This is a genomic window from Terribacillus sp. 7520-G (genome assembly GCF_002271665.1).
Taxonomy (GTDB): Bacteria; Bacillota; Bacilli; order Bacillales; family Amphibacillaceae; genus Terribacillus.
In genome coordinates this window covers 1-47,604 of record NZ_NQFP01000002.1, presented here as the reverse complement: position 1 = coordinate 47,604, position 47,604 = coordinate 1, and the positions used below count along the sequence as shown (strand labels likewise).

General features: G+C 47.6%; 49 protein-coding genes, 1 pseudogene and 1 riboswitch. Of the genes and pseudogenes, 31 read left to right on the top strand and 19 right to left on the bottom strand.

Annotated features, from left to right (window positions below):
* On the top strand, positions 1–1,071 hold a 1,071-nt coding region (locus CHH53_RS01565), incomplete at its 5' end, for a SulP family inorganic anion transporter (RefSeq protein ID WP_095214368.1).
* 211 nt (positions 1,072–1,282) lie between these two features.
* Positions 1,283–3,460 carry a processed acidic surface protein gene (locus CHH53_RS01560; protein ID WP_095214367.1) on the top strand — a complete coding sequence of 726 codons (2,178 nt, stop codon included), beginning with the start codon at positions 1,283–1,285 and terminating at the stop codon, positions 3,458–3,460.
* Positions 3,461–3,608: 148 nt separating this feature from the next.
* Here CHH53_RS01560 and uvsE read toward each other — a convergent pair whose 3' ends face one another.
* A complete protein-coding gene (gene uvsE, locus CHH53_RS01555) occupies positions 3,609–4,565 on the bottom strand; it encodes a UV DNA damage repair endonuclease UvsE (RefSeq protein ID WP_095214366.1) in 957 nt (318 codons plus the stop codon).
* Positions 4,566–4,759: 194 nt separating this feature from the next.
* On the opposite strand from uvsE, the gene CHH53_RS01550 reads away from it, so the two are divergent.
* The 5 genes from CHH53_RS01550 to CHH53_RS01530 all read left to right on the top strand — a co-directional run bounded on the left by CHH53_RS01550 (position 4,760) and on the right by CHH53_RS01530 (position 8,716).
* Entirely contained in the window at positions 4,760–5,272 is a 513-nt protein-coding gene (locus CHH53_RS01550) for a DUF4178 domain-containing protein (protein ID WP_095214365.1), read from the top strand.
* Between the two features lie 25 nt (positions 5,273–5,297).
* Positions 5,298–5,966 (top strand): PspA/IM30 family protein, encoded by a 669-nt coding sequence (locus tag CHH53_RS01545; protein ID WP_095214364.1) that lies wholly within the window; start codon positions 5,298–5,300, stop codon positions 5,964–5,966.
* A gap of 94 nt (positions 5,967–6,060) precedes the next feature.
* Complete coding sequence (locus tag CHH53_RS01540; RefSeq protein ID WP_095214363.1) at positions 6,061–6,711, top strand: DUF4247 domain-containing protein; 651 nt, start codon at positions 6,061–6,063, stop codon at positions 6,709–6,711.
* Between the two features lie 31 nt (positions 6,712–6,742).
* Positions 6,743–7,138, top strand: coding sequence for a DUF350 domain-containing protein (locus CHH53_RS01535; RefSeq protein WP_095214362.1), 396 nt, complete (start codon positions 6,743–6,745; stop codon positions 7,136–7,138).
* A 27-nt stretch (positions 7,139–7,165) separates the two neighbouring features.
* Positions 7,166–8,716: a polyamine aminopropyltransferase gene (locus tag CHH53_RS01530; protein ID WP_233134757.1), complete on the top strand. Its 1,551-nt coding sequence runs from the start codon at positions 7,166–7,168 to the stop codon at positions 8,714–8,716.
* On the opposite strand, the gene CHH53_RS01525 is transcribed toward CHH53_RS01530, so the two are convergent.
* Positions 8,710–9,153 (bottom strand): Lrp/AsnC family transcriptional regulator, encoded by a 444-nt coding sequence (locus CHH53_RS01525; protein WP_095214360.1) that lies wholly within the window; start codon positions 9,151–9,153, stop codon positions 8,710–8,712. The genes CHH53_RS01530 and CHH53_RS01525 overlap by 7 nt on opposite strands.
* Positions 9,154–9,367: 214 nt before the next feature.
* Here CHH53_RS01525 and CHH53_RS01520 point away from each other — a divergent pair, with 214 nt between their 5' ends.
* From CHH53_RS01520 to aguB, 3 genes are all read left to right on the top strand, one after another.
* Complete coding sequence (locus tag CHH53_RS01520; protein ID WP_233134755.1) at positions 9,368–9,979, top strand: YitT family protein; 612 nt, start codon at positions 9,368–9,370, stop codon at positions 9,977–9,979.
* A gap of 255 nt (positions 9,980–10,234) precedes the next feature.
* A complete protein-coding gene (locus CHH53_RS01515) occupies positions 10,235–11,266 on the top strand; it encodes an agmatine deiminase family protein (protein WP_095214359.1) in 1,032 nt (343 codons plus the stop codon).
* A 5-nt stretch (positions 11,267–11,271) separates the two neighbouring features.
* Positions 11,272–12,147, top strand: coding sequence for an N-carbamoylputrescine amidase (gene aguB, locus CHH53_RS01510; RefSeq protein WP_095214358.1), 876 nt, complete (start codon positions 11,272–11,274; stop codon positions 12,145–12,147).
* Positions 12,148–12,386: 239 nt separating this feature from the next.
* Here the strand turns inward: aguB and CHH53_RS01505 are convergent, their stop codons facing one another.
* The 4 genes from CHH53_RS01505 to CHH53_RS01490 are packed head-to-tail and all read right to left on the bottom strand — an operon-like array spanning position 12,387 to position 15,737.
* Complete coding sequence (locus tag CHH53_RS01505) at positions 12,387–13,286, bottom strand: glycine betaine ABC transporter substrate-binding protein (RefSeq protein ID WP_095214373.1); 900 nt, start codon at positions 13,284–13,286, stop codon at positions 12,387–12,389.
* Between the two features lie 19 nt (positions 13,287–13,305).
* A complete protein-coding gene (locus CHH53_RS01500; RefSeq protein ID WP_095214357.1) occupies positions 13,306–14,055 on the bottom strand; it encodes an ABC transporter permease in 750 nt (249 codons plus the stop codon).
* 13 nt (positions 14,056–14,068) lie between these two features.
* Complete coding sequence (locus CHH53_RS01495) at positions 14,069–15,040, bottom strand: ABC transporter ATP-binding protein (RefSeq protein ID WP_095214356.1); 972 nt, start codon at positions 15,038–15,040, stop codon at positions 14,069–14,071.
* Between the two features lie 13 nt (positions 15,041–15,053).
* Positions 15,054–15,737 (bottom strand): ABC transporter permease, encoded by a 684-nt coding sequence (locus CHH53_RS01490; RefSeq protein WP_233134752.1) that lies wholly within the window; start codon positions 15,735–15,737, stop codon positions 15,054–15,056.
* Positions 15,738–16,145: 408 nt separating this feature from the next.
* Here CHH53_RS01490 and CHH53_RS01485 point away from each other — a divergent pair, with 408 nt between their 5' ends.
* The 3 genes from CHH53_RS01485 to CHH53_RS01475 all read left to right on the top strand — a co-directional run bounded on the left by CHH53_RS01485 (position 16,146) and on the right by CHH53_RS01475 (position 19,043).
* The gene (locus CHH53_RS01485; RefSeq protein ID WP_095214355.1) at positions 16,146–17,165 is read left to right on the top strand and encodes a PTS sugar transporter subunit IIC; all 1,020 of its coding nucleotides are present in this window, start codon (positions 16,146–16,148) and stop codon (positions 17,163–17,165) included.
* 96 nt (positions 17,166–17,261) lie between these two features.
* Entirely contained in the window at positions 17,262–18,209 is a 948-nt protein-coding gene (locus CHH53_RS01480) for a bile acid:sodium symporter family protein (RefSeq protein ID WP_233134751.1), read from the top strand.
* 90 nt (positions 18,210–18,299) lie between these two features.
* The gene (locus CHH53_RS01475; RefSeq protein WP_095214354.1) at positions 18,300–19,043 is read left to right on the top strand and encodes a ZIP family metal transporter; all 744 of its coding nucleotides are present in this window, start codon (positions 18,300–18,302) and stop codon (positions 19,041–19,043) included.
* Between the two features lie 194 nt (positions 19,044–19,237).
* Here the strand turns inward: CHH53_RS01475 and CHH53_RS01470 are convergent, their stop codons facing one another.
* From CHH53_RS01470 to CHH53_RS01450, 5 genes are all read right to left on the bottom strand, one after another.
* Complete coding sequence (locus CHH53_RS01470; RefSeq protein WP_095214353.1) at positions 19,238–20,566, bottom strand: ABC transporter substrate-binding protein; 1,329 nt, start codon at positions 20,564–20,566, stop codon at positions 19,238–19,240.
* Between the two features lie 19 nt (positions 20,567–20,585).
* Complete coding sequence (locus tag CHH53_RS01465; protein WP_095214352.1) at positions 20,586–21,398, bottom strand: carbohydrate ABC transporter permease; 813 nt, start codon at positions 21,396–21,398, stop codon at positions 20,586–20,588.
* Positions 21,395–22,318, bottom strand: a complete 924-nt coding sequence (locus CHH53_RS01460) for a carbohydrate ABC transporter permease (protein ID WP_095214351.1) — start codon at positions 22,316–22,318, stop codon at positions 21,395–21,397. The genes CHH53_RS01465 and CHH53_RS01460 overlap by 4 nt, the downstream gene beginning before the upstream one ends.
* On the bottom strand, positions 22,315–23,439 hold the full coding sequence (locus CHH53_RS01455; protein WP_095214350.1) for an ABC transporter ATP-binding protein: 1,125 nt from the start codon (positions 23,437–23,439) through the stop codon (positions 22,315–22,317). Before CHH53_RS01455 ends, CHH53_RS01460 begins: the two co-directional genes overlap by 4 nt.
* A 184-nt stretch (positions 23,440–23,623) precedes the next feature.
* Positions 23,624–23,875, bottom strand: coding sequence for a GlsB/YeaQ/YmgE family stress response membrane protein (locus tag CHH53_RS01450; protein ID WP_095214349.1), 252 nt, complete (start codon positions 23,873–23,875; stop codon positions 23,624–23,626).
* 267 nt (positions 23,876–24,142) lie between these two features.
* Between CHH53_RS01450 and CHH53_RS01445 the strand changes: the two genes are divergently transcribed.
* Positions 24,143–24,955 carry a glycerophosphodiester phosphodiesterase gene (locus CHH53_RS01445; protein WP_158221447.1) on the top strand — a complete coding sequence of 271 codons (813 nt, stop codon included), beginning with the start codon at positions 24,143–24,145 and terminating at the stop codon, positions 24,953–24,955.
* Positions 24,956–25,043: 88 nt separating this feature from the next.
* On the opposite strand, the gene CHH53_RS17470 is transcribed toward CHH53_RS01445, so the two are convergent.
* The gene (locus CHH53_RS17470; RefSeq protein ID WP_198946012.1) at positions 25,044–25,184 is read right to left on the bottom strand and encodes a hypothetical protein; all 141 of its coding nucleotides are present in this window, start codon (positions 25,182–25,184) and stop codon (positions 25,044–25,046) included.
* A 196-nt stretch (positions 25,185–25,380) separates the two neighbouring features.
* On the opposite strand from CHH53_RS17470, the gene CHH53_RS01440 reads away from it, so the two are divergent.
* From CHH53_RS01440 to CHH53_RS01420, 4 genes are all read left to right on the top strand, one after another.
* Positions 25,381–25,707: a MerR family transcriptional regulator gene (locus CHH53_RS01440; RefSeq protein ID WP_038563668.1), complete on the top strand. Its 327-nt coding sequence runs from the start codon at positions 25,381–25,383 to the stop codon at positions 25,705–25,707.
* 477 nt (positions 25,708–26,184) lie between these two features.
* A riboswitch (SAM riboswitch) is annotated at positions 26,185–26,292 on the top strand.
* Between the two features lie 94 nt (positions 26,293–26,386).
* Positions 26,387–27,196 (top strand): MetQ/NlpA family ABC transporter substrate-binding protein, encoded by an 810-nt coding sequence (locus CHH53_RS01430; protein ID WP_095214346.1) that lies wholly within the window; start codon positions 26,387–26,389, stop codon positions 27,194–27,196.
* Positions 27,197–27,208: 12 nt separating this feature from the next.
* Positions 27,209–28,222, top strand: a complete 1,014-nt coding sequence (locus CHH53_RS01425; protein WP_095214345.1) for a methionine ABC transporter ATP-binding protein — start codon at positions 27,209–27,211, stop codon at positions 28,220–28,222.
* A complete protein-coding gene (locus CHH53_RS01420) occupies positions 28,219–28,884 on the top strand; it encodes a methionine ABC transporter permease (RefSeq protein ID WP_233134750.1) in 666 nt (221 codons plus the stop codon). The genes CHH53_RS01425 and CHH53_RS01420 overlap by 4 nt, the downstream gene beginning before the upstream one ends.
* A 40-nt stretch (positions 28,885–28,924) precedes the next feature.
* Here the strand turns inward: CHH53_RS01420 and CHH53_RS01415 are convergent, their stop codons facing one another.
* Positions 28,925–29,923, bottom strand: a complete 999-nt coding sequence (locus tag CHH53_RS01415; RefSeq protein WP_095214344.1) for an inorganic phosphate transporter — start codon at positions 29,921–29,923, stop codon at positions 28,925–28,927.
* 10 nt (positions 29,924–29,933) lie between these two features.
* On the bottom strand, positions 29,934–30,551 hold the full coding sequence (locus CHH53_RS01410) for a DUF47 domain-containing protein (RefSeq protein ID WP_095214343.1): 618 nt from the start codon (positions 30,549–30,551) through the stop codon (positions 29,934–29,936).
* 185 nt (positions 30,552–30,736) lie between these two features.
* Here CHH53_RS01410 and CHH53_RS01405 point away from each other — a divergent pair, with 185 nt between their 5' ends.
* Complete coding sequence (locus CHH53_RS01405; protein ID WP_095214342.1) at positions 30,737–31,033, top strand: HesB/YadR/YfhF family protein; 297 nt, start codon at positions 30,737–30,739, stop codon at positions 31,031–31,033.
* Positions 31,034–31,066: 33 nt separating this feature from the next.
* Here CHH53_RS01405 and CHH53_RS01400 read toward each other — a convergent pair whose 3' ends face one another.
* A complete protein-coding gene (locus CHH53_RS01400; RefSeq protein WP_095214341.1) occupies positions 31,067–32,317 on the bottom strand; it encodes a M20/M25/M40 family metallo-hydrolase in 1,251 nt (416 codons plus the stop codon).
* Between the two features lie 211 nt (positions 32,318–32,528).
* Between CHH53_RS01400 and CHH53_RS01395 the strand changes: the two genes are divergently transcribed.
* The 12 genes from CHH53_RS01395 to CHH53_RS01340 all read left to right on the top strand — a co-directional run bounded on the left by CHH53_RS01395 (position 32,529) and on the right by CHH53_RS01340 (position 43,506).
* Positions 32,529–33,335 (top strand): basic amino acid ABC transporter substrate-binding protein, encoded by an 807-nt coding sequence (locus CHH53_RS01395; RefSeq protein ID WP_095214340.1) that lies wholly within the window; start codon positions 32,529–32,531, stop codon positions 33,333–33,335.
* Positions 33,336–33,415: 80 nt separating this feature from the next.
* On the top strand, positions 33,416–34,129 hold the full coding sequence (locus tag CHH53_RS01390; RefSeq protein ID WP_095214339.1) for an amino acid ABC transporter permease: 714 nt from the start codon (positions 33,416–33,418) through the stop codon (positions 34,127–34,129).
* Positions 34,068–34,790: an amino acid ABC transporter ATP-binding protein gene (locus CHH53_RS01385; RefSeq protein ID WP_095214338.1), complete on the top strand. Its 723-nt coding sequence runs from the start codon at positions 34,068–34,070 to the stop codon at positions 34,788–34,790. The genes CHH53_RS01390 and CHH53_RS01385 overlap by 62 nt, the downstream gene beginning before the upstream one ends.
* A 370-nt stretch (positions 34,791–35,160) precedes the next feature.
* On the top strand, positions 35,161–35,937 hold the full coding sequence (locus CHH53_RS01380; protein ID WP_095214337.1) for an ABC transporter ATP-binding protein: 777 nt from the start codon (positions 35,161–35,163) through the stop codon (positions 35,935–35,937).
* Positions 35,924–36,739 (top strand): ABC transporter permease, encoded by an 816-nt coding sequence (locus CHH53_RS01375; protein ID WP_095214336.1) that lies wholly within the window; start codon positions 35,924–35,926, stop codon positions 36,737–36,739. The genes CHH53_RS01380 and CHH53_RS01375 overlap by 14 nt, the downstream gene beginning before the upstream one ends.
* A 10-nt stretch (positions 36,740–36,749) precedes the next feature.
* Positions 36,750–37,760, top strand: a complete 1,011-nt coding sequence (locus tag CHH53_RS01370; protein ID WP_095214335.1) for an ABC transporter substrate-binding protein — start codon at positions 36,750–36,752, stop codon at positions 37,758–37,760.
* 172 nt (positions 37,761–37,932) lie between these two features.
* The gene (gene zupT, locus CHH53_RS01365) at positions 37,933–38,733 is read left to right on the top strand and encodes a zinc transporter ZupT (RefSeq protein ID WP_095214334.1); all 801 of its coding nucleotides are present in this window, start codon (positions 37,933–37,935) and stop codon (positions 38,731–38,733) included.
* A gap of 69 nt (positions 38,734–38,802) precedes the next feature.
* Complete coding sequence (locus CHH53_RS01360; protein ID WP_095214333.1) at positions 38,803–39,753, top strand: aminopeptidase; 951 nt, start codon at positions 38,803–38,805, stop codon at positions 39,751–39,753.
* 115 nt (positions 39,754–39,868) lie between these two features.
* Positions 39,869–40,993, top strand: coding sequence for an ABC transporter ATP-binding protein (locus tag CHH53_RS01355; protein WP_095214332.1), 1,125 nt, complete (start codon positions 39,869–39,871; stop codon positions 40,991–40,993).
* Positions 40,994–41,058: 65 nt separating this feature from the next.
* Positions 41,059–41,577 (top strand): YfiT family bacillithiol transferase, encoded by a 519-nt coding sequence (locus CHH53_RS01350; protein WP_095214331.1) that lies wholly within the window; start codon positions 41,059–41,061, stop codon positions 41,575–41,577.
* Between the two features lie 207 nt (positions 41,578–41,784).
* On the top strand, positions 41,785–42,570 hold the full coding sequence (locus CHH53_RS01345) for an SDR family oxidoreductase (RefSeq protein WP_095214330.1): 786 nt from the start codon (positions 41,785–41,787) through the stop codon (positions 42,568–42,570).
* Positions 42,571–42,603: 33 nt separating this feature from the next.
* Positions 42,604–43,506, top strand: a complete 903-nt coding sequence (locus CHH53_RS01340; RefSeq protein WP_095214329.1) for an NAD(P)/FAD-dependent oxidoreductase — start codon at positions 42,604–42,606, stop codon at positions 43,504–43,506.
* A gap of 13 nt (positions 43,507–43,519) precedes the next feature.
* On the opposite strand, the gene CHH53_RS01335 is transcribed toward CHH53_RS01340, so the two are convergent.
* The 4 genes and pseudogenes from CHH53_RS01335 to CHH53_RS01320 form a co-directional block, all read right to left on the bottom strand.
* Positions 43,520–44,671 carry a mannitol-1-phosphate 5-dehydrogenase gene (locus CHH53_RS01335; protein WP_095214328.1) on the bottom strand — a complete coding sequence of 384 codons (1,152 nt, stop codon included), beginning with the start codon at positions 44,669–44,671 and terminating at the stop codon, positions 43,520–43,522.
* Positions 44,671–45,102, bottom strand: a complete 432-nt coding sequence (locus tag CHH53_RS01330; protein WP_095214327.1) for a PTS mannitol transporter subunit IIA — start codon at positions 45,100–45,102, stop codon at positions 44,671–44,673. The genes CHH53_RS01335 and CHH53_RS01330 overlap by 1 nt, the downstream gene beginning before the upstream one ends.
* Before the next feature lie 2 nt (positions 45,103–45,104).
* Entirely contained in the window at positions 45,105–47,198 is a 2,094-nt protein-coding gene (locus CHH53_RS01325) for a BglG family transcription antiterminator (RefSeq protein WP_095214326.1), read from the bottom strand.
* Positions 47,199–47,214: 16 nt separating this feature from the next.
* A pseudogene (locus tag CHH53_RS01320) lies at positions 47,215–47,604 on the bottom strand (PTS mannitol transporter subunit IICBA); the annotation flags it as partial.

The following is a 47,604-nucleotide window of genomic DNA, read 5'->3' as shown; positions in this document are numbered from 1 at the left end:
GCGGCCGTATCCCTTGCTGCCATCCTCCTTACGCCGAAAATCCTGCCGAAAGTACCGGGAGCGCTAGTGGGGCTGATTTTATCGACGATTGTGGCTGTGCTCTTTTTCCAGGGACAGGTAGCAACCATCGGCAGTGTATATGGCGATATACCGAGCAAGCTGCCGCAGCTTCAGTTACCTGAGGTTACATTGGACAAGATCATTTACCTGCTGCCCTCTGCGATCGCTATTGCCTTATTGGGAGGAGTGGAGTCGCTTTTGTCAGCGACAGTCGCTGATAATATGGCCAAAACCAAGCACCACAGCAACCGCGAGCTAGTCGGGCAGGGAATAGCGAATATTGCCGTTCCCCTCTTTGGTGGCATTCCAGCAACAGGCGCGATTGCCAGGACCGCAACGAATATAAGGAACAACGCCTACTCGCCTGTCTCCGGAGTGGTGCATTGCATTTTTGTCCTGGTCATCCTGCTTCTGTTTGCGCCGTATGCTTCGGCAATCCCGCTTGCCAGCATGGCCCCGATTCTTATGGTTGTTGCCTGGAATATGAGCGAGCGCAAGGAGGTCGCCCATATCATCCGGATGCGTACATTTGATTCATTCATCCTGATTGTGACCTTTGCGCTGACAGTGCTTGCCGATCTGACAGTAGGTGTCGGCTGCGGCTTGCTGCTTGCCTTTGTCGTTTTCGTCAAACGGATGAGCACAGTGCTCTTTGTGAAAGATGAACAAATCCATGTCCAGGAAACCGACGGTGTGCGGATGTGGAAATTCGAAGGACCTTTATTTTTCGGATCCACGGATATCCTGGAGGAAGTGGTGGAAAAGACAATGGAGGAGGAACCAGACTCCCTCATCCTTGATTTACAGAAGGTTTCCTATATGGATACATCAGCTGAAGCGGCTTTGCATAAGCTCGTTGATCATTATGAAACCGCCGATAAGCAACTGCTCTTTCTCGGTGTGCATGGCCAGCCGGAACGATTGCTTCATAAAACCGGCCTGCTTGCCAAGGTTGGGGAAGAGTATACTGTGAGCAAACGGGAGGAAGCGGTCCGAATATGTACCTCCTAAAAATCGCAAAAAGAGCGGAAAGCAAGCGGCTCCCATCCTTCCTGTGGGGCTGCTTGCTTATTTTTGTTCCCTTACCGGAAGAAGCAGGGTGCCGGAATAGATGCATAAGCTGTTAGTTTGGGGATTGGTCGATGTATACCGATTCCTTTATGTTTTAGGATTCTTACCGATATAAAAGATAAGAGTCTACCTAGTGAGAGGGATATTGCAGATGAAGAAGCTATTCTTGAAGCAAAGTGTATGTGCTTTGCTGTTGGCAGGTTTGATTTCCCAGATTCCAATTGGGAATGCGTATGCAGAAGAAGAACAGCAAATGGTCGTCGTTTATGAAAACGAACAAGGTGAAAAAGCCATTCAGGACAGCGGTGCTGCAGTGGAGGAGCAATATGGCCACTTATCAGCTGCTGCAATATCTGCAGATACAGAAACAATCGATGAATTGAAGAAAGACCCTGATATCAAGTATGTGGAACCAGATAGTAAAATCCGTATTGCGGATAATGGCGAAAGCCAGCCTTCGCAGGCAGCGGCCCTGGAACAGTGGAATCTTGCATCCATACATGCTCCTATGGCTTGGGAAGATGGGCTGACGGGCAATGGGGTGAAGATAGCCATCATGGACAGCGGTATTTATCCGCATGACGATTTAGAAATTGCCGGAGGTTTTTCGGCTGTCGATTATACAACATCTTATGAAGATGATGAGGGCCATGGAACCCATATAGCCGGCATCATCGGAGCAAAGCATGATGGACAAGGCATAGACGGCATAGCACCCGATGCGGATCTTTATGCGGTCAAGGTGCTGGACCAGAACGGTGAAGGATATCTTTCCGATCTTTTGGAAGGAATAGACTGGGCTATTGCGCAAAACATGGACATCATTAATTTGAGCATGGGAACGGCGGATAAAAGTGACGCGCTGGAGGATGCCGTAGACAAAGCTTATCGAGCCGGTATTTTGTTGGTGGCAGCAAGCGGAAATGAAGGAGCGGGACATCCAGTTGATTATCCTGCAGCTTATGAGCCTGTCATTGCGGTATCCGCTACCGATGAAAACAACGATATCACGTCGTTTTCATCGGTCGGGGATGAAGTGGAGTTTGCAGCTCCGGGAGCAGATATCCCAAGTACATTACCAGGCTCCGATTACGGAATGATGAGCGGGACCTCGCAGGCAACTTCCCATGTCACCGCCATGCTTGCCATTTTGAAGCAGCAGTTTCCGGCTGATACTAATGCACAATTGCGGCAGCTCCTTCAGCAATATAGCATGGATCTTGGCCAGGAGGGCCGTGATGGACTGTATGGTTATGGGATGATTCAATACCCTGCACCAGAAAGTGATGACGGAATTGTACCAGGAGGGACGGAAGGAAACAGCTCCCAAGATGATGTGAAAGAAAATGTTCCGACTGAGGATTTACAGGCACTTGCTGATGAAGTTGGCATGACATTGGAAGAATTGGAAGATTTGTTTGCGGCGAACGGCTTGGATTTATATAGCTACCAAAACATGGGCGAAATCTATCACGTCATGTATCAAGACGTTAATCAAGTTTCTGTCTATCTTCTATTGGAGAAAATCGGATTGAAGCGAGAGGAGCTTGATCGGCTGCTTGCTGCTGATAGTGTGACGCTGGCCGACTTTGCAAGTTTGGAAGAACTCGCGGACTATGTCTCCGTTACAGGCAGCAAGGACTTTGACGCGTTTTGGGAGGAGGCATCCTCTGCTTTCCAAGAGATAGGCATGAGTGAAGAGGAGGGCAGAAATCTATATGATCATCTGGAGTCCGTGCTGGGCAGCGTTTCGGATGACACTATCGCGGGGATCGAGTCACTGCGTGATCGTGCAAAGGGTATAGGTGATTTGGGCAGCCTCGATGATCTGGAGGATGGACAGAGAAGTGAACTGGTATCTTTGTGGCATGACTTCCTTGCACTATTCCAACTCAAAGCAAAGTTCCATCTTATTGAAGGTGATAAGGAGACGGAAGTGACGGCCGAGGAGCTTTCCCGGCTGGCCGATATTGGTGAACAGACCCTGCGAGTGGAATTGTATGATACTAAAGATGGATTTCTGTTGGATCTTTCCTTCGATGGCAGGCAATTGGAACACGTATCGGCAGGCTCTCCCGAGGAAGCAAAACCTGACGTGGTGCCTGCTCAAAAGGGCGAGGAACCAGAAAGGGACGCCGGAGAAATCAAGCTTACATATAAGACGGCAGAAAGTGCGGGGCAAGGGTCGGAGAAAAATCAAGCTCATCAAGATCCCGAAGGACAACGCCTGCCAGATACAGCTTCTCTGATCGGTAATCTAGTGACAGCAGGTCTGACCTTGACTGCAGCTGGTTTCATTCTGTATGCACGGAACCGATATACGAAATAGCGTAACAGGAACGACAAAGCTGACAATCCGCCGGCAGTGCGATCTTGAGTGGATTTCTCAGGATCAAAGGATAACCTGGATAGCAAATTGACAGCTTCTGAAACAATAATCAGTTTTAAAAAGGCATTCCGCTATGGAATGCCTTCTTTCATAGTTCAACTGCTGCTTCGCCGATTCGCTTTACGCCTCGAATACAGGAAATATCCTCTGCCAGCCGCAGTGCTGCCTTGTCCTTCTGTTTTGCTTCAATCATGAAATCCAAGGATTGGCCGATATCCTTCAGATGCTTGATCAGCGGCATCAGAAATTCCGCATCTACATAATCAGCGTGACTGCGATATGCGTTCTCTGATTTAGGGGAAGAAACATGGATTTTCGGCACATGCTTGCGGTTTTGCCATGTAGCCATGAAGCGCGGGAGGATTTCCTCCAGGGGCTCCCTTTCTGTGTGATTTGCCATGTAGTGGTGAAAATCGAACATCATTGGTATCCGATGCCTTTCACACACTTTCAGCGTTTCGGCTGCTGTGTAGGTTTTATCATCATTTTCCAATGTCATTTGCGCTTTGATCGGTTCAGGAAGCTGCTTGATGTTTTCCTGGAATCGTTCCAACGCCAGCTCTTTGTTTCCGTACGCGCCTCCGATATGGATATTGATATATGCTTCCTCTTCTAATCCCATTGCAGTCAGCATATTGTAATGGTATTGCATATCTTTGATGGCATTTACCGTGATATGCGGTTTATCGCTTGTAAAAAGGGTAAACTGATTCGGGTGAAAGCTCACTCGGATGCCGTGATCCCGTACCAGCCGTCCGATTTCTCCGTACAAGTCGGTAAAGGGTGAAATATAATCCCACCCTGCTTCTTCATGGGTGGCCAGCGGAGCAAGCGAAGAAGAAAAACGGTAGAGGTTGATCTGATGGGCGATATTATAATGAAGGATCCGGGTTGTACGTTCCAGGTTTTCCTTTGTCAGTGCGTGCAGTTTGGCTTTCCGCTCATCGTTTCCGAGTCTGGACCACCTGGCGAATGTCATGGTCTTCGCCGGGGATGCTTCATATAAATTCAAGGCAGTTGCTGCATAGCCGAAGCGGATGATCATACAATCATCTCCTTTGTGACGATCTAAAGCTATGTTCCCCTTCTTTTGACATCGATAATCCTGTTTTGGAATAGTAAGTCCATGCATGTCCGGCTGTACACCTGTATAATTAGAAACAAGCAGGAAAAAAGTTTGGAACCTTTTGAATCCCTGCCCGTATAAGAAGGTACAAGATAAGAGGATGGTGAAAGGTTTTGGGTATTCTTTCCCGTATATTCAAGAAAAAAGCTCCTGAGCGTCCTGCTGTGAGGGAACGTAATGCACTTTCCATCCAAGTGGGGGACATTGTCGAATATGACTTGGTCACGTATGAAGTAGTCGGCAAAATCACATCCCGCCAAGGGAACTATGAATGGTTTGACTATCAGCTGGTGGAAGGGGATACAACATTGTGGCTCTCCGCGGAAATGGATGATGAATTGGAGCTGGGTATATATAAAAAAATCCCGCTTTCGGTGTCAAAACCATATCCGAAGCAGTTATCGTACGAGGGCCGGACTTACTACCTTGATGAGCAAGGTGAAGCGCGAGTCGTCGGGGAAGGAAGAAGTCGTAATGTGAATGGCTCCATCGTTCATTTTGCAGATTATTATGATGAAGATGAAGAGCATTTCCTTGGTCTTGAGGGCTGGGGAAGTGAAATAGAGGTCAGCTACGGCTATGAAATCAAACCGCGTGAAATCAAAATAATTGCGGGTTCAAATTAAAAGATCAAAGGAGAGAATGAATAGTATGTTCAAATTTTTTAATCGTGTGAAGACAGTCGTAAGCTCTGAATTGAATGCAATGCTGGATAAAGCCGAAGATCCGGTGAAAATGCTGGATCAGTTCATGCGTGATATGGAAGCGGATATCAGGGAAGCGGAAACTGCCGTTGCAAAACAGATAGCCAATGAAAAGATGCTTAAACGCAAGTATGATGATGCCAAGGCGATGGCTGATAAGCGTCAGAAGCAAGCAGAAACAGCTGTCGAAGCAGGTAATGATGATTTGGCTCGCCGTGCCCTGGAGGATAAGCAGACACATCAGCAGACGGCTGATACACTTTATGCATCCTGGGAGCGTGCATCCAGCGATGCAGCTGCCATCCGTCAGAAACTGGATGAAATGAAAAAAGAATACGCAGAAATGAAACTGAAAAAGGATTCCTTGAAAGCACGTGCTGAATCTGCCAAAACACGCACGAAGATGAACCGCACCATGTCCAGTATCGGCAGTGATGAGTCACGCAGCGGCTTCGAGCGTATGGAAGAAAAGGTGCTGCAGTATGAGGCAGAGGCGGAAACCAGCGAGGACCTTTCCAAATCGAATCGCTCCCTCGATGATGAATTCGCTGCTTTGGAGAAAAATGGCGTCGACGATGAGTTAGCTGCCCTTAAAAAGAAAATGGGCAAAGAGTAAGCAGCCAAAGCCATCGGCAGGCTGACCCTTGCGTGAAGCAAGGGTTTTCGTCTGTCTGCTGTACATAAGAAAAAGGGAGAAGGGAGGAGCTTTCATGAAATATTGGCTGGCGGGTATCTGCCTGTGTTTTGTCCTCATCCTGGCTGGCTGCGGTAGTTCCGGTGATCAGTCTGCTTCTGTCAGCGATATACCTGATGAACCGGATAAGGAAACAGTCACCTCAGAATTTGAAAATAGTGCAGGGGAATCGATCGAGACATTGATAGACAATAACTTCTATTTGCTCGATGTTGTTTCAGGAGATAGAAGCACCAGCGCAAATGTCTATGCAACGCGCCTTTATTCAGTGGACGAATTAGAAGAGCTGTTTAAGCAAACAGAAGGTCCTGATGAGATCAGCGATAAGAAAAACGGACAGCAAATCATGATTTATGATGATGTCTTCATCACGCTGAAACCTAGTGAAGAAGACGATGATGTCACCTTGATCGAAGTCGCGGACCGCAACTTTGTGCGCGAAAACTACTCACCGAACTATTTAAATACATTCTTTACATTTGCGCTGTTGAACTCCCTTTTTGGCAGCAATTGGAGCCAGACCAGAATGGATACTTGCCAGAACGGCGGGTGCTACGGAGGCTATACGTCGACATATCGGTCGGATGATGGCAGCGGCGGCACAGGAAGCACTGTACGACGCGGTACATCCAGCTATCGCGGCGGAGGGCCGGATGCAGGTAAATAAAGATAAACCATAAATAAGGAGGCATAGATTCATGAATCCATTTCTATCAACGTTTTTGTATTTTGCCATTGCGGTTGTAATCGTCATCATCGGTCTTATCATCTTTGAGCTGATCACGCATAAGTACCGGGACTGGGAGGAAATAGAAAAGGGCAACACAGCGGTGGCGTTGTCGATTGGCGGTAAGGTCATCGGGATCTGTCTTGTATTATCATTCTCCATTTATCACAGCAGCGAGCTTTGGGAAACGCTTATCTGGGGGGCTTATGGTGTCGTTCTGCAGATGGTAGCCTACTTCGTATTCGAAGGGGTGACGAGGCGTTTCTCTGTCCAATCCAAGCTGAAAGAAAACAATATCGCTGTCGGAATCATTTCCTTGGCAGTTTCAGTCGGACTTGGATTCGTCATCGGTGCATCCATTACGTAAGTTAAAAGCGGTTCGGAGATGAAAGAGATGCAAGAGAAAGTATCGAATAAAACGTCATTCATATATTGGGCTTCAGGTATCGTTTCGATTTGCGGTATCATTTTCGAAGTCTTATTCGGGGCCCTAGGGTCCTATATTCTCGGAGATGGTGTGAAGCAATATACACTTACCATCTCTTTGTTTTTGACTGGTATGGGGATCGGTGCCAGCGTCAGCGAACGGGTGACGAAGCGGCTGATCCTGGCATTCATTTATATCGAATTCTTCGTGGCCTTGATCGGGGGATTCTCCAGTTTTACCATGTTCGGAATCACGGCCTATACTCCTGATGGAACAGATGCATTCTATCTATATTTCGTGACGCTTATCGTCGGGGCGCTCACTGGGGTGGAGCTGCCGATCCTCATCCGTAAAGCGAATGAGATCGGAGAGACGCTCGGCCGAAGTACGGCACGCGTCCTATTCAGTGATTATGCGGGGGGACTGATCGGCGGGCTGCTTTTTGCCTTCCTGCTGCGCCCGCAATTCGGTATCGTCAAATCGGCATTTTTAGTCGGACTTGTCAATTTGGCAGTGGCGCTCATCGTTCTCTGGCTGTTTCGTGCGGAAGTGAAGCGCGTTGCCTTGCATGCCGCCGTCGGGATCGTCATTGGAATCATGCTCATCCTTGGTGTCTTTTTCGGGGAGGAGACTGCATTTTCCTTCGAGCAGAAGCTGTACGAGGATCCGATCATTCATATGGAACAAAGCCAGTATCAAAATATCATCCTTACCCAGGATGGAGATGATCTGCGGCTGTATTTGAATGGCGGCTTGCAGTTCAGCTCGTTCGATCAGCATCGGTACCATGATGCACTCGTCCATCCGGTCATGTCCCAAGCCAAGCAGCATGATCATGTGCTGATTCTTGGCGGAGGGGATGGTTTGGCTGCGAATGAAATCTTGAAGTACGATGACGTCCAGGATATCACGTTGGTCGATCTCGACCCTGCAGTGACCGAATTGGCGAAGACGGAGCCGAGACTGCTAGATCTGAATAATAGATCTTTATTAAATGATAAAGTGACCATCCATAATCAGGATGCCTTCAACTACTTGAAGGAGACAGATCGGATGTATGATGTCATCATCGTGGATTTGCCCGATCCGAATGATGAGAGCTTGAACAAGCTTTATACCGAAGAATTCTACTCATTGGTACGCAATCATATGAATCCCGAGGGAGCGATGATCGTCCAAGCGACCAGCCCGGTGTTTGCGACCGAGTCTTACTGGACGATAGACGAAACCATTCGTGCAACAGGACTGGAAACGGAAAATCTGCATTTGGATGTGCCGAGCTTCGGTAATTGGGGCTTTGTCATGGCCAGCAGAAACCCGATCGATCCGGATGAACTGGAAGTCACGGTACCCACGGAATATTTGAAAACGTCCATGATTCCAGGCATGACTGAATTCGGCAAGGATGAAGATAGGGAAATCACCAATTCAGATGGGGAAACCGTGTCACTGCGGCCGAATACATTGGTCGATCCGCACTTGATCGAGATTTACCAGCAGGAATGGAAGCATTACTGATCATCTCTTGGCAGGAGGGCTCGATAAGCCACCGGAGAGGTCAGTACTGTGGATGTATTGAAAGCACCATATGGAATCAGCCGGTCGATTAATTCACGCATGCCGTTCATGTCGGGGACGGCTGCTTTCAATAAATAATTGATCGGCCCGGTCACCCGATGGCATTCGAGCACTGCTTCTTCTTTGGCAATCAAATTTTCAAACTCCAAGTGGGAAATCTTCAATTCACTGACCTGGATGAACAGCAGGATATCCAGGCCCACCTTCGCATGCGCGACACGGGCAGTATAATGCTCGATGACACCGCGTTCCTCGAGCCTAGCCATCCTCTCTGAAACACTCGGTCTGCTCAGGGCCAGCTTTTTGGATAACTCGCTGATTGTGATACGGCCATCGTGCTGCAGCAATTCCAGTAAAGCGCGGTCAATGTGGTCCATGATTCGCCTTCCTTTCACATTGCAGGTAATCCCTGCATATAATTTTCATTATGAATCTCAATATGAAGTATTGCCTGCAAAAATCTATTCATTTCTCATGTTATTTATTCTAACATAGAAAGTGAATTAACAGGATGTCGTGATTTATGACCGCCCATATCACGATCGTGGGCTTGTTTCAACATGGATTCTGACTCGGAGAGGAGCAAATCATTTGCTGCAAAAGTATTTGAAAATCGTCCTTGGCTGCTTCCTGGCAAGCCTAGGCTTGTATATGCTGAAAAACGCAGAGCTGGTGACAGGAGGAACGGCAGGACTTTCATTGGGATTATCCTATCTGCTGGCCTTGCCCTTTGGTGTCGTATTCTTTATCGTCAATATTCCATTCTACATCTTTTCATTCATCAATATGGGGTGGCGCTTTACGGTGACTACAATCGTATCCGTATCGATCCTGACCTTGTTCTCGTTCCTTCATCCGTTATATCCCGCTATCGAACTTCCAGGCATTGTCGCAGCTGTCGGGGGCGGCTTGATCGTAGGATTCGGCTTGATTATTTTATTCATGAATCAAGCATCGCTGGGAGGAGCGAATATCCTCGCCTTGTTCCTGCAAAAGCGTTTCGGAACAAACCCAGGAACAATCAACTTCATTTTTGATTTTTGCGTCGTGATGGTAAGCCTTTATTCGGTAGGTCTTGTCAAAGGCATCTATTCCGTTGCTTCCATTGCGGTGACATCATTTGTCATCAGTTACTTCAAGGAAAAGTTTGCAAAGCCTTTGCCAAAGCCAAATACAGCGCCAGTTGCCCAAGCAGCCGAATGAACGAAGGAGAAATCCTTCGTTTTTTGAATTGGCCGGGGAGGGGGCGAATGGATGGAGAATGCTTGAAAGCATCCGCAGCTTGTATTTCTGCTTCGCTGATTATTCGAATCTACGAGCAACCTTATAGGAATGCGAGCAGTTATTTTCTGGAATTCATCATAAATAGACTTCTTACTGATTGTTGTTGAGGTGCTTTTGTTATATGATATTCCGGAAAGTCTGTTTTAAAGAATCTATGATAAAGAGTGATGATGAATGGAACAACATTTGACATATACGATGCCTCCGGAATGGGAGAAGCATGAGCGTACACTGATTAGCTGGCCGGTAAAAGATTCCATGGTGTACCCGGAGGATTGGGAAGCTGTTTGTAAAGGTTATGCGGAACTGATCCTGGCTATCGCGGAATTCGAACCGATTACGGTATTGGTGAACGCAGAGGATCAAGATGCAGCGTCTTCTTATGTGGGACAAGCTGAGAATGTGACATTGCTTGAAGTCTCCCATAATGATGCATGGCTGCGTGATAATGGTCCGACATTCGTCCGGGACGAAGCGGGCAAGCTGGCAGGTGTGAACTGGCGTTTCAATGCATGGGGAGAGAAGTATTTCCCATGGGATCTGGATGATGCGGTGGCTCCTGCGGTCTTGAGCCACTTAGGCATTCAACAATTGGATGCTCCATTGGTATTGGAGGGCGGATCCATTCATGTGGACGGGGAAGGCACCCTGATCACTACCGAGGAATGCCTTTTGAACCCGAACCGCAATCCTGATCTGTCCAAAGAGGATATCGAGGCTTATCTCCGTCGATATCTTGGTATTGAAAAAGTGATTTGGCTTAAACGCGGTGTTGCTGGAGATGAAACAGACGGACATGTCGATAATATCGCTTGCTTCGCGGCACCTGGTAAGCTGCTGCTGCAGGTGACAGATGATCCAGACGATGAAAATTATGAGATTACGCAGGAAAACCTGCGGATCCTTGATGAGACGAAGGATGCCAAAGGCCGTCAAATCGAAGTCATCGCAGTCCAGCAGCCGCCGAAGGCCACTTGGAATGACACGCGTTTGACATTGAGCTATATCAATTTCTATTTTGTGAATGGCGGCATCATCCTTCCTGTGTTCGGCAATACTGCCGCAGGAACAGATGAACGGGCGATCAAATTGCTTCAGGAGCAATTCCCGGATCGCCGGATCCGTACGATTGATGGACTGGCTATCATCAAAGAGGGCGGAAATGTGCATTGTACGACACAGCAAATGCCCGCAATAAAGGAGTGAATCGATTGAGAAAAGTAACCGTGGCTGCCACACAGATGGCTTGTTCTGGTGCAGTGGAAGAGAATATCGCCAATGCCGAGAAGCTTGTCCGCCAAGCTGCTGCAAAAGGCGCGAATGTCATTTTGCTGCAGGAGTTGTTCGAGACACCTTACTTCTGCCAGAAGGAAAAGCCTGCTTATTATGCGTATGCAACAGAGCTGGACCAGAACAAAGCGGTGCAGCATTTCAAACAGGTGGCAAAAGAGCTTGGTGTGGTACTCCCGATCAGCTTTTATGAGAAAAAGAATAATGCAAACTATAATACAGTCGCTATGATCGATGCAGACGGATCTGTACTTGGCATCTACCGGAAAACACATATTCCCGATGGACCAGGCTATGAGGAGAAATATTATTTTTCACCTGGGGATACTGGTTTCAAGGTATGGGATACGAGATTCGGAAAAATCGGTGTCGGTATTTGCTGGGATCAGTGGTTCCCGGAAGCTGCTCGCAGCATGGCGCTCCAGGGAGCGGAAATCCTGCTATATCCAACAGCGATCGGCTCAGAGCCGGAGGATGCAAGCATCGATTCGAAGGATCATTGGCAAATGTGCATGCGCGGTCATGCAGCAGCCAATTTGGTGCCTGTCTTGGCATCGAATCGGATCGGAGTAGAGTCGGATGATGATTCGTCCATCACATTCTATGGTTCTTCCTTCATTGCTGGACCGCAGGGGAATTTGCTTAAGGAAGCAGGACGTACAGAAGAAGAAATCCTAATGGAAACATTCGATCTGGATGAACTCGCGATGCAGCGAGTGGAATGGGGTCTGTTCCGTGACCGCCGTCCGTCGATGTACCGCAATCTCCTGAGCTCCGATGGCTCGACAATCATATAAAACAAAAGCTGCCGGCTAGTCCTGGCAGCTTTTTTTAATGGCGCATCATGACAGCAACGCCTGCTATACATAAACCAGTCCCGATCTGTCTCGCAGTTACATCCAGATTAAGTAACCGCGCCAATTTCGGCAAGTCCTGCAAAATGATGATAGATAAGAAGATGATTTTATCCCCTTGTATGTAATACCCATACCGCAGCTGAAATCAAATAAAAACGACCCTTGTCAGGGTCGTTTCATCAGTCCTTGAGCAGATCATTTGCCTCGAGGAAGTCCTTGGCTACACGTTCTACACTCTTTTGCTCAATATCCACTTGGTAGTTCAATTCACGCAAGGTATCCTCTGTCAGGGCCTTCTGGAGCGGATCCAGCAATTCCGTCAGCTCCGGATATTCATCCAGCGTTTCTTGGTTGATGGTAGCAGCATAATTGTAGGAAGGGAAAAACTTCTGATCATCTGCCAATATTTTCAGATCCATTGATTTAATCTGCGGATCCGTTACAAATGCTTGGGTGACGTCGATTTCATCGTTTTCCAATGCTGTGTAATAAAGACCTATTTCCATTTCGCGGATATTGGAAGGAGGCACATCGAATCCATAATATTCTTCTAATCCAGGCATCCCATCTCTCCGATTCCTGAATTCCGTCTCCATGCCGAATCGGAGATCCTCAGGATTTTCTTTCGCATAAGCTGCCAAGTCACTTAAAGTTTCAATGCCTAATTCATCGGCTTCTTCCTGCTCCATGACGAGTGCATAAGTGTTGTTGGCATCGGTCAAGTTTGTCCAAGCCACGCCGTTCTTCTTATCCAATTCCTTAACCTTTTGCATCGCCTCGTCTTTATCCGCTATCGGCTCTTGATCCAAATAGGTGACAAGTGCTGTACCAACATACTCCCATGTCATATCCACCTGTCGAGTCTCGATTGCTTGACGCATGGCAGAGGAGCCTAGATTTTGAATTTCTTCGACATTATAACCGTTATCCTCCAATATGAAGGCTGTCATTTTGGCTATCACGAGCTGCTCAGTGAACGTTTTCGCTCCGACGGTAATGGTTTTCCCGCCAGGGTCGCATGAACTTAGCACGACTAATAAAGCCGTCAATAAGGCGAATAGGGTCAATCTTTTTTTCATCGATTCAGGTATCCTTTCTTTACGGATTTTGTGCTTTTCTGGCAAGCCGGAGTCCTTTTGGCACCAAGGCGAACTGCAGCCACTTGAATAGATAATCAATCACGATGGCAAGCAGTGTGACGGGAACGGCTCCGGACATCAAAAATGCATTATCGAAAAGGCGGATACCTGTGAAAATCCATACACCCAGGCCTCCTGCACCGACTAGGTAAGCAAGTGCAGCGGTTCCGATATTGATGACCAATGCGGTCCGAACCCCCGCTATGATCGAGGTGAGTGCATTTGGAAGCTCGATTTTCCAAAGAATCTGTGTATTCGTTAGTCCCATCCCTTTGGCTGCATCTTTCATATTGTCATCGACAGAGTCGATGCCGGCAATCGTGTTTTGCAAGATTGGCAGCAGGGAGTAGAGGAATAAGGCAACGATGGCTGCGCTGATTCCGATACCCAGAAACCCCATGGCAAGTGCAAGCACAGCCAGGCTCGGAATCGTCTGACCAAGATTCGCAATGCCGACAATCAGCCATTCCGATTTGCGGAATCTAGGACGTGTGACAAAGATACCCAGTGGTACAGCGAGCAGCACTGCAGCAGCTCCTGAAAGGAGTACGATCGTGATATGCTCACCAAGCAAGCGCAGGAAAGTATCCGGCTGTTCCGCAATCTTACTGAACATATCATTGGCGAATGCCCAAACAAAGAAGGCGATGAGGAGCGCCCAAAAGATAAGCTTGATGATCAAAGCGATGGTTTTATTTGTCCGTTCCATGATCAAAGCCCCCTCAGACGCTCTCCTTGATCTCACGGTGCAGGAACTGCTCGATCAAGTCCAAAGTGATACTGCCTTTACGCGTACCATTGTCGTTTTCCACGATTAATTGATCCGCTTCCTGGTTTAAGATTTTCGAGATGGCCACACGCAGGGAAAGATTCTCGTTGATATTCTGAGAATCAGGAGACTCCAGCACAGGCTTTAATGTCAAGGCATCAGCCAAGTCTTTCACTGTATACAGGCTCATGCTTTTCAGCACGCGGTCCTGACCGACGAACTCTGCGACAAAGCTGTTGGAAGGTTTGTTCAGCATCCTTGCTGGTTCGGCGTACTGCATCATCTTCCCGCCTTTGAGCAAGGCGATTTTATCTGCCATCTTGACGGCTTCATCAATGTCATGACTGACAAAAAGGATCGTCTTCTTGAGCTCTTTTTGAATTTGCAGGAATTCCTCCTGAAGGTGTGTGCGGATGATCGGATCCAGGGCTCCGAACGGTTCATCCATGAGCATGACCGGCGGGTCGGCAGCCAAGGCGCGGGCTACGCCTACGCGCTGCTGCTGACCTCCGGAAAGCTCATGCGGATATCGTTTCCGGTATTCATCCGGCTTCAAGCCGACGAGCTCCATCAACATGTTGAAGCGATCGCGCATTTTCTTTCTGTCCCAGCCCAGCAGGTTGGGCACAATCATGGCATTGTCTTCGATATTCATGTTGGGGAATAGTCCATTGGATTGAATGACATACCCGATATTACGACGCATTTCTATCTTATTGGAATGCCGTACGCTTTTGCCATTGAGCATGATGTCGCCATCCGTGATGCTCTCCAGCTGGTTCACCATGCGAAGCAAGGTCGTCTTTCCGCAGCCGGAAGGACCCAGCATGATAACCAGTTCACCATCTTCGACTGTAAAATTCATATTTTCAATAGCCTTTACATTGCCGTTATATACCTTTGTTACATCGTTGAAATGAATCATAATGTCACCCTTATTATTTTTTTACACCCTTAGGCGTAAATAGATTTTCGATCAGACGCAGGAACAAATCGGCAATCAATGCCAAAATCGCAACCGAGATGGCACCTGCCAATATCATTGTATTATTGGTGCGAAGTATCCCTTGGTAAATGATACCTCCAAGACCCCCTGCACCAATCAGCGTAGCAATGGCACCGACACCGATATTCAGGACAGTGGCAGTGCGGACTCCGGCCATGATCAATGGCAGGGCGTTTGGAAGCTCCACTTTGTAAAGACGCTGGAAAGTAGTCAGGCCGATACCGTTGGCGGCATCCCGTATATTGGGATCTACATTGCTGATTGCTGTGTAAGTATTCCGGATGATCGGTAGCTGTGAATAGAGAACAAGTGCAATGATAGCCGGTAAAGTACCGATTCCTTCGTTGATGAGTGAAAGAATTGGAATCATGATTCCAAATAATGCGAGGCTTGGAATAGTCATCATGATGGAAGCAATTTGAAGAATGGTTGAGGCTGCGTATCTATTGACGGAGCAATAGATACCTAATGGGACGCCAATCACAATGGCAATGATGATTGCTGAACCGACAAGCTTGATATGGTCCCATGTATATCCGAGTATGAATGTAAAATTAGTTGTAAAATAATCGATTAAATCTGTAATGGGAGGGCACCTCCTGAATTTGTCATGCAAAAAGCTCTTGTCAGGCTTTTGCTACCTATTGTTATACCCAGATAAACCAACATCCTAACATGAAAGTATAGCCATTACAAAGGCTGGTTCAACTTATAATACGGAGCATTGAAGAGGAAATAAGAGGAATACAGCCTTAGGGATGGCTGAGGGTATTAAATAAAGGAATTTCCTGTTCGACAGAAGGCGGGGACTTGGCTTAATGAAATTTAAAATAACTGAAAATTAAATAATATTACTAAAAATATATTTACTTCTCCCCAAAAAGGGTGGTAGTATATCTAAATACTAATATGTACTCATTAAAAATGTACTAGCACATAAGGAGTCACGCCCTTATGTGAAAAGAGAGAATGCAAAGCTGAGTAGTCAGAATTGAATGACTATTCAGGAGAGGGAGCGGGAAGAATGAAGGAATATTTTATCGAGCGAATGTACAAAGCATCACAAGGAATGGCAAATGCAGTCCTCGTGACCCTCGGTATTGGTTTATTGATGGAAACCTTTGGTGAGTTTCTGAACTGGCCGACATTGATTGCTGTCGGTACAGTCGCGAAAGCATTGCTGGCACCAGCTTTAGGAGCGGGAATCGCTGTTCAGCTGGGCGGCAATACACTGGTCGTCTTCAGTGCGATGATCAGTGCGACAATCGGCGGTGCTGCAATGACTGTCGGCGATGACGGCTTGCTGACATCGATGGTGTCCGGTCAGCCGATCAGTGCTGTCCTTGCGGCGGTGGTCGCTACCTTTGTAGGAAAGAGGGTAGCAGGGAAGACACCACTTGATATGATGGCCATCCCATTTGCGGCGGTATTTGTGGGGGGTATTGCAGGGGCGGGTCTTGCAGCTGTGACAACACCGTTACTGACATGGATGAGCGGACAGATTGCCAACTCTGTTTCTGGTTCACCATTGCTTGCATCCATCGTCATTTCGTTGGTATGGAGCATTCTGTTGATGACACCAGCATCATCGGCGGCATTGGCGATCGCCTTGCAGCTGGATCCGGTATCCAGTGCTGCAGCATTGATTGGCTGTACTGCCCAATTCGTCGGATTCACTTTCATGAGTATCCGTCAGAATGATCTCGGTGGTTTCCTGGCACAGTTTGTCATTACACCGAAAGTACAATTCCCTAACTTGATCAAGAATCCAGCACTTGTCATCCCGCCATTCGTCGCTGCTGTCGTATGTGCTCCGATTGCGACAGTGCTGCTAGGTTTTACGACATCCTATGAACTGGCAGGTTTGGGCTTAAATTCATTCATTGCGCCGCTTAATATTCTGGCAAGCCAAGGCGTGGAAGCTTTCTTGATTTACTTGGCAACAGGTGTCATCCTGCCGCTGATCATCTCGCTTGGACTTTATCATGTCATCAAATCAATCGGATGGGCCAAGGCCGGCGACCTGCGCATGGAAATCCAATAATCAGGGCCGCAGCTGTGAAGCTGCGGTTTTATCATGCAGTTTTACATAATATTGATATACTGAAGGGAGATAAAATAAGAAAGAAGGATATCCTTCATGAATCATCTGAATCGTGTACTCGCACGATATATGCCTTTCCTGACTCCGCTCAGCGTAGTGGCAGGCATCCTTCTCGCTGATATCCTGCATCACGGGGAATCACTGGTTCCTTGGATTTTTGCTGGCATGACCTTTGCCGGAAGCTTATCAGCCGATTTCGGCAGCCTGCTGCATGCAGTTAAAAAACCAGGACCGATGCTGCTAGCTTTTGCCGTTCTTCATTTCATCATGCCTTTGCTGGCTTTTGGCCTTGGACATCTTTTCTTCCCGGGGGATGTGTACACCATTACAGGCTTTGTGCTGCTCACAGCCATACCCACTGGTATCACCGCATTCGTTTGGGTTGCAATGCAGGAAGGGGATATCGGTATCACTTTATCGACCATCTTGATCGGGACCTTGATTTCCCCTATGCTGGTGCCGATGATTCTGCATGTCCTTGTTGGCGGTGATGTACAGCTTGAGGTACTGCCGATGATGGAGGATCTGCTGTGGATGATTGTCGTTCCTTCGCTAGCAGGCATGCTTGTCAATCAATTTTGCAGCAAGCAGCTCACAAGCACGTTAAGTACAAATCTTGCTCCATTCTCAAAGATAGGCCTGATAGCGGTGGTATCCATTAATGCGTCCGTAGTGGCTCCTCAACTAAAAGAGATGGATTTGACTGTCATGGGAATTGTGCTGCTCGTTTTTTGTTTGTCCTTTGGCGGCTATCTGCTTAGCTGGTTTCTCGGAAAGTCATTTGGGTATGGGAGGCAGGAGATAGTCAGTGTCACCTTCATCGGGGGGATGCGGAATATCAGTGCAGGTGTGGTGCTGGCTGTAAGCTTCTTCCCGGCTCCTGTCGCCATACCGGTAGTGATCGGAATGCTGTTCCAGCAGGTTTTGGCTGCCGTATTCTCCAGCCTTTTGAAGAAATATGAACCACAGCAAGCTGCTGCTTGAACGAAGACCGTCTGTGCGGTCTTCTTTTTTGTGTTTACTTTTCAATCATTTAGGCAATGCCTCTAACATGACATGGAAAGGAGGATGCTTATGTGGGAAGCGTTGCTTTGGGGCGCCATTGCAGGTTCAGCTAGTTTGATTGGAGCTGTCTTGCTAATGCTCATCCCGGTAAAAAAGCGGATCATCGGCTTTATCATGGCCCTTGGTACAGGGGCATTGATTGGTTCCACCTCTTATGAATTACTGGAGGAAGCATATGAAATCAGCGGAGGCTTGCAAGAAGAGGCAATAGGTTTTCTTGGAGGAGCAATCATCTTCACTATATTGGATATAGTCATTTCGCGAAGAGGCGGGAAAAATCGCAAGCGGACACGTTTGCATGAGACGCATAATAAAGAGGATAAGGGTTCGGGATTGGCGATCTTTGCGGGAACCGTGATGGATGCCATTCCGGAATCAGCCATGATCGGTCTAAGTTTGGCAAGTGGAGGGGGTGCCAGTACAGCATTGATTGTTTCGATTTTCATCAGTAACTTTCCAGAAGGTCTTTCCAGCACTTCCGGTATGCAAAGCAGCGGTTATTCAAGAAACCGAATCCTTTTGATGTGGTTGGCCGTAATGATGATATCAGCACTCAGTGCACTTGTCGGAGCAGTGCTGCTGCAGGATACCAGCTCCAGTACAAGAGCAATCCTCAATTCGTTTGCAGGAGGAGCGATCATTGCAATGGTTGCTTCCACGATGGCGCCCGAGGCATATGAAGAGGGAGGCCCGGCTGTGGGTATCGTGACAGCAATGGGAATGTTTGTCGCCTTCTCTCTTGCGCATGTTTAGGGAGTGTTCAAGAAGGGGAAATAAGAACCAAAGAATGGAGGCGTTTCAATATGAAAAACCTTGTTCGGAAAGCGATTAAGTATGGACCGGTCGTCTATCCAATCGTCAAAAAGATAATCAATAAAAGGAAAGCCAAGCGCTCAGGCAGGGCTTCATATTAAAAAACGTGAGAGCATCTGCTCTCACGTTTTCTTTTATCTGCTCCTGCTGCCTTTCTCGAGTGCGGTATCCACTTCAGCTGCAGCTTTGTCCAGAGCGGTTTTCGGGTCTTCACCTTGATAAAGGCTTTCCATGCCGGTTACAATTTGCTGGCGTGCCTCAGGGAAAATGGAGATCAAAGCGCCTTGCGTAGCTGTGCTCGGAATCGTGTCATGAAGCTGATCCACTGTAACTTTCAATTGCGGATACTTCTCCCATTCCTGCTTGACGATATCTTCCTCGTAAGCTGCTGGATTGATAGCAAAGTAGCCTGATTCCACATGCCATTTTGCCTGTACTTCCGGTGTGGATAGGTACTTCATGAAGTCCCAGGCGGCTTGCTGCTGATTTTCATCGATATCCTTTGCCATCCAGAGGGAAGCACCGCCGATGATGACGCCTTGCGGATTGACATCGTCAGGGTGAGGCAGGTATGCAACGCCCACTTCGAAATCAGCGTTATCGACAAGCCCTTTGATACCTGCCGAGGAATCCAGCATCATCGCCATTGTGCCGGCCTGGAAGGATGCGCGCATATCATCCCAGTTCTGACCGCTATTGTAATACGTGCCTGCTTCGTACATATCACTGATCAATTCAAAAACTTTCTGCCCTTTTTCATCATTGAAAGCAGCCTTCGTTGCTTCACCTTCGCGTCCATTTTCGTTATTGACATACATACCGCCTTGCGTTGCAAGCAATTCCTCGAAGAACCATCCATAGTTCAGAATGGATAGACCATACTGCGTTGTCTTATCGCCTTCTTTGATTGTCAGCTTTTCGGCAGCTTCCTTCAATTCGCTGTACGTGCGAGGAGCTTTCTCCGGGTCCAGGCCTGCTTCCTTGAATGCATCCTTGTTGTAGACAAGGACCGGGGTGGAGGAGTTGAAAGGCATGGAATACTGCTCGCCGCCGACTTGATAATAGGAGGAGATATTTTCTTCCCATTGGGATGTGTCGTAGTTTTCTTCATCGATGAACTTTTGGACGGGCTGGATATTCCCGCTGTCGATCATCTGTTTCGTACCAGCTTCGAAAATCTGTGTGACCGCCGGGGCATCTGCGGTTCCAGCCACGGTTTTCAGCTTTGTCAGTGACTCCTCATAAGAGCCTTGATAGACCGGTTTAACCGTATATTTGTCCTGTGAGCTGTTGTATTCATCCACGATTTCATTGATGCTGGTTTCCAATTCCCCGCCCATGGCATGCCAGAAGATGATTTCTGTCTTGCCATCCTCCGTTGTGCTGCTTGCAGAATCGGTTCCGGAACAAGCGCTGAGAAATAGTACGAATAAAACAGATAACCCTGCTAATAGTCTTTTCATCATACAACCTCTTTCGTTTTTATTTGATTGCACCTTGCGTCAGACCTTTTTGCAGTTTTTTCTGTCCAGCGAACAACAGCAGCAGGGTAGGAAGGATCACGATGACAACGCCGGCCATCACGATTCCCCAATCAGAGGCTATTTCCTGTGTTTGCAGCTGCTTAAGGCCGATTTGGACAGTTCTAGACGATTCAGTATTGGTGACCAGGAGCGGCCAAAGATACATATTCCAGTTAGTGAGAAAGCTGTAGATGCCCAAAGTGATCAAGCTGGATCTGCTGACCGGCAGGATGACATTCCAGAAGAAGCGGAATCTTGAAATACCGGCAACCTGGGAAGCTTCATACAGTTCCTGGGGGATGGTCTTGAAATGCTGGCGCAATAGGAAGGTTCCGAATGCCAAGGCAAAGAAAGGAACCGTCAAACCTATATAGCTGTTTGTCCACCCAAGATTTTGCACGGTCATGAAATTTGGTACCATTGTCGCTTCCCACGGGATCATCATCGTGGAGATGAACAGGAAGAATAGAAAGTCCCTGCCTTTGAATTTCATGAAAACAAAGGCGAATGCTGCCAGGCTGCTTACCAAGAGCTGCCCGAACATGACGATGGCCGATGTGACGAAGCTGTTGATCAGATATGTCAGCAGCGGCACTTTTTCGAATACTTCCAAGTAGTTATCCAGGGACAGGCTGCTTGGGAGCAGCCTGCCGTCCAGTACTTCTCCGCCTTCCATGAAGGAAATGCTGAAGGCGTAGAATATCGGAAACATCATCACGGCGGCACAGATGACAAGGACGGTATACAGGCTGATGCGTTTTGCGATGATCATTGATAATGCACCTTCCTTTCACCCAGCTTGAACTGCAGGACTGTAAGCAGCAGGACACAGAAGAACAAAATGACTGCCTGGGCACTCGCTGCCCCGACATCATTATTGATGAATGCGTCCTTGTAGATGGAATAGACGACGACATTCGTCGATTCCACCGGACCGCCTTTTGTAAGGATATCGATTTGTCCGAATGTCTGGAATGCATTGATGAGTGATACGGTCACGATGAAAAACAGTGTAGGTGATAACATCGGCAGTGTAATGCGGCGGAGCTGATAAAAATAGCTTACGCCGGCTACTTTCGCATTCTCATAAAGATGTGGGTCGATATTCTGCAATCCGCCAAGTATGATCAGATAGGCAAAACCAGTATTCATCCAGATCGTCGATAGGGAAACTGCCAGCAGAGCATAATCGGGATCCTGGAGCCATTGGATTGCAGGAAGGCCCAGCCATTCGGCAATTCTGCTGAATACACCGATCGAGGGATTGTACATGAACATCCATATGACGCTGGATGCTGCAACGCTCATTCCCATTGTCGAGGAGAAAAGGGTCCGGAAGAAGCCGATTCCCTTCATCTTTTCATTCGTCAGCAATGCCAGGAACAGCGCCAGCAGAATTCCGGCGGGGACGGTGTACAGGACGAAAAGGATCGTTGCTTTGACGCTGCTGCGGAAACTGTCAGAGCCAAGGATATACTGATAATTCCCAAGGCCGGCGAATTCGAATGGGCCCATCTGGTCAGCCAGGAAGAAGCTCAGATAGATGGTTCGGAACATGGGGTAGAAAACGAATACCCCGAACAGGATGATGGAAGGAAGCAGGTAAAGCCAGCCTTCCAGGAAGGCGAAAGGGTTCCGTTTGGGACGTTCCTCATGAGAAGGAACTGGCTGCAGGTCCCGCGCGGCGTTCATCTGAGCACCTCCCGAGCAGCTTGCTTCGGCTGTCCGTCATTCGCTGCCCAAAGGAGCCGGCCGCTGTCCTTTGAAAAAAGATGAATTGCGTCCAAGTCAAAGCGGATAGGAATCCTGTCTCCGACAGAGAACTGCCATTGTCCGTTCCATCTGGCGATCCATTGTTCATCGGCATCATCAAGCGTGAATGCTATGAGGGTTTCTGTGCCGAGTATTTCGGTGTTGACGACCTCCGCTACGGCGTCTGCTTGTTCCGGAGCGGAAAACAGGATGTGCTCGGGCCTTATTCCGATTTGGACATTTTTCCCTGAGGTACTTGTATTTCCTTTCATCGGATTCGGCAAGATGCATTGCGGGGACAGCGTGATCCTGCTTGGTGACACATTTGCTTCCATGACATTCATGGCAGGTGATCCGATGAAGGTCGCGACGAAGGTATTGGCAGGATGATTGTAAATATCGAGCGGTTTGCCGATTTGCATCGGTACGCCTTCATGCAGGATCATCATCCGGTCTGCCATCGTCATTGCCTCGGTCTGGTCATGTGTGACATAAATCATCGTGATTCCCAGTTTCCGCTGTATCTGTCTGATTTCCGAGCGCATCCTGGTACGCAGTTTTGCATCCAGATTGGATAGGGGCTCGTCCATCAGGCAAAGAGGGGCTTGGGTCACGATGGCCCTGGCCAAAGCGACCCGCTGTCTTTGACCGCCGGATAATTCCCGCGGTTTGCGTTTCAGGTAATCTGTCAAGCCAAGCATATCAGCAGCTTCCAGACAGCGGCGCCTTTGTTCCTCGCGTGAAATCTTCTTTGTATGTAAGCCGAAAGTGATATTCTGTTCCACATTCAAGTGGGGGTAGAGGGCATAATTCTGGAAAACCATGGACAAATCCCGCTTATTCGGTGGGGCCTCATTCATCCGCTTGCCATTCACGAATAAGTCCCCGCCTGTAATCTGCTCCAGACCGGCAATCATGCGCAGTATGGTGCTCTTCCCGCAGCCAGAGGGACCGACAAGGACGAAGAACTCTCCTTGCTGCAGCTGCAAATCCACTTGATTGATTACATTTTTCTTTCCGTCGTATGACTTCTTCAATCCCGCCAGCTCAACATGTGTCATAATCTGCTCCTTTCTGAAAATTCATCTATACTATAACGAGTGAAAATTGAGCTATTGTGAAGTGGAAATAAAAAAGCGTTTACACGGAGGCAGGAAATGAGCTTTGTTTTTACAAAGCTCATACATTCGGGCAATGAAAAAAGGACTTGCAGGTCATATGACCTGCAAGTCCCTTCATGTTCTGTTACTTTTTGCGCATTCCGCGTAAAATGAGGCTCAACACGAAAACAAAGATGATGGCGCCAATCAAGGCCGGGATGATGGCCATACCCGCCAAGTCAGGGCCGAAATCGCCGAAAATCAGTCCGCCCAACCAGGCTCCGATGATACCGGCGATGATATTTCCGATGATGCCTCCCGGAACATCACGTCCAAGGATCAATCCGGCAAGCCAGCCGATGATACCGCCGACGATGAGATATAAGATGAAACTCATGATAACTACCTCCAGAATTATTGTTGTATTGTGCTGTACTACTAGCATTCCCTAAGTATGCAATCTGCAAACGTGGCTTGTGGCGCCTTTGTATGTTTACATGTTCTTAAGATAAGCTGCATCATTCTAAACAGCAGCTCAACATCCCCTTAATAAAAAGCCTTTATATTGAAAGTACAAGAAAATAAGGAAAGATCACTGTCCAAAGTTCGAAGATTACGATCTTACGAAGATTACAATCCAGATAACCCCAGGGAGATGATCCGAATGACAAATCAGTTTAGTCCATCGTACGAGTCCGTAACCACTAAATCCCTCGATAGTCAGTCCGTTCACCGAAGTATCATGCCTGTTATCGCACATCGCGGTGCTTCTGGATTCGCGCCCGAGAATACAATTGCTGCTTTCGATTTGGCTCTGGAGATGAACGCTGACTTTATTGAGCTGGATGTACAAATGACAAAGGATGGCCAGCTTGTCGTCATTCATGATACATCCATCAATCGTACAGCAGCCAATGCACCGTCAGAGACTGTATTTGTTAAGGACCTTACCTTTGCTTCCTTGCAGAATTATGATGTGGGCGCAGGATATGATTCTGTATATGAAGGGCAGCGTATCCCGCTGCTGGAGGATGTGATCAGACGGTATAAGGGGAAGACAAAGTTCCTCATTGAACTGAAGTCCCCTGAACTCTATGACGGAATAGAGGAAGCTTGCGCAGAATTGCTGGAGCGATATGAATTGGCCAATGTCTTGCATGAAGAGGTAATCCTGCAGTCATTCAATTTTGGATCGGTTGCTTATCTTTCCCAGCTGCTGCCATATGTGCCGCTTGGCGTGCTGACGTCAAGAAGTGCCGATCTTACCAATCGCAAACTTGATAAGCTTGCTGCTTATACAGATTATGTGAATACACATTTCACCAATGTGACGCTGGACGATACATTGGTTAGTAGGATCCATTCACGCGGAATGCGTATCATGCCATGGACGGTCCGGGCACCGGGGGAAGTCCAGCCGCTGATCCGAGCAGGTGTCGATGGTATCATCACAGATTATCCGAATTATGTGAAATGAGAAAAGGAGACCTATTTTGAACTGCCTCCCCAAAAGTTTTGGTAACTTCTGGGGGGCACACCATTTTACGGGTCTCCTTTTGCATGTATCATCTATTCTGAACGAGTCGAAGCAATTCGAATGCTTTATCCCCAGCGAGTGCTGCGAGATCTTCCCAGCACTCATCGCGCTTCAGGTCGAGTTCCACAATCTGTTTGGCTAAATCAAGGGCTTCCTGATCATATGCCACGTGCAAGACGCTCCTTTCCGGTATCTCTTTTTGCTGTTACGTTCAGTATACGTATATCCAAATTGCCATGCATCAAACATGTAAGCGATGCTGACGAACTTTTTTGTTGTTTGTTAGGTTTCCTTACATAATACTAGGATGAATGGAAAGTTGCGGTATAATGTTAAGTAACAGCACATGGTGATGAGGTGAACAGATGAGTAATGAGCCTTCTTATAAGAACAGGAAAGTGATCACAATCGGCATTGTGAGCGAGCTGACTGGTCTGACTGAACGCAAGATTCGTTATTACGAGGAACGCAAGCTCATTTTTCCGGAACGTTCAGCGAAGGGAAATCGCAAGTACTCTTTTTCGGATGTAGAGCAATTGATCGAAATCGCCAACAAAAGGGAAGAGGGTGTGCAAACCTTCGAAATTCGTCAGCAGATGCTGAGAGACAAGAGGAAGGAAGCGGAACGGGAAAGCCGCCAGCAAATGCTGCGTGGTCAAATCAATGCCCGCTTTGGCATACAAAGAGAATAGCTGTGTGTACGTATGTGTTGGGAGGCCTTGTACACAGGAGAGCCGGATGTCTGACATCCGGCTCTTGTTCATCTTTTCCGGCTATGGATGAATTTTTTATGCGCTCCTTGACGCTGATGCATATTTAGGATGAACCGACCATTCGCGCAGGAATTCAGGGGTGATTCTTTTGCCTTTTCGCTCTTCCGCAAATATATCAAATTTATGATAATAGTAGTCATATCGGAGAGCGGATTTCAGGATGGACATGAAAAAGAAGCGGGATCCTGTCGCTCTTTGGGAATTGATCAATCGCTCGTTTGATGCCGTACATGAATCGTTGCGGAACCATACAGCCAAACAAATCCCATTATCTTTTCGGATGACGGGACTACCAGGGAAACGGGATAATTTTTCTATTATTTTTGAAATTATATTGACAACGTTTGGATTGGGAGGTAAAGTAACAAACAGATCAACAACAAAAGTATAATGAAATTCTTATCAAGAGTGGCGGAGGAACAGGTCCTATGAAGCCCGGCAACCAGATCAGTGATCAGGTGCTAATTCCTGCAGACGGCGAAAAGCCGTACTGAGAGATAAGAGAATTAGTGCATATGTATACCATGCGCCTCTCTTAATCCGGAGAGGCGCTTTTTTATTGTAGTTGATAACAGCGAAGGAAAAAGGGGAGAGCAACATGAAAAAAATCTTAAGTTTTGGACTTATCGGATTATTGGCGTTATTTTTAGCAGCGTGCGGCAATGATAAATCTGCTGCGCTGGCAAATGATAAAATTTTGGTGGGTGTCAGCGGGGGACCGCATGAGCAAGTCATGGAAAAAGTAAAAGAATTGGCAGCGGATGAAGGAATCGATGTCGAAATCAAGACATTCAATGATTACAATACACCAAACAGTGCGCTGGATGATGGCAGTCTGGATGCGAACAGCTATCAGACACTTCCTTTCCTGGAAGATCAAGTGAAGAATCAAGGATATGAATTAGAGGAAGTATTCAAGACCTTGACTTTCCCGATGGGGATTTATACAGATAAGATTTCGGATATTTCCGAGTTGAAAGAGGGAGACAAAATCGCTGTACCGAATGACCCTGCCAACGAATATCGTGCGTTGAAACTCTTTGAGTCGGCAGGCGTATTGAAAGTGGATCCGGAGGCGGAAAACTCCGCAACGGCTAAAGATGTCGTAGAAAATCCGCTGAATCTGGAAATCGTCGAATTGGATGCTTCCCAGCTTCCGGCTCAGCTTCCGGAAGTGGCGGCAGCGGCAATAAATACAAACTTTGCAATGGGAGCTGATTTGAATATCAATGATGATGCTATCTTTGCAGAGGAATCGGAAAACAATCCATGGTCCAACTACTTTGTTGTAAGATCAGCGAACAAGGACGATGAAATTGTGAAGAAGATTCAAGAAATCTACCAGTCCGATGAAGTAAAACAGTTTGTGGAAGATGAATTCCAGGGATCTGTCGTTCCAAGCTGGTAAGGGGGAAGCAATATGATTGAATTGAAGAATGTATCGAAAACCTTTACCACCGGCAAGAAAAAAGTGGAGGCGTTGAAAGACGTCTCCTTGAAAATCAATAAAGGTGAAATCTATGGCATAATCGGATTCAGCGGAGCAGGGAAAAGCACCCTGATCCGCTGTGCCAATTTATTGGAACGTCCGACTCAAGGGGAAGTATTCGTCGACGGCGTGGAACTCACGACGCTTAAGAAGGCTCAGCTTCGTAAGGCAAGAGGGAAAATCGGTATGATATTCCAGCATTTCAATCTGCTGACGACGGCTACGGTATACGAGAACGTTGCCAGACCTTTGAAGCTGAGTAAAGTGCCGAAGGATGAAATCAAAGGGCGCGTTGATAAATATTTGAAGATAGTGGGCCTTGAGGAAAAGAAGAATGTCTATCCAGCTCAATTATCCGGCGGTCAGAAGCAGCGGGTGGCCATTGCAAGAGCACTTGCGCAAGAGCCGGAAGTGCTGCTGAGTGACGAAGCGACGAGTGCTTTGGATCCGAATACAACGTCTTCCATCCTTGAATTATTGCTCCGCGTGAATAAGGAGCTTGGCATCACCATCTTCTTGATCACACATGAGCTGGATGTCATCCAGCGCATATGTGACCGTGTCGGTGTCATGCATCAAGGAGAGCTGGTGGAAGAAGGATCCGTCATCGATGTCTTCACCAAGCCGAAGCATCCGCAGACCCGGAAATTTGTCTTTGATGAAGCGAACTTCGAAATTCCTGATAGTGTGAAGGAAGGGCTGTCTGCAACAGGGCGTCTCGTTTCACTGACGTTCATCGGGGAAGCTTCGAATGAGCCGTTCCTTGCGGCCATCACAAAGAAATTCGATGTCGTTCCGAGTATACTGGCAGGAGGAATCGATCAGCTGAAAGCGAGCTCCGTCGGCAAATTGCTTATTCACTTGCAGGGAGATAAAACGGAAGTGGAGAAGGCGATTGCGTATTTGGAAGCACAGCATGTAACGGTTGAGGAGGTGGCGTCATGATCGCCGAGTTCTGGACGGAATGGGGTACGGACATCACGGAGGCGTTTTGGCAGACATTGCTGATGACAGGTATTTCATTGGCTATTTCCATCGTGATCGGACTTCCATTGGGTATTTTGCTGGTCATGACAAGAAAAGGCGGACAAGCTGAGAACCGCGTATTTTATTCGATTGTGAACACGGTCATCAACATTATCCGATCCATCCCTTTCATCATCCTTTTGTTCCTGCTCCTGCCTTTGACGAGAGCGGTGGTTGGGACAACGATCGGAGTCCAGGGCGTAATCCTGCCGCTCGTTGTTTATACAGCACCTTATATTGCGCGCTTGATGGAATCGGCATTACTGGAGGTCAATAAAGGTGTCATCGAGGCGTATGAATCCATGGGCATTTCCACAAGCAAGATAATTTGGAGTGTCATCATAAGGGAAGCACGTTCCACGATGATTTTGGGATTGACCATTGCAACAATCGGTTTAATCGGGGCTACGGCAATGGCTGGCCTGGTAGGTGCCGGCGGCCTTGGGGATTTGGCCTATCAATATGGCCACCTGCGTTTTGAGCCTGAAGTCATGTATGTAGTCATCATCATCCTGATCATACTTGTACAAGCAATGCAGACGCTGGGAAATGTCTTGGCAAGACGGTTGCGAAAAGATTAAAAAAACACGCTTGGTTATCTCCAAGCGTGTTTTTGCTGTATCAGAAGAAGATGTTCAAGATGAAATACATCAGTCCGCCCAGGCAAGCTGTGATCGGCAGCGTGATGAACCATGTGATGACCATCCGTTTCGCTGTTCCCCAGTTTACACCTTTGCGGCGATGTGCTGCACCAACCCCCATGATGGAGGAGGAGATGACATGCGTCGTACTTACCGGCAGATGAATATAAGTGGCGCCGAAAATGATGAACGCACCAGTCAAATCGGCAGCAACACCATTCACTGGACGGATTTTCATGATTTTTCCGCCAACTGTTTTGATGATTTTCCAACCACCTACGGAAGTACCAAGCCCCATTGCAGTCGCACAGGCTGCTTGTACCCATAATGGGATATCTGTCGAAGAATGCAGGTCGGCTGTGATCAATGCCATCGTGATGATCCCCATTGCTTTTTGGGCATCGTTTGTCCCATGGGTGAATGATTGCAATGCTGCAGTCAGGATTTGCACACGACGGAAATTCTTATTCGTCTTCGGCAAGTTCTTTTCCCTGAAAATCAGCTTGATGATGTTATAAAGAATGAAACCTACAACAAAAGCCAGGATCGGGGAAAGGATCAATGCTTCCAGGATATTCAGGAACCCTTCCAAATTCAAGATGGCAAAGCCGCTCGACGCGATGACAGCACCTGCCAGGGAACCGATGATCGCATGGGAAGAACTACTCGGGATACCGTAGTACCAGGTAATCAGATTCCAGGCAATCCCGGCGATCAGTGCAGCAAGGATGACGACAGAGCCATTGACGATTTCGTTCGGATTGGCAATATCACTTGTGATTGTTTTCGCCACGCCGGTAAAAGTCATGGCACCGACGAAATTCATGACCGCAGCCAAAATGATGGCATGCCTTGGTTTCAAAGCCTTTGTCGAAACGGAAGTGGCGATGGCGTTGGCTGTATCATGGAATCCGTTGATGAAGTCGAATGCAAGGGCAAAGATGACGGTTAGAATGGTCAGTACTAATAATACATCCATTGTTTATGCCTCACGAATTCTTCATGATGATTGTTTCAAGATTATTCGCAACAGATTGACAGCTGTCGGCGATTTCTTCCAGGATATAGTACAATTCCTTGTACTGAATCACTTTGATAGGATCCTTTTCCTTCTGGAAGAGCTGTTTCAAGGATTTACGGAAAATCGTATCGCAATTCTGCTCGTGCGCCTTGATTTTGATTGCGTGTTCTTGGATCTCTTTCAGCTTGTTATGGGATAGCAGATCGACGGTGATCAAGATTTCCTTGGCACAGGAACGAATTTCATCTGTAAATTGATCGATGAAGCTGTCGGAAGAATAGATGCCGTAAGTATCCATCATACCTGAGAATTCTTCCATCCCATCCAGGACATCATCCAAGCTGTTCGTAAGCTGAAGGATGTCTTCCCGTTCGATTGGTGTTATGAAGGCATGGTTCAGTTCTTTGATGATTGTATGTACATGCTTATCACCTTTTACTTCGAATTCCTTTAATTTATTGGAGAACTCAGATAATGTAGACTCATCTTTTACTTTATAAGTAACAAAATACTCTGCAGTCTCATCAATATTCTTTGCTATATCAGCTAAAAGCAAAGAGAATTTGTCTTGTTTCTTCTTGAACATTACAAAACCTCCGAATGGTGTTTGAATAAGGTCGTTCCTGGGAACATATAATGATAATTTTTTGTAAACTTCCCTCTAGAGATTGTAAACTTTTTATTAATATTTATCAACGATTTCACGTGATTTTTGTCGGATGAGGTACACTTTGTCACTATTTGTTATAGTTGTATAGAAGGGGTGAAATTATGCAAATCTCCGTTACAAAGCCTGCATCGAATTGGTTCGTTCAGGAAATGGATCTTGAACCAGGCAGCGCGGTGCGTTTTTATGTCCGCTATGGCGGTTTCGGTGGCATTAAAGAAGGGTTCTCACTCGGCATTACAGCTGAAATGCCAAATGATCCGATTGCGAGTGAAGAAGTGCAAGGGATTACGTACTTTGTCGAACGTTCGGATGCGTGGTATTTCGAAGGGGTGGACTTGAATGTCAAGTATTCACGCAAATGGGATGATATCCAATATGAATATCCTCCGCATAATTGAAAAATGAGCAAGGACCGCATTAGCGGTCCTTGCTCATTTTTGTTCCCGGATAGGCAGTAATGGAGCAATGGTATCTTTGATGCCGACCATACCGAGTAAGGAAAGCAGAATTCGCTGCGGTCCATAAAAAGCATCGGTGGGATCAAAGAATTCCTCGAGCGTATGATGTCCGCCGCTTGTACCGCCTCCGCCGAGTGTCAGGGCGGGGATGCCAAGACTGATCGGCACATTTGCATCGGTACTCAATGGCTCTTCCCGTTCGACCTCGATGCCCAGGGCATCGGCAGCCTGCAGGGCGATCTGACGAATCGGAGCATCCTTTGGCTGGCTGCCTGCAGGTCTGTCCCCGACAAGTTCTATCGTCACCGAGATACTGCCAGGCTGCTGCCATGCTTCGCCCTCTGCCTGGGCAGCCTCTTCGATATGTGCCAATGCATTTTCCTCCAATTCAGCCAGAGCCTCGCTTGATACAGAGCGTAAATCAAGCTGGAAGCCGGCATGCTGGGCGATGGTATTGATGGATGTGCCGCCATGGATCGTTCCGACATTGTATGTCGTCTTTGGATCCTCGGGAACAGTCATATCCGCCAATGCAGCGATAGCTCTCCCGGCTGCATGGATGGCGCTCGACGTGCCGAAGTCCCCAAAGCTATGACCGCCCTTCCCTTTAAAGGTGACATTATAACGCTTGCTTCCGACACCGCAATAAATCAAGTCGCCAGGAGCACCCGGCTCCACGGAGATGAAGCCATCCACATTTGTGTTTTCGCGGAAAAATGCCTTCATCCCGCGTAAATCCCCTAAACCTTCTTCCCCGACATCCGCCAGGAAGATGATGTCGCCTTCTGTTTCGATCTTATTTTCTTCCAAGCTGCGCAGCAATGTCAGCAATACAGCCAAACCGCGGCCGTCATCTCCGATCCCCGGGGCATGCACAATGCCATCCTCGATAGTTGCCTTCACCTTCGTTCCGGCAGGGAAGACGGTATCCAGATGGGCTGCAATGACAACTGTAGGTCCGCTGCCGCTGCCCTTTCGTATACCATATACATTTCCTTCGGCATCTGTCTTCAAATTTTCCAAGCCGTATGCAGCCATTTTCTCTTTAAAAAAGGCGGCGCGTGTGTCCTCATGGAATGGAGGGGCCTCCACTTCGGTCACCTCTATTTGATCCTTGGTTGTCTGTTCATTATCCTGTTTGAGAAAATAAAGTGCATCACGGACTTGCTGAAGTTCTATCAGCCACTCGAATTCCTTGGCAAAAGTGTCGCTGGTCGCTGTCATATGTCTCCCCGCTTTCCTTTGGTATATCTGTACTGTAACATAAAATCACAATTTACTGATAATTTAAAATGCGGGAATAGTCGAAAAGGAAGGATTAGTTCTATTTTTATATTTACAAGACATAGGATGTTATGTAAAATAAATGAACCAGAATGAATATTTATAGATTTTATTGCAAGTTTACAATATAGATAGAAAAGGGAGATCGATTATGAAATCAGTAAAGAAGCTCATGGCAGCGGCTGGCCTTATCTGTGTTTTATTTTTAAGTGCATGTATATCCAATGAAGAATCAAGCGGATCCGGCGAGGGGAAGCTCACGATCGGTACAGAAGCGACATTCGCTCCTTTTGAATCGATGGAAGGAGATAAAATCGTCGGATTTGATGCCGATTTGCTGGATGCAATCATGAAAGAAGCAGGGCTGGATTATGAATATAAAAACACAGGCTGGGATCCGATGCTTGTTGGAGTGGAGGATGAAACGCTGCAGGCAGGGATGGCTGGTATAACAATAACGGATGAAAGAAAAGAAACGTATGATTTCTCTGTGCCTTATTTCGAAGCAACACAAGTCATCGCGGTACCGGAGGGAACGGATATCCAGTCTGCTGAAGATATCAAAGGAATGAAAATCGGCGTACAGAATGGTACGACTGGTGATGAGGCAGCACAGAAACTGGTTGGGGATAACAGCAGTGATCTGTCAAAATACGATTCATCTGCAGCAACAATGATGGCATTGCAGAACGGTGATGTGGAAGCTGTGGTGACGGATATTGCCGTAGCACAGCATTATGCGAAAAACAATCCTGATGCCAATCTTAAACTGATTGAAGATGAAGATAATTTCGAGAAGGAATATTACGGTATGCTGCTTCCGAAAGACAGCGAGCATAAGGAAAAGATAGACGAAGCTATACAAACGATCATGGAAGACGGAACGTATGAGGAAATCTATCAAGAATGGTTTGAAGGCACTCCGGATATCGAAGCTCTTGAGAGTGCGCAGCCATAAGGAGGATCATATAGCGTAACGATCATATCCGTTACGCTATATTTACGTTTTGTTTTATCAGTTATACTGAGGTGAAAAAAATGGATTTTAGATGGGAAATTATTGGAGAGTATTTGCCTTTCTTCATGAGAGGCCTTGGCTACACGATATTGGCATCATTGATTGGATTCCTCATCGGGGCTGTCATCGGTTTGCTGATCGGAATGGGGAAGAGCCTTTCCAATCCGATTCTTCGCCTGCCGTTCATTTGGTATGTGAATATTTTCAGGGGCACGCCGCTGCTCGTACAGATTTTCTTGATTCACTTTGCGGTGATGCCTATTTTCATCAAGCCGCCAGAGCCGCTGATATCCTTGATTGTGGCATTGGCATTGAATTCTGCTGCTTACATTGCAGAGATTTTCCGTGCCGGTATCAATTCGATAGATAAGGGGCAGCGTGAGGCTGCATACAGTCTCGGAATGAATCACGCACAAGTGCTGCGGCATGTTGTACTGCCACAGGCATTCAAGCGGATGATTCCGCCGCTGGGCAACGAATTCATCGTCTTGGTGAAGGATTCTTCACTTGGAGCGGTCATTGCAGCGCCGGAGCTATTTTACTGGGGCAGGGTGGCAGTTGGCGCATATTCCCGGGTCTGGGAGCCATATTTGGCAGTGGCGGTTTTGTATTTTGTCGTTTGTTTAGTATTATCATATGTACAGGGCTTTTTAGAAAGGAAGTATGCGACAGATGATCAGCGTAAAAAACCTAAAAAAAACCTTCGGCGATCTCGAGGTGCTGCGGGACATTAATGTCGAAATCAAGGAAAAGGAAGTAGTCGTGGTCATCGGTCCTTCCGGTTCCGGTAAATCCACTTTCATTCGCTGTCTCAACCGCATCGAGGATATTACGGATGGTCACGTCTATATAGAAGGAACGGACATCTCTGATAAAAAAGTGAATATCAATAAGGTACGGACAGACGTAGGCATGGTATTTCAGCAGTTCAATCTGTTCCCTCATAAAACGGTGCTGGAGAACATCATGCTTTCCCCGATGGTCGTCCGCAAGTGGAAAAGGAAGGACGCGGAAGAAAAGGCGCTGGCGCTGCTGCGAAAGGTTGGCCTGGAAGATAAGGCAGGTGTTTATCCTGAGTCCCTATCCGGCGGACAAAAGCAGCGGGTTGCCATTGCCCGTGCCTTGTGCATGGAGCCGAAGGTGATGCTGTTCGATGAACCGACGTCTGCACTTGATCCGGAAATGGTCGGGGAGGTGCTGGAGGTCATGAAACAGCTCGCCAGGGAAGGGATGACGATGATCGTTGTCACGCACGAAATGGGCTTCGCTCGCGAAGTCGGTGATCGTGTCTTGTTCATGGATGGCGGTTATATCGTGGAGGAAGCGAAACCGGGGGATATTTTCAACAATCCGAAGGAAGAACGGACGAAGGCTTTCTTGAGTAAAGTATTATGACATTTACAGCCAGTGCAAACATGCGCTGGCTGTTTTCTTGTAAAAAGGGTGTCATATAATCTTACAAATTTGCTGTCATCCTATATTCCCTATGCTAAAGTAAGGGTAAGATTTTCGGGTAACTAACGAACTGTAACCAAACATTCGTCATGTTCTCGGTTAATCCCTCTCATTTGCAAGCAGAATGCATTGTTCGGCTTGTCTTACAGCTTGTACAGATGATATGTTGCGTGGCATATCCGACTGTGCGGGCTGTTTTTTTGTGCTTTTTGCTGAAATAAGGGAATTTATGCTGGACATGCCAATAATTTGTAATCATTCAGCACCCTCCTGCGTATGATGGGTCTATAGAAATGACAGGAGTGGCGCCATGTATAAATTAAAAGTCATAGATGCCAGTAAGATATTCAGACGCGACGGTCAGGAAGTGGTTGCATTGCAGGAGACGACAATGCAAATACCTGCAGGACGTTTTGTCAGTATCATTGGCCCCAGCGGCTGTGGCAAATCGACACTCTTCAATATGATTGCCGGGCTTATCAAGCCCACCACTGGAAAGATTCTTTTGGATGGAGAGAATATCGTCGGCAAGAGTGGCTATGTCGGTTATATGCTTCAGAAGGATCTGCTGCTGCCGTGGAGGACGATCTTGGATAATGTGATTCTTGGCTTGGAAGTAAAGGGTATATCGAAACGGGAGGCGAGGAAAAGGGCGCAGCCATTACTTGAAAGGTATGGGTTGCAAGGCTTTGAAAACAATTATCCTCCGGAGTTATCAGGAGGTATGCGTCAGCGGGCCGCATTGCTGCGGACGCTTTTGTATGACCAGGACATCATCTTGCTGGATGAACCATTCGGAGCATTGGATGCACAGACTAGGCTGCAGATGCAAGAGTGGCTGCTTCGTATCTGGGAGGATTTCCAGAAAACGATTCTTTTCATCACACATGATATAGACGAAGCGATTTTCTTATCGGATGACATCTATGTTTTGTCTCAGCGGCCAGGAAAACTGAAGGCAAAAATCAATGTGGAACTGGAGCGGCCTCGTACAGAGGAAACATTGTTATCGGATAAATTCATATCATTAAAGCAAACATTGCTGGATTTGCTTAGAGAGGAACCGAAAGAGAATGGCAAAACCTGAAAAAAAACGCTACATCGAGGATGAGAAAAAACGCCAGCAGCGAATGAAGCGGATAGTGTTTGGAGGTCAGATCGGTCTCGGTGTGCTCGTGATTATCTTATGGGAGGTCCTGACACGATATGAAGTGATGGATCCATATTATTGGAGCAGTCCGAGTACAATCTATGAAACTGCCAAGGTTGCTTTCCTGGAAGGCACGCTTTGGAGTGATTTGGTCTATACATCGCTTGCTACTTTGGCTGGATTTGCGTCCGGGACGCTTATCGGTTCACTGGTCGGGCTGTCTTTTTGGTGGTCCGCTTACTATTCACGAATATCAGAACCATACTTGATTGCTTTCAATGCGATTCCGAAACTGGCGCTTGGTCCGGTCATTGTCATTTTGTTTGGCATCGGGTTCTTTTCCAAGGTGATGCTTGCATTCCTGATGACTGTCATCGTCACAGCACTGGCTGCTCATAGCGGCATCAAAGCAGTCGATAAGGATTTGGAAAAACTGCTGTATTCCTTAGGAGCCAAACGCAGACATGTTTTTACGAAAGTGGTCGTTCCGACAACGATGCCTTGGATTGTAAGCAGTCTGCGCATCAATATTGCATTGGCGCTTGCGGGAACGATCGTCGGGGAGTTCATCAGCTCCCGTCAAGGAATTGGCAGGATGATCTTATATGCAGGTCAAATTTTGGATATCGACCTTGTGTGGGTCGGTGTCGTCGTATTGTCGATATTGTCTTTGCTCATGTATGCAGGGACGGTCAGCTTGGAAAAATTATTGCTTCGAGGTCAAGAGCCAAAACAATAGGAGGTGTCCCATGAAAAAAGCACGGTGGTTTGGCGTGTTCTTTTTGGCTGTCCTGCTTGGTATCCTGGCAGGATGTGCAGGTGGCGGCAGTGAGAAAGAGGAGCTGAAGAAAATAACCATTGCAGAACCGGTGCATTTGACTGGCTATCTGCCGCTCTATGCAGCTATACATGAAGGGTATTTTGAAGAGGAAGGTTTGGATGTGGAAGTGGTCACTGCAACTGGCGGAGCGCATGTAACGACTGTCGTAAGCGGGGATGCCTGGGGGAATATCGCCGGTCCGGATTCCAATGCACTCGCCAATATCGACTCGAATGATCCCATTGTATCGGTCGTCAATGTCGTCAATCGGGCCAATGTCTACTTGATGGCTGGCGGCGATACACCTCCGGCAGGTGCATCGGAGGAAGTATTGGCAGCTTATCTCGAAGGGAAGACAATTGCAGCAGGGCGCTATGGAGGCAGCCCGAACTTGCTGACACGTTACTTGATCATGGAGTTGGGGATGGAGCCAGGCAAAGACGTATTCCTTGAAGAGCCTGCCGATGCAAGTGCCGTTGTATCCTTGGTGGAGAATGGCCAGGCAGATATTGCCAATGGAGCCGAACCGCAAATATACGATGGCATTGAAAAGGGAGTCTGGAATGAACCGTTCTATGGATTTCCTAGTTTGGGAGATTACCCATACAGCGTCATCAGTGTAAAGCAATCCACGATTGAAGAGGATCCTGAAACAGTCCAGAAGTTTGTAAGAGCTATCACGAAAGCTTTAAAAGCGGTAGATGAGGATAAGGAAATGGCTATGGAGGTTTTGAAAAAGGAGTTCCCGACAACAGAGGAAGCGAGTCTGCAAGCATCACTGGACCGGGCTTATGCTGATGAACTTTGGAGCAAGGATGGCTATATCACAAAGGAAGCAACGGATAAAACGATGGATGTAGTGACGAAGACCGGTGTATACAAAGGAGATTATAAATACGAAGAGCTAGTCAATATGGAGTTCGTCGAGGCATTGGAATAGGCAGGGCTGGCAATCCAATTGCCAGCTTTTTTTCTTGTCAACTTAAGCAAGTCACCGCCATATAGTAGGAAAGGAATCGGAACTTCCATGTTTATAAGTTTCCACTAGGAAACTTTATTGTTATGGTGCATAATAAAAGGAAGTAGATTGTAGCAGAACGAGGAGGGCAACGATGGACGAAAATGTATTACTGGCCTTGGGTTTGACCCTGATGGCAGGGCTTGCAACAGGAATAGGCAGTCTGATGGGATTTTTCACTTCCACAACGAATACAAAATTCTTATCCCTCAGTCTCGGGTTTTCTGCTGGGGTGATGATTTATGTGTCGATGGTGGAAATCTTCGTCAAGGCAAAGGATGCCTTGACCGGGGCCATCGGCATCCAAGCAGGCAACTGGGCGACGGTAGGCGGGTTCTTTGGCGGGATGCTCCTCATCGCACTGATTGATAAAGTGATACCGAAGCAATCCAATCCGCATGAGGGCAAAAAAGTCGAGGAGATGGACAGCCCGGTTCAAAATCAGGCCTTGCTTAAAATGGGTACTTTCACTGCGCTGGCAATAGCCATCCATAATTTTCCGGAGGGTATAGCCACCTTCACTTCTGCCTTGCAGGATCCTTCCCTTGGGGTAGCCATTGCCATCGCCATCGCGATCCATAATATCCCGGAGGGGATTGCAGTCGCTGTTCCAGTCTATTTTGCGACAAACAATAAGAAGAAGGCTTTCGGTCTTTCTTTCTTATCGGGTCTGTCGGAACCAGTTGGAGCCATACTTGCGTACCTCGTTTTGATGCCGTTTTTGAACGATATCATGTTTGGGATCATCTTTGCCGCCGTGGCTGGGATCATGGTGTTCATTTCACTCGATGGATTATTGCCGGCTGCCAAGAAATATGATGAAGGACATACTTCGATTTATGGATTGATCAGCGGCATGATGGTGATGGCAATCAGTTTGCTTCTGTTTATCTGAATCTGGAACCGTCTGCTTAAGCGGGCGGTTTCTTTGTGTATAATAGAGAGAAACAGGAGGGATGTCCGAATGGGAAGTAAATTGGTGGACAATAGCAGGAATGCCTTGATCAGCAGCTTGACACTGAGAGAGGAAGAAACATTGCTGATCGTCACGGATGACAGTAAAAAGGAGCTGGCGGAAGCTCTCTATGCAGCCGGCAGATCCATTGGCGCTGAAACATTGCTGCTTATCATGCAGGACAGGGAGAAATCCGGTCAGGAACCGCCAAGCGTCATTGCTGAAGCAATGAAGCATTGTGATGCAGCTGTATGCATCACGGAGCATTCCCTGACACATACACAGGCGAAAAAGGATGCCGTAGCCGCTGGGGTCCGTGTGGCGACGATGCCTGGGATTACATACGATATGTTCCTGGAAGGTGCCATCAGTGCAGACTACGATCAAGTCGAAAAAATGACATTTGAAGTTACGGAAAAATTGAGTCAAACAAAAGAAGTGATAATCAGCAAGGGTGGAGAAGAGCTGACATTCTCGATCAAGGGCCGCAGCGGTGTCCCCAGTACGGGCATATACCGGAAAAAGGGACAGTCCGGAAATCTGCCGTCGGGTGAAGCGTTCATCGCGCCAGTGGAAGGTACTGCTTCAGGGCGGATATGGATTGATGGCTCCATTTCAGGACTTGGCAAGGTGGAGGAACCGATTCTGCTTACAATCGAGGAAGGCCGTTTGACGGCAGCTACCGGCAGGCAAGGAGATATGCTGCTGCGAATGCTTGGTGACGGAGATGGTCGCAATGTAGCGGAATTCGGTGTCGGCACAAATGATAAAGCGCGGATAACAGGAAATGTCCTGGAAGATGAGAAAGTGTATGGGACGATCCACATCGCCTTTGGAAGCAATAATACATTTGGCGGGACTGTCGCAGCTGGTGTCCATATTGATTGCGTAGTGAAGGCCCCGACAGTCTTCCTCGATGAGGTGCTGCTGTTGGAAGATGGGGATATGAAGCGTGGCTAAGCTGCGCTTCTTTGGCATAACGCACAATAAAAGCGCTTACATTTTGTGCAAGTGCCAAATGGTATGAAAATCCAAAAAGAGGTAAAGTAAAGGTATACAAAAAGGAGGCGCTTACATGGCGAAGATACAGTTGAAGAATATCCAAAAGGTTTATGATAAGAACGTGACGGCGGTAGAAGATTTCAATTTAGAGATAGATGACAAAGAATTCATCGTTTTCGTTGGTCCCTCCGGATGCGGAAAATCGACCACCTTACGTATGATTGCCGGTTTGGAAGAAATCTCAGGCGGCGACTTCTATATGGATGGAGAACGAATGAACGACGTTCCGCCAAAGGATCGGGATATCGCCATGGTATTCCAGAATTATGCCCTTTACCCTCATATGAACGTGTACAACAATATGGCCTTCGGCTTGAAACTCCGCAAATTCAAGAAGGATGAAATCGACAAACGTGTCCAGGAAGCCAGTCGGATCCTCGGGCTTACAGATTATCTGAATCGGAAACCAAAAGCGCTATCCGGCGGTCAGCGCCAGCGGGTGGCCCTTGGACGTGCGATTGTCCGGGATGCGAAAGTATTCCTCATGGATGAGCCGCTTTCCAACTTGGATGCAAAGCTGCGGGTGCAAATGCGTGCGGAAATCCAGAAATTGCATCAGCGCTTGCAGACAACCACAATTTATGTGACCCATGACCAGACAGAAGCAATGACGATGGCGAGCCGGCTGGTTGTCATGAAAGACGGCATCATCCAGCAGGTGGGGGCGCCAAAGGATGTTTATGATAATCCGAATAATATGTTCGTCGGCGGCTTCATCGGCTCACCTTCCATGAACTTCCTCAACGTGACCATTCAAGACGGCAAAGCTAAACTGGGGGATGTCACCTTCCAGCTTCCGCCCGCTAAAAAGAAGATGCTGCAGGAAGCTGGGTACGGCAGCGGAGAAGTCGTAATGGGAATCAGGCCGGAGCATATCCATGATGCCGATTATGAGGAAAGCCTGGAGTATGCCCATGAAGTGGAAGCGACAATCAATGTTGTCGAATTGATGGGTGCTGAAAGCTTCCTCTACGCCGATATGGCTGGACAGGAGTTCGTGGCCAGGGTGGATGCCCGTTCCGATATCAAAGGCAAGGATAGGCGCAAGCTGCTATTCGATATGAGTCAGGTGCATTTCTTCGATAAAGAGACGGAAGGCCGAATCACCGAAGCGAACGCAGCCTCTCAGGTTTCCTGATAAAACTGTGCCCATGGGGCGCAGTTTTTTTATGGTAAAATCAGAATCAATGAAGGAGGGGTTTGATGGACAGTAGATATCCGATCGGTAAGTTTCACTTGGAAGGACCTATATCGGAAGCACAGATAAGACGATGGATAGATGAAATCAGCCAGCTGCCCGAGCAGCTGAACCTGCTTGTGAAGGGGCTGTCAGAGTCTGAATTCCTCTATACATATCGGGAAGGCGGATGGAATATCAAGCAGCTGCTGCATCACTTAGCGGATAGCCATCTCAATTCTTACATCCGCTTCAAATTGGCGCTGACAGAAGAAAATCCAATCATAAAACCTTACGAAGAATCGGAATGGGCGAAGCTTGCGGATTATGAAATGCCTCCTCGATCAGCTATGGATCTGCTTGCAGCCATCCATCGAAAATGGGTTGTTTTACTGTGTTCGCTCCGTGCTGAACAGCTTGAACGAACATTCCGGCATCCGGAATCGGGGGAAGTGAGTTTGAAGGAGAACATCGGCATCTATGCTTGGCATGGCAAGCATCATTTGGCACATATACGTTCAGCCTTGGAAAACGATAATCAATAGAGGAAATACACCGGGCAATCAGGGCTTCAGATCAGCCGTTATCCCGGCGTCCAGCCTGCAATAAAACCGAACTTGCGTGAATCCTTCTCGCAAGTTCGGTTTTTTGTCGGGCTGATTCCAATTTGTCGCCCCCTTTTCTAGAAGGGTGTTTTACTTGGGGCGCAGTAAGGAAATAACTATATAAATAGATAAGGAGTGGATGACCGGATGGATGGATCATTGGACGGGAAAACAGCAGTGGTGACCGGAGCAGGATCTGGTATCGGAAAAGCAGCTGCAAGGATGCTCGCTGAGAATGGAGTCCGGGTAGGGTTATTCGATATGGATACCAGCGCTCTGGAGCAAACCGCTGCTGAAATCGCGAAAGCGGGTGGATCGGCTATGGCAGCGAAAGTCGATGTTACTGATAGCAGCCAGCTGAAGCAGGGATACCGGCAAGTGCTTGATGCGTTCGGGCGGCTGGATATCGTCTTTGCCAATGCAGGGATCAATGGTATGCTCTCCCCTATTGAACATTTATCGGATGAAGACTGGGATAAGACACTTGGTACGAATGCAAAAGGGACCTTCCTGACCGTCAAGTTCGCCATACCGCATATGAAAGAGCGGGGCGGGAGCATCATCATTACCAGTTCGATAAATGGGAACCGGACATTCTCCGGCTTTGGGATGAGTGCCTATAGTGCATCCAAGGCGGCACAGACGGCTTTCGGTAAGATGGCTGCGTTGGAGCTGTCTGCTTACCGTATCAGGGTGAATATCGTCTGTCCGGGAGGGATCGAGACCAATATCGATGAACGGACGAAGAAGGATGAAGAGCATCTGGCTGAAATCACGATTCCAAAAATTTTCCCTGAGGGACAGCATCCATTGAAAGGGAGACCAGGAAAGCCGGAGGATGTTGCTTCTATTGTCTGTTTCCTGGCTTCTGACGCTTCGGGTCATATGTCTGGCAGTGTCCTTTATGCTGACGGGGCGGAAACATTGCTGTAAACATCGGGAACATGAATGATGGGAGGCGAATATATGTATGATGTAATCATTATAGGCGGTGGAATTGCAGGTACGCAGGCAGCCATCCAATTCGGACGCTATAAGCGGGATGTCCTCGTTCTGGATAAGCCGAACGACGGCAGGTCCCATTGGTGTAAAAGCTATCATAACTTGATTGGCTGGCCGGATGGTGTCTCGGGTGATCATTTGCTGGAGCTTGGCAGGAAGCAGATGGAATCGTACGGCTGTATCGCAGTCGAGCATCAAAAAGCAGTTGAAGTGGAGAATTGGAAACAAGGCTTTACGGTTAAAACAGAAGACGGCAAAACATATGACAGCAGACTGCTGCTATTTGCCACGGGAGTGACGGACCGGATACCGATCAAAGAACTGTATCCGCTGCTTGGTACAGATGTTTATGTTTGCCCTGATTGTGATGGATATGAGATCAGCGGAAAGCGGACAGCAGTGACTGGATCAGGGGAAGCCGGGGCGAATTTGGCTGTCATGCTTTCCTATTGGTCGAGTGATATTGTCTATATCAATCATGAGCAGGAGCCGGTTTCTGAGGAAATCTTCGAGAAATTGAAAAAGCACTCCATTGAGTATTATGAACAGCCGGTGCAAGAAGTCGTGCTCGATGAAGAGGAGCAGTTGGAAGGCTTCCTGTTACAAGATGGGGAGAAACTGTGGACGGAGAAAGCCTTTGTCGCTTTCGGAAAGAACCAGGTGAACAGCAAGCTGGCTGAATCATTGGGTGTGGAGCTTCATAAGAACAGACATATCGAAAATAATCCCCGTACGAAGGAAACGAGTATAGAAGGTGTCTGGGCCGCCGGGGATATCACAGTCCATTCCGAGCAAGTCAGCATCGCAATGGGGGATGGTATGCAGGCAGCTATTTGGATGCATAAGCGTCTGCTGAAAACAAAATGAAAAGACAGAGCGCTTATGCTCTGTCTTTTTGGAGTTCATATTTTTCAATCGCTTTCGTCACCAGCGCGCTGTCTTTGGACTGTCCGCTGATATGGGATAAAGCAGAGGCTGCTCCTTCGGCTTTGATGCGTTCTTGCAATTCTTTTGCTTCATCATCGCCTTCTGGATCGAATTCCAATGCATAAGCGATGGTGGTAAGCAGCGCATCAGCGGATTTGCCTTTATCCAGCAATGCCTGTGCTGGATAAACCAATCTATCTTTCGGTCCAAGCTTACGGATCGGTCCGCGGCCTACACGTGTCAGCCTATCGGAAATGTATGGATTTTGATAGCGCTGCAGGATTTTCGCGATATAGTGGGTCAAGTCATCTTCGTCAAAGCCCCATTTTTCCTGCAGCAAGTAACTTGTCTCTTCCAGAGCCTGTTTCGCAAGACCGAGGATTTCCCCATCCTTTATTGCTTCGATGATGGTGGCATAACCTTTCGCATACCCTGCGTAGGCAATGGCGGCATGGCCAGTGTTGACTGTAAGCAGCTTTCTTTCGATATAAGGCTCCAGGTCATCGACGAAGGTGATGGCATCTATTGCCGGAAGTTCACCTTGCCAGTTTTTCTTCTCCACGACCCATTCGAAATAAGGCTCCACTTGAACAGTCAGCAAGTCCTTGTGCTCCTGTATTGGTACGATCCGGTCAACTGCAGCATCACAGAATGCGGTATAGCCTTCGACCTGTTCCTTATCCTGTTCATCTACATGTGCCATGACAAACTCACGCAATTGACTCGAACCGCGGATCATATTTTCGCATGCGATTACGTGGATCGGCTTGGGCTGTTTGGCGCGCTGGACAAGTCCTTTGGCGATGACAGGTGCGACGTGCGGCAGGATGGATGGACCTACTGCTGTAGTCACCAGATCCGCCTCTGCAATAGCCTTGATGACAGCTTCCTCTTCTGTGGCACTGTTCAAGCCCGTAACGCCGGTAATCATTTCGGAATGCGCTTCTTCCTGTGCATAGACAACTTCATACTGTTGCTTTTCTTTCAGGGCGGAGATGATGTCTCTGTTCACATCCGCGAAAGTCACTTGGACATCGGCATGGGAGAGAAGGGCGCCGATAAATCCCCTGCCGATATTGCCGGCACCAATGTGTACGCTTTTCATTACGCATCCACCTCGGAGAACATGTCCATGATCTCTTGTTTGCTTGTTGCATTGACAAGCTTATCGATGTTTTCCTCCTCTGAGCAAACGATTGCGATTTGCGAAAGGATATCCAGGTGTTCGTTATTTTTGCCGGCAATGCCGAAGACAAGCTTCACTTCATTGCCATCGAATGTAACGCCTTCAGGTGCCTGGATCACAGAGATACCGGAAGCAAGCACTTCCTCTTTTGCCTCTTCTGTACCGTGGGGGATTGCCACGAAATTTCCCATATAAGTCGATGTCAATGCTTCGCGTTCGATCATTTTGTCCACATAGGTTTCGTTTACATAGCCATTATCCACAAGGATTTGCCCTGCCTTGCGGATGGCATCCTCCTGGTTATCCAATTTTGTGTTCAGTAAAATGTTCGCTTCTTGTAGTACTTGCATGATTACCCTCCTAAATGATCTGTGAATTGCTGGATGTGGGCAGTGAACAGCTGTGCCAATTCCTTGCTGAGTGCTTCTTGGTCTGCAGCGCGGATCAGAGGCTGAATTTGCTCTTCCAGAATGAAAATACTGATCTTGCTGAATAGCTCATAACAGCTCAAAGGCAAATTGTCCGGTGCAGCAAGGATGAAAAGGCGGTCAGCCTCCATCGCTTTATTATCCATCCCCTTTATCCTGATAGGGGAGGAGAGCGCCATCATCCAAAATGCAGGCTGTTCGATTTTGCTGTTGCGGCTGTGGTACAAGGCCATTTTAGTTTCAGGGATCCCCATTCCTCCGAGTCGATCTCTTTGTTCAAGGAGAGGGGCGAGTAGCCCTTGGCTTCCGATGATGCCAAGATCTGCAGCTTGTTCATCGATATGTGTAAATAGGTCCATCTGCTGCGGGTGATAGGTTTCGTCGATCTTGAAATTATCCCAAACCTTTCGTATCACAGCTGTCAAAGTCTTCAGTTCCTCTAATTTGGACTCAAAAGCTGATATGGCCGGAAGGGATGCCGGAACGGATTCAGCTGGTTCCGTTTGTTTTCTCTTTTTATAAATGGCCGGCAGCTCTTGCTGGATGAATGCATCTACGCGTTTGACATCGGGACCAGGCAGAAGCGGATTGACAAGCAAGTATTCCCGATGGAATTGATCAAGGCTGATCGTCGAGATCAGCAAATCGAACCTTTCCAAGTCCATCTCCCTCAATTCCAGGAAGGATGATAATGTGACCTGTGTAATTTCGGGAAATTCATTTTGTAATCTGCTGGCCAGCATCTTGGAAGTGCCAATTCCGCTTGCGCATACAACCAAGGCATGCAGACGCTGTCTGCTGCGCTGTCTTTCCCGTGCAGAAGCAAAGTGCAATGCCAGGAAGGCGACCTCGCCTTGCCCAAAACGAAAAGTGGGGAACACTGTCTCAAGGGCTTGCCGGACAGCAGCCACGATCTCCTGGTAGTCTTGCTCGATCTTTTCTGTAAGCGGATTGTACGTTTGGATGCCTTCTCTTGCACGGCTGATCGCTGGTTCGATATGGGCGAGCAGACCTTCTGTGAATGTCTCATCCTTTTCCAGCTGGGGCAGCTGGATCTCATCTGTGACCATCTGGATGAAAGCTTGCACCTGGAGCTCGAGCAGCGGGTCGGAACGATGTATCGTTTCATTCCGCTTCGCCCCTTGGATCTGTACCGCGATATAACTGATTTCCGAAGCAGGAAATGCAATGGAGAAGGTAGTTTCCAATTCCCTGCTCAGCGCTGCGGCAATCGCATATTCTTCCGTTTTTTGTAAAGATTCAAGCAAAGGATCTGATAAGGTCACAAATTTATGCTGCCGTATTCTCTGAATCGTAATGCTGATATAGGTGATAAGCGCAACATAAGCGTTATCTGCGATGGAATAGGACAGTTTGGTCAAATGATCCATTACATATTTCTCCACCGTTGTCATACTCTGTTCCTTGATGATGTTTTGCAGGAACTGATGCAATGTCTGTTCTTCATAGTCATTCGTGAAGGAATAGATGGATGCTTGATCCAGCTGCTCCATCATGAGCTGGACAAGGATCTTCCTCTTTTCATTTTCTTCGCCTTCCAGCTCAACTCCAACACCCCGGCGCCTTTTGATGGACAGCGAATAATCATTCAGTCTGGCTTCCAATGCATCCAAATATACAGATATCGCTGTTTTGGATAATTGCACTTCATTTGCCAGATAGGCAACTTTGACAGGCTCGGCAGCTTCAACGAGTAAATAAAGCAAATGGAGCAGCCGCTCTTCCTGTGTCGTGTCCACTTCGACGGCGTCACGCAGCTGTTCCTGCATCGCTTCCATATGAGCTTTTTCTCCTTCTATCCGGATGCCAGATCCGGTGACACGCAGTAAGGACAGCTTATTCTCAGCGAGTGTCCGCTCCACTTGCTTCAATTCCCGATGAATGGTTCGAGAGCTGACATTCAAATGCTCTGCCAGCTCTCGGATGGAGATGAATTGGTGTCTGGAACGTAGCAAATGCAGGATCATTCTTCTTTCTCTGCTGCTGACCAATTCCAATTCAATCACTCCTTACTTATGCTTGATGCTTTTTGAGGTTCTCGATCAGTTCTGCATATTTTGGACTGTTCAAGAAGTTTTCCACTGAGATATGCTCAGCATCCGGTCGTTTATTGCGTGCGCGGTCTGTCAGATTCTTCTGCGTGATGACGATATCGGCATCATCCTGGATATTGGAAATGGCTGCATTATCGACTGTTATTTCAGTCAATCCGGCATCCTTCATCTTCTTCCGCAGAAGGGATGCACCCATTGCACTGGATCCCATTCCGGCATCACAGGCAAACGTGATTTTGTTTACATTACTGTAATCAAATGCACCGTCGTCCTGCTCTTTGTGCTGTACAGCTGTATCCAATGTTTCAGCAGCTTCATCCGCTGCACCGCCAGTTTGGTTGATGCCGAC

Coding starts and splice junctions, on each gene's coding strand:
- CHH53_RS01560 (WP_095214367.1), top strand. CDS start 1,283: ATGAAGAAGCTATTCTTGAAGCAAAGTGTATGTGCTTTGCTGTTGGCA.
- uvsE (WP_095214366.1), bottom strand. CDS start 4,565: ATGATCATCCGCTTCGGCTATGCAGCAACTGCCTTGAATTTATATGAA.
- CHH53_RS01545 (WP_095214364.1), top strand. CDS start 5,298: ATGTTCAAATTTTTTAATCGTGTGAAGACAGTCGTAAGCTCTGAATTG.
- CHH53_RS01540 (WP_095214363.1), top strand. CDS start 6,061: ATGAAATATTGGCTGGCGGGTATCTGCCTGTGTTTTGTCCTCATCCTG.
- CHH53_RS01535 (WP_095214362.1), top strand. CDS start 6,743: ATGAATCCATTTCTATCAACGTTTTTGTATTTTGCCATTGCGGTTGTA.
- CHH53_RS01530 (WP_233134757.1), top strand. CDS start 7,166: ATGCAAGAGAAAGTATCGAATAAAACGTCATTCATATATTGGGCTTCA.
- CHH53_RS01525 (WP_095214360.1), bottom strand. CDS start 9,153: ATGGACCACATTGACCGCGCTTTACTGGAATTGCTGCAGCACGATGGC.
- CHH53_RS01515 (WP_095214359.1), top strand. CDS start 10,235: ATGGAACAACATTTGACATATACGATGCCTCCGGAATGGGAGAAGCAT.
- CHH53_RS01505 (WP_095214373.1), bottom strand. CDS start 13,286: ATGAAAAAAAGATTGACCCTATTCGCCTTATTGACGGCTTTATTAGTC.
- CHH53_RS01500 (WP_095214357.1), bottom strand. CDS start 14,055: ATGGAACGGACAAATAAAACCATCGCTTTGATCATCAAGCTTATCTTT.
- CHH53_RS01495 (WP_095214356.1), bottom strand. CDS start 15,040: ATGATTCATTTCAACGATGTAACAAAGGTATATAACGGCAATGTAAAG.
- CHH53_RS01485 (WP_095214355.1), top strand. CDS start 16,146: ATGAAGGAATATTTTATCGAGCGAATGTACAAAGCATCACAAGGAATG.
- CHH53_RS01480 (WP_233134751.1), top strand. CDS start 17,262: ATGAATCATCTGAATCGTGTACTCGCACGATATATGCCTTTCCTGACT.
- CHH53_RS01475 (WP_095214354.1), top strand. CDS start 18,300: ATGTGGGAAGCGTTGCTTTGGGGCGCCATTGCAGGTTCAGCTAGTTTG.
- CHH53_RS01470 (WP_095214353.1), bottom strand. CDS start 20,566: ATGAAAAGACTATTAGCAGGGTTATCTGTTTTATTCGTACTATTTCTC.
- CHH53_RS01465 (WP_095214352.1), bottom strand. CDS start 21,398: ATGATCATCGCAAAACGCATCAGCCTGTATACCGTCCTTGTCATCTGT.
- CHH53_RS01460 (WP_095214351.1), bottom strand. CDS start 22,318: ATGAACGCCGCGCGGGACCTGCAGCCAGTTCCTTCTCATGAGGAACGT.
- CHH53_RS01455 (WP_095214350.1), bottom strand. CDS start 23,439: ATGACACATGTTGAGCTGGCGGGATTGAAGAAGTCATACGACGGAAAG.
- CHH53_RS01450 (WP_095214349.1), bottom strand. CDS start 23,875: ATGAGTTTCATCTTATATCTCATCGTCGGCGGTATCATCGGCTGGCTT.
- CHH53_RS01445 (WP_158221447.1), top strand. CDS start 24,143: ATGACAAATCAGTTTAGTCCATCGTACGAGTCCGTAACCACTAAATCC.
- CHH53_RS01440 (WP_038563668.1), top strand. CDS start 25,381: ATGAGTAATGAGCCTTCTTATAAGAACAGGAAAGTGATCACAATCGGC.
- CHH53_RS01430 (WP_095214346.1), top strand. CDS start 26,387: ATGAAAAAAATCTTAAGTTTTGGACTTATCGGATTATTGGCGTTATTT.
- CHH53_RS01425 (WP_095214345.1), top strand. CDS start 27,209: ATGATTGAATTGAAGAATGTATCGAAAACCTTTACCACCGGCAAGAAA.
- CHH53_RS01420 (WP_233134750.1), top strand. CDS start 28,219: ATGATCGCCGAGTTCTGGACGGAATGGGGTACGGACATCACGGAGGCG.
- CHH53_RS01415 (WP_095214344.1), bottom strand. CDS start 29,923: ATGGATGTATTATTAGTACTGACCATTCTAACCGTCATCTTTGCCCTT.
- CHH53_RS01410 (WP_095214343.1), bottom strand. CDS start 30,551: ATGTTCAAGAAGAAACAAGACAAATTCTCTTTGCTTTTAGCTGATATA.
- CHH53_RS01405 (WP_095214342.1), top strand. CDS start 30,737: ATGCAAATCTCCGTTACAAAGCCTGCATCGAATTGGTTCGTTCAGGAA.
- CHH53_RS01400 (WP_095214341.1), bottom strand. CDS start 32,317: ATGACAGCGACCAGCGACACTTTTGCCAAGGAATTCGAGTGGCTGATA.
- CHH53_RS01395 (WP_095214340.1), top strand. CDS start 32,529: ATGAAATCAGTAAAGAAGCTCATGGCAGCGGCTGGCCTTATCTGTGTT.
- CHH53_RS01390 (WP_095214339.1), top strand. CDS start 33,416: ATGGATTTTAGATGGGAAATTATTGGAGAGTATTTGCCTTTCTTCATG.
- CHH53_RS01385 (WP_095214338.1), top strand. CDS start 34,068: ATGATCAGCGTAAAAAACCTAAAAAAAACCTTCGGCGATCTCGAGGTG.
- CHH53_RS01380 (WP_095214337.1), top strand. CDS start 35,161: ATGTATAAATTAAAAGTCATAGATGCCAGTAAGATATTCAGACGCGAC.
- CHH53_RS01375 (WP_095214336.1), top strand. CDS start 35,924: ATGGCAAAACCTGAAAAAAAACGCTACATCGAGGATGAGAAAAAACGC.
- CHH53_RS01370 (WP_095214335.1), top strand. CDS start 36,750: ATGAAAAAAGCACGGTGGTTTGGCGTGTTCTTTTTGGCTGTCCTGCTT.
- zupT (WP_095214334.1), top strand. CDS start 37,933: ATGGACGAAAATGTATTACTGGCCTTGGGTTTGACCCTGATGGCAGGG.
- CHH53_RS01360 (WP_095214333.1), top strand. CDS start 38,803: ATGGGAAGTAAATTGGTGGACAATAGCAGGAATGCCTTGATCAGCAGC.
- CHH53_RS01355 (WP_095214332.1), top strand. CDS start 39,869: ATGGCGAAGATACAGTTGAAGAATATCCAAAAGGTTTATGATAAGAAC.
- CHH53_RS01350 (WP_095214331.1), top strand. CDS start 41,059: ATGGACAGTAGATATCCGATCGGTAAGTTTCACTTGGAAGGACCTATA.
- CHH53_RS01345 (WP_095214330.1), top strand. CDS start 41,785: ATGGATGGATCATTGGACGGGAAAACAGCAGTGGTGACCGGAGCAGGA.
- CHH53_RS01340 (WP_095214329.1), top strand. CDS start 42,604: ATGTATGATGTAATCATTATAGGCGGTGGAATTGCAGGTACGCAGGCA.
- CHH53_RS01335 (WP_095214328.1), bottom strand. CDS start 44,671: ATGAAAAGCGTACACATTGGTGCCGGCAATATCGGCAGGGGATTTATC.
- CHH53_RS01330 (WP_095214327.1), bottom strand. CDS start 45,102: ATGCAAGTACTACAAGAAGCGAACATTTTACTGAACACAAAATTGGAT.